50 protein-coding genes and 1 tRNA gene (2 of these 51 cut by a window edge) are annotated in these 57,671 nt (G+C 44.0%); 20 read left to right on the top strand and 31 right to left on the bottom strand.

All coding sequences use genetic code 11. From position 1 onward, the window contains the following. From cbiB to HMPREF3027_RS05205, 7 genes are all read right to left on the bottom strand, one after another. A protein-coding gene (gene cbiB / locus HMPREF3027_RS05235) for an adenosylcobinamide-phosphate synthase CbiB (protein WP_083317521.1) crosses the window boundary here: on the bottom strand, nucleotides 1–692 show its 5' portion. It extends 262 nt beyond the left edge of the window; only the first 692 of its 954 coding nucleotides appear in the window; the start codon lies at nucleotides 690–692; its stop codon lies off the left edge, out of view. Continuing rightward, nucleotides 686–1,720: an aminotransferase class I/II-fold pyridoxal phosphate-dependent enzyme gene (locus HMPREF3027_RS05230; RefSeq protein ID WP_070707491.1), complete on the bottom strand. Its 1,035-nt coding sequence runs from the start codon at nucleotides 1,718–1,720 to the stop codon at nucleotides 686–688. Before HMPREF3027_RS05230 ends, cbiB begins: the two co-directional genes overlap by 7 nt. Next, nucleotides 1,710–2,579 carry a cobyric acid synthase gene (locus tag HMPREF3027_RS05225; protein WP_246830536.1) on the bottom strand — a complete coding sequence of 290 codons (870 nt, stop codon included), beginning with the start codon at nucleotides 2,577–2,579 and terminating at the stop codon, nucleotides 1,710–1,712. Before HMPREF3027_RS05225 ends, HMPREF3027_RS05230 begins: the two co-directional genes overlap by 11 nt. Nucleotides 2,580–2,604: 25 nt before the next feature. Continuing rightward, nucleotides 2,605–3,411: a 5'-nucleotidase, lipoprotein e(P4) family gene (locus HMPREF3027_RS05220; protein ID WP_070707487.1), complete on the bottom strand. Its 807-nt coding sequence runs from the start codon at nucleotides 3,409–3,411 to the stop codon at nucleotides 2,605–2,607. A gap of 9 nt (nucleotides 3,412–3,420) precedes the next feature. After that, the gene (locus tag HMPREF3027_RS05215) at nucleotides 3,421–5,268 is read right to left on the bottom strand and encodes a TonB-dependent receptor (RefSeq protein WP_070707485.1); all 1,848 of its coding nucleotides are present in this window, start codon (nucleotides 5,266–5,268) and stop codon (nucleotides 3,421–3,423) included. Nucleotides 5,269–5,277: 9 nt separating this feature from the next. After that, nucleotides 5,278–8,292, bottom strand: a complete 3,015-nt coding sequence (locus tag HMPREF3027_RS05210) for a tetratricopeptide repeat protein (RefSeq protein WP_246830535.1) — start codon at nucleotides 8,290–8,292, stop codon at nucleotides 5,278–5,280. 1,209 nt (nucleotides 8,293–9,501) lie between these two features. Beyond that, complete coding sequence (locus HMPREF3027_RS05205) at nucleotides 9,502–10,890, bottom strand: ATP-binding protein (protein WP_070707481.1); 1,389 nt, start codon at nucleotides 10,888–10,890, stop codon at nucleotides 9,502–9,504. A gap of 292 nt (nucleotides 10,891–11,182) precedes the next feature. On the opposite strand from HMPREF3027_RS05205, the gene HMPREF3027_RS05200 reads away from it, so the two are divergent. The 11 genes from HMPREF3027_RS05200 to HMPREF3027_RS05145 all read left to right on the top strand — a co-directional run bounded on the left by HMPREF3027_RS05200 (nucleotide 11,183) and on the right by HMPREF3027_RS05145 (nucleotide 23,981). After that, the gene (locus HMPREF3027_RS05200) at nucleotides 11,183–11,728 is read left to right on the top strand and encodes a pyruvoyl-dependent arginine decarboxylase (protein WP_018028088.1); all 546 of its coding nucleotides are present in this window, start codon (nucleotides 11,183–11,185) and stop codon (nucleotides 11,726–11,728) included. Nucleotides 11,729–11,855: 127 nt separating this feature from the next. Beyond that, on the top strand, nucleotides 11,856–13,289 hold the full coding sequence (gene rlmD, locus HMPREF3027_RS05195; protein WP_070707479.1) for a 23S rRNA (uracil(1939)-C(5))-methyltransferase RlmD: 1,434 nt from the start codon (nucleotides 11,856–11,858) through the stop codon (nucleotides 13,287–13,289). 97 nt (nucleotides 13,290–13,386) lie between these two features. Next, complete coding sequence (locus tag HMPREF3027_RS05190) at nucleotides 13,387–13,866, top strand: Csac_0668 family 2Fe-2S cluster-binding (seleno)protein (RefSeq protein ID WP_070707524.1); 480 nt, start codon at nucleotides 13,387–13,389, stop codon at nucleotides 13,864–13,866. A gap of 425 nt (nucleotides 13,867–14,291) precedes the next feature. After that, a complete protein-coding gene (gene rsfS, locus HMPREF3027_RS05180; protein ID WP_070707523.1) occupies nucleotides 14,292–14,660 on the top strand; it encodes a ribosome silencing factor in 369 nt (122 codons plus the stop codon). Nucleotides 14,661–14,683: 23 nt separating this feature from the next. Further along, entirely contained in the window at nucleotides 14,684–16,717 is a 2,034-nt protein-coding gene (gene ftsH / locus HMPREF3027_RS05175; protein ID WP_070707475.1) for an ATP-dependent zinc metalloprotease FtsH, read from the top strand. A 98-nt stretch (nucleotides 16,718–16,815) separates the two neighbouring features. After that, nucleotides 16,816–18,198, top strand: a complete 1,383-nt coding sequence (locus tag HMPREF3027_RS05170) for a tyrosine phenol-lyase (RefSeq protein ID WP_070707473.1) — start codon at nucleotides 16,816–16,818, stop codon at nucleotides 18,196–18,198. Between the two features lie 279 nt (nucleotides 18,199–18,477). After that, nucleotides 18,478–19,479, top strand: a complete 1,002-nt coding sequence (locus HMPREF3027_RS05165) for a glycosyltransferase family 2 protein (RefSeq protein ID WP_070707471.1) — start codon at nucleotides 18,478–18,480, stop codon at nucleotides 19,477–19,479. 14 nt (nucleotides 19,480–19,493) lie between these two features. After that, nucleotides 19,494–20,768, top strand: a complete 1,275-nt coding sequence (locus HMPREF3027_RS05160) for a hypothetical protein (RefSeq protein WP_083317520.1) — start codon at nucleotides 19,494–19,496, stop codon at nucleotides 20,766–20,768. A gap of 6 nt (nucleotides 20,769–20,774) precedes the next feature. Beyond that, nucleotides 20,775–21,923: a glycosyltransferase family 4 protein gene (locus HMPREF3027_RS05155; RefSeq protein ID WP_246830534.1), complete on the top strand. Its 1,149-nt coding sequence runs from the start codon at nucleotides 20,775–20,777 to the stop codon at nucleotides 21,921–21,923. Next, on the top strand, nucleotides 21,916–23,022 hold the full coding sequence (locus HMPREF3027_RS05150; protein ID WP_070707469.1) for a glycosyltransferase family 4 protein: 1,107 nt from the start codon (nucleotides 21,916–21,918) through the stop codon (nucleotides 23,020–23,022). The genes HMPREF3027_RS05155 and HMPREF3027_RS05150 overlap by 8 nt, the downstream gene beginning before the upstream one ends. After that, nucleotides 23,019–23,981: a glycosyltransferase family 8 protein gene (locus HMPREF3027_RS05145; RefSeq protein WP_070707467.1), complete on the top strand. Its 963-nt coding sequence runs from the start codon at nucleotides 23,019–23,021 to the stop codon at nucleotides 23,979–23,981. The genes HMPREF3027_RS05150 and HMPREF3027_RS05145 overlap by 4 nt, the downstream gene beginning before the upstream one ends. Nucleotides 23,982–24,011: 30 nt before the next feature. On the opposite strand, the gene HMPREF3027_RS05140 is transcribed toward HMPREF3027_RS05145, so the two are convergent. The 13 genes from HMPREF3027_RS05140 to HMPREF3027_RS05080 form a co-directional block, all read right to left on the bottom strand. Then, nucleotides 24,012–25,031 (bottom strand): glycosyltransferase family 2 protein, encoded by a 1,020-nt coding sequence (locus HMPREF3027_RS05140; RefSeq protein WP_168165877.1) that lies wholly within the window; start codon nucleotides 25,029–25,031, stop codon nucleotides 24,012–24,014. Then, nucleotides 25,018–26,685 carry an ABC transporter ATP-binding protein gene (locus HMPREF3027_RS05135; RefSeq protein ID WP_070707463.1) on the bottom strand — a complete coding sequence of 556 codons (1,668 nt, stop codon included), beginning with the start codon at nucleotides 26,683–26,685 and terminating at the stop codon, nucleotides 25,018–25,020. The genes HMPREF3027_RS05140 and HMPREF3027_RS05135 overlap by 14 nt, the downstream gene beginning before the upstream one ends. After that, nucleotides 26,682–27,806, bottom strand: coding sequence for a nucleotidyltransferase family protein (locus tag HMPREF3027_RS05130; protein ID WP_070707461.1), 1,125 nt, complete (start codon nucleotides 27,804–27,806; stop codon nucleotides 26,682–26,684). Before HMPREF3027_RS05130 ends, HMPREF3027_RS05135 begins: the two co-directional genes overlap by 4 nt. Nucleotides 27,807–27,809: 3 nt before the next feature. Further along, the gene (locus HMPREF3027_RS05125; protein ID WP_070707459.1) at nucleotides 27,810–28,238 is read right to left on the bottom strand and encodes a S24/S26 family peptidase; all 429 of its coding nucleotides are present in this window, start codon (nucleotides 28,236–28,238) and stop codon (nucleotides 27,810–27,812) included. 22 nt (nucleotides 28,239–28,260) lie between these two features. Then, complete coding sequence (locus HMPREF3027_RS05120) at nucleotides 28,261–28,539, bottom strand: PqqD family protein (protein WP_021903357.1); 279 nt, start codon at nucleotides 28,537–28,539, stop codon at nucleotides 28,261–28,263. Nucleotides 28,540–28,546: 7 nt separating this feature from the next. Further along, the gene (locus HMPREF3027_RS05115) at nucleotides 28,547–29,434 is read right to left on the bottom strand and encodes a hypothetical protein (protein ID WP_070707457.1); all 888 of its coding nucleotides are present in this window, start codon (nucleotides 29,432–29,434) and stop codon (nucleotides 28,547–28,549) included. 43 nt (nucleotides 29,435–29,477) lie between these two features. Beyond that, on the bottom strand, nucleotides 29,478–30,428 hold the full coding sequence (locus tag HMPREF3027_RS05110; protein WP_070707455.1) for a glycosyltransferase family 2 protein: 951 nt from the start codon (nucleotides 30,426–30,428) through the stop codon (nucleotides 29,478–29,480). Nucleotides 30,429–30,432: 4 nt separating this feature from the next. After that, complete coding sequence (locus tag HMPREF3027_RS05105; RefSeq protein WP_070707453.1) at nucleotides 30,433–32,094, bottom strand: glycosyltransferase family protein; 1,662 nt, start codon at nucleotides 32,092–32,094, stop codon at nucleotides 30,433–30,435. An 82-nt stretch (nucleotides 32,095–32,176) separates the two neighbouring features. Continuing rightward, nucleotides 32,177–32,247: transfer RNA gene (locus tag HMPREF3027_RS05100), tRNA-Gln, on the bottom strand. Nucleotides 32,248–32,439: 192 nt separating this feature from the next. After that, on the bottom strand, nucleotides 32,440–33,996 hold the full coding sequence (locus HMPREF3027_RS05095; protein ID WP_070707451.1) for an L-lactate permease: 1,557 nt from the start codon (nucleotides 33,994–33,996) through the stop codon (nucleotides 32,440–32,442). A gap of 34 nt (nucleotides 33,997–34,030) precedes the next feature. Next, nucleotides 34,031–34,615, bottom strand: coding sequence for a LutC/YkgG family protein (locus tag HMPREF3027_RS05090; protein WP_070707449.1), 585 nt, complete (start codon nucleotides 34,613–34,615; stop codon nucleotides 34,031–34,033). A gap of 9 nt (nucleotides 34,616–34,624) precedes the next feature. Continuing rightward, nucleotides 34,625–35,992 (bottom strand): lactate utilization protein B, encoded by a 1,368-nt coding sequence (locus HMPREF3027_RS05085; protein WP_018028571.1) that lies wholly within the window; start codon nucleotides 35,990–35,992, stop codon nucleotides 34,625–34,627. Between the two features lie 14 nt (nucleotides 35,993–36,006). Further along, nucleotides 36,007–36,768, bottom strand: a complete 762-nt coding sequence (locus tag HMPREF3027_RS05080; RefSeq protein WP_018028570.1) for a (Fe-S)-binding protein — start codon at nucleotides 36,766–36,768, stop codon at nucleotides 36,007–36,009. 739 nt (nucleotides 36,769–37,507) lie between these two features. On the opposite strand from HMPREF3027_RS05080, the gene HMPREF3027_RS05075 reads away from it, so the two are divergent. From HMPREF3027_RS05075 to HMPREF3027_RS05060, 4 genes are all read left to right on the top strand, one after another. Further along, complete coding sequence (locus HMPREF3027_RS05075) at nucleotides 37,508–37,864, top strand: hypothetical protein (RefSeq protein ID WP_070707447.1); 357 nt, start codon at nucleotides 37,508–37,510, stop codon at nucleotides 37,862–37,864. A gap of 109 nt (nucleotides 37,865–37,973) precedes the next feature. Then, nucleotides 37,974–40,310, top strand: coding sequence for a TonB-dependent receptor (locus HMPREF3027_RS05070; RefSeq protein WP_083317518.1), 2,337 nt, complete (start codon nucleotides 37,974–37,976; stop codon nucleotides 40,308–40,310). Nucleotides 40,311–40,323: 13 nt separating this feature from the next. Continuing rightward, nucleotides 40,324–40,998 (top strand): hypothetical protein, encoded by a 675-nt coding sequence (locus HMPREF3027_RS05065; RefSeq protein ID WP_070707445.1) that lies wholly within the window; start codon nucleotides 40,324–40,326, stop codon nucleotides 40,996–40,998. A 9-nt stretch (nucleotides 40,999–41,007) separates the two neighbouring features. Further along, a complete protein-coding gene (locus HMPREF3027_RS05060) occupies nucleotides 41,008–41,964 on the top strand; it encodes a hypothetical protein (protein ID WP_070707443.1) in 957 nt (318 codons plus the stop codon). 128 nt (nucleotides 41,965–42,092) lie between these two features. Here HMPREF3027_RS05060 and HMPREF3027_RS09820 read toward each other — a convergent pair whose 3' ends face one another. The 10 genes from HMPREF3027_RS09820 to serB all read right to left on the bottom strand — a co-directional run bounded on the left by HMPREF3027_RS09820 (nucleotide 42,093) and on the right by serB (nucleotide 52,425). Continuing rightward, on the bottom strand, nucleotides 42,093–42,941 hold the full coding sequence (locus tag HMPREF3027_RS09820; protein WP_070707441.1) for an FKBP-type peptidyl-prolyl cis-trans isomerase: 849 nt from the start codon (nucleotides 42,939–42,941) through the stop codon (nucleotides 42,093–42,095). A 29-nt stretch (nucleotides 42,942–42,970) separates the two neighbouring features. Further along, entirely contained in the window at nucleotides 42,971–43,561 is a 591-nt protein-coding gene (locus HMPREF3027_RS05050) for a BamJ family beta-barrel-assembly machinery protein (RefSeq protein WP_021903368.1), read from the bottom strand. A 128-nt stretch (nucleotides 43,562–43,689) separates the two neighbouring features. Next, nucleotides 43,690–45,168, bottom strand: a complete 1,479-nt coding sequence (gltA, locus tag HMPREF3027_RS05045; RefSeq protein ID WP_070707439.1) for an NADPH-dependent glutamate synthase — start codon at nucleotides 45,166–45,168, stop codon at nucleotides 43,690–43,692. A 6-nt stretch (nucleotides 45,169–45,174) separates the two neighbouring features. After that, nucleotides 45,175–45,978 carry a sulfide/dihydroorotate dehydrogenase-like FAD/NAD-binding protein gene (locus HMPREF3027_RS05040; protein ID WP_070707437.1) on the bottom strand — a complete coding sequence of 268 codons (804 nt, stop codon included), beginning with the start codon at nucleotides 45,976–45,978 and terminating at the stop codon, nucleotides 45,175–45,177. 54 nt (nucleotides 45,979–46,032) lie between these two features. Beyond that, nucleotides 46,033–47,763 (bottom strand): membrane dipeptidase, encoded by a 1,731-nt coding sequence (locus HMPREF3027_RS05035; protein WP_070707435.1) that lies wholly within the window; start codon nucleotides 47,761–47,763, stop codon nucleotides 46,033–46,035. Between the two features lie 92 nt (nucleotides 47,764–47,855). Continuing rightward, complete coding sequence (gene gyrB, locus HMPREF3027_RS05030) at nucleotides 47,856–49,832, bottom strand: DNA topoisomerase (ATP-hydrolyzing) subunit B (protein WP_070707433.1); 1,977 nt, start codon at nucleotides 49,830–49,832, stop codon at nucleotides 47,856–47,858. A 181-nt stretch (nucleotides 49,833–50,013) separates the two neighbouring features. Further along, nucleotides 50,014–50,403: a YraN family protein gene (locus HMPREF3027_RS05025; RefSeq protein ID WP_018028558.1), complete on the bottom strand. Its 390-nt coding sequence runs from the start codon at nucleotides 50,401–50,403 to the stop codon at nucleotides 50,014–50,016. Continuing rightward, nucleotides 50,378–50,815: a methylated-DNA--[protein]-cysteine S-methyltransferase gene (locus HMPREF3027_RS09870; RefSeq protein WP_353933988.1), complete on the bottom strand. Its 438-nt coding sequence runs from the start codon at nucleotides 50,813–50,815 to the stop codon at nucleotides 50,378–50,380. Before HMPREF3027_RS09870 ends, HMPREF3027_RS05025 begins: the two co-directional genes overlap by 26 nt. A gap of 35 nt (nucleotides 50,816–50,850) precedes the next feature. Then, complete coding sequence (locus tag HMPREF3027_RS05020) at nucleotides 50,851–51,153, bottom strand: Dabb family protein (protein WP_018028557.1); 303 nt, start codon at nucleotides 51,151–51,153, stop codon at nucleotides 50,851–50,853. Between the two features lie 21 nt (nucleotides 51,154–51,174). After that, a complete protein-coding gene (gene serB, locus HMPREF3027_RS05015) occupies nucleotides 51,175–52,425 on the bottom strand; it encodes a phosphoserine phosphatase SerB (protein WP_018028556.1) in 1,251 nt (416 codons plus the stop codon). Between the two features lie 627 nt (nucleotides 52,426–53,052). Here serB and HMPREF3027_RS05010 point away from each other — a divergent pair. The 5 genes from HMPREF3027_RS05010 (at nucleotide 53,053) to HMPREF3027_RS04990 (ending at nucleotide 56,136) form a co-directional block, all read left to right on the top strand. Next, a complete protein-coding gene (locus HMPREF3027_RS05010; protein WP_070707431.1) occupies nucleotides 53,053–53,691 on the top strand; it encodes a 50S ribosomal protein L25/general stress protein Ctc in 639 nt (212 codons plus the stop codon). Nucleotides 53,692–53,777: 86 nt separating this feature from the next. Next, entirely contained in the window at nucleotides 53,778–54,386 is a 609-nt protein-coding gene (locus HMPREF3027_RS05005; RefSeq protein WP_070707428.1) for a DUF3109 family protein, read from the top strand. Further along, nucleotides 54,373–54,984 carry an aminoacyl-tRNA hydrolase gene (pth, locus tag HMPREF3027_RS05000; protein ID WP_021903375.1) on the top strand — a complete coding sequence of 204 codons (612 nt, stop codon included), beginning with the start codon at nucleotides 54,373–54,375 and terminating at the stop codon, nucleotides 54,982–54,984. The genes HMPREF3027_RS05005 and pth overlap by 14 nt, the downstream gene beginning before the upstream one ends. After that, nucleotides 54,962–55,417, top strand: a complete 456-nt coding sequence (locus tag HMPREF3027_RS04995; protein WP_070707426.1) for an RNA-binding S4 domain-containing protein — start codon at nucleotides 54,962–54,964, stop codon at nucleotides 55,415–55,417. The genes pth and HMPREF3027_RS04995 overlap by 23 nt, the downstream gene beginning before the upstream one ends. A gap of 29 nt (nucleotides 55,418–55,446) precedes the next feature. Then, the gene (locus HMPREF3027_RS04990) at nucleotides 55,447–56,136 is read left to right on the top strand and encodes a hypothetical protein (RefSeq protein WP_070707424.1); all 690 of its coding nucleotides are present in this window, start codon (nucleotides 55,447–55,449) and stop codon (nucleotides 56,134–56,136) included. 68 nt (nucleotides 56,137–56,204) lie between these two features. On the opposite strand, the gene HMPREF3027_RS04985 is transcribed toward HMPREF3027_RS04990, so the two are convergent. After that, a protein-coding gene (locus HMPREF3027_RS04985; protein ID WP_070707422.1) for a GH3 auxin-responsive promoter family protein crosses the window boundary here: on the bottom strand, nucleotides 56,205–57,671 show its 3' portion. It continues 45 nt past the right edge of the window; only the last 1,467 of its 1,512 coding nucleotides appear in the window; the start codon falls outside the window, past its right edge; it ends in the stop codon at nucleotides 56,205–56,207.

The following is a 57,671-nucleotide window of genomic DNA, read 5'->3' as shown; positions in this document are numbered from 1 at the left end:
CGCAGATCCCACCGCCTATTCGCCACAAGCATAAGCAAAGCAGTAATCCTTGCAGGAATCCAATTGGCCACATCATCAATCTTAGCGGCCACGTATCCAAACTCCCCATATCGCTCATTCTTGTACCCAATCATCGAGTCCAAAGTATTGATCATCTTATAGGCCACAATTCCGGGCACTCCAAAGATCAAAAACCAAAAGAGTGGAGCGACCACTCCATCCGAAAGGTTTTCGGATAAAGTCTCTAATGCTGCCACTTTGCACTCTTCCTCAGTGAGCGAATCAGTATCCCTTCCTACGATGCGAGAGAGTTGCTCTCTACCAGCAGGAAGTGAGATGGCAAGCTGTCGAAACACCTCCTCTACCTCCTCTATTAACGTGGTCCCAGCTAGGCAATAGTAGACCAAAATAGCCCCCACCACCACAGAAAGCCACGATGGCAAGAAATAAATCAAGAGAAAAGAGAGCAGTGCCACCGCAAGAATCAGCGATAGTGCCACCATCGCCCCATTCCTACGCCGATGCTCGCCGTGATTATACTTTCCTTCCGCCCACGAAATCACCTTACCAAAACCCACAATCAGGTGAGGCAACCGCTCTGGGTCACCTAATAGGCGATCCAGTAGCCACCCTAGCCATAGCATGATCATCCGTGCCAAAAACAGAGCTTGTAGTGAGTAATAGGTCAGCATAGCATATTATTCAAATCATTGAGAGCCGTTATCAGCTTCTCATTTTGTTCTCTACTCTGTGTTGCCAAACGAATATGATAGGAAGAGAGCGTGGGAAAATTAGAGGCATCACGAATCAATATTCCATGGTGAAATACCAACCAATCCTTCACTTCCGCAGCGGTCAAACGCTTCAGTTTAGCAAGGAAATAGTGCGTATCTGTAGGATAAACCTCCACGCCACTTAACCGAAGAAGTTGCTCCACCAACCACCTCCGCTCCTCAAGAAGAGTTTCCAAGTGAATGGAACGCCCATGTTCCAGCAGATAGTGCCCCGTCTCAACCGCCATAGCATTGACACTCCATGGTAGTTTCAATGCCACTAGCTGCTCCAATAAGGCTGGAGTAGCGATAATATAACCTAGCCTTAGCCCCGGTATTGCATAGGCTTTAGTAAGAGAATGCACCAAGAAACAATTAGGTAAGTCCACCACCTCCATCGGCAAGAGCACCCTTTTTGGAGTAAACGCCAGATAAGACTGATCAATCACAAAAGTCACCGAGGGGTTACTTCTCATCAAATTCAGTAACTGCTCGTGATCATAGGTAAGACCGGTAGGATTATTGGGATTACAAAGCCACACCACACTATTGGGAGCAAACTCCACCTTTCCCGACAACACCTCGTCAATTTCAATCTCTATAATTGTATGACCATAGAGCTGTGCACTGTGGCGATATTCCGAAAAGGTCGGCTGTGGAATATAAGAACGACGCCCTGCAAAAAGGTGGGCAATCATATAAATCGCCTCAGTAGCTCCACTTGTCACCAATACAGACTCCTCAGGCACCCTAAACGAGCTAGCAATTTTATACTCCAAAGAGAAGGCACGTGGCTCCGGATAGCGATGGAGAACCTCCTTTCTTGAAGTAAGATAGCGCCACAAGCCCTCATTCTCAGGGATATGTGGCACATTAGAACTAAAGTCAGCAACAATCTCTACCCCTGGATATCTATATCGGTCATCTCCGTGGTCATTAAGCTTCATATCTCATTATCTTGTATAGAAGCTCCACATCAATATGACTTCTCAGATGGCTAGCAAGCAGGTCAAAAGTATCTTCTAACTTCTCAATATCCTCATCAGTGTAGTCGCTCTTATGAGCACTCTTATCGCTCAAGGTATCCTCGCTAGGGAGCTCCACTCCCTCCATATAAGGAATCACCCCAAGCACCGGCACGCCACAAAGCTCCTCGATCATCTTCGTTGCTGGCGCAAATATAGAGAGGTCACCTCGAAACTTATTGATCAGGATCCCCTTAATCAGCTTACGATGCTCGGGACGCTGAAGCATCACAGAGCCATACACTGAAGCAAAGACCCCACCACGCTCAATGTCGGCCACTAAAATCACTGCCGCATCGGCATGCTCCGCCATCGGCATATTCACAAAGTCGGTATCTAGCAAATTAAGCTCACTCACACTTCCTGCTCCTTCGAGCACAATAGGATTGTAGCGAGTTTTCAGCTGATCAAAAGCTGCCCAGGCATGACTTTGAAGCTCCCTTCTTCCTTCACTTTGGCGAAAATAATCCCTCGCATGCTGCTCTCCTACCTCCTTACCTAAGCAGTAGATATGGGCATTCGTTACACTCGAAGGCATCATCAATACCGGATTAAGTAGTGCTTCAGGCTCCACCCCGGCCGCCACAGCTTGCAGAGCCTGTGCCACACTGATACGATCTCCATTGGGTGCAGTGTAATAGTAGGGTGCCATATTCTGAGCTTTAAATGGGGCGGGACGAAATCCATCCTCCCGTAGCAGACGGCAGAGAGCTGCCACAATCATACTCTTCCCCACATCACTCCCCGTACCAGCTATCATTATGGGACGCAATTTTTCCATACCAATATGTTATGTGGTCTTTAATTTAATACCCCTTGGCACGGCGCTTGATCACTTCTGCCTGTGCTTTTGGATCTAGCCTACGACCTTCAAATAATGCTCCTTCCCATTCGCCATAATTAGGGTTAGGGAGCACAATATAGATGGTCCCGAAATTGCTCATATCGTCACGAGCCACCTGACTTCTCTGCGTCTCATTCAAAGCATTGTAGCTAGGGAAGTCGGTCAATTGGTCGCCCATATAGATCACCACATCAAAGTCCTTAAGCACCTGCTCCCTACGCAGATCCTTATTACTAGTATCCCCTTTGAGTAGCAAGTGATCATTATCTGCAAAGGGGAAATCATACTTCTGTAAGTTGAGCAGAGTCCCCTCTCGCTCATTAAAGTTGCGGTTAGTGATATAAAATATCTCTACCCCTTCATTGGCAGCATACTTAAGGAAAGCAGGAGCACCTGGCACAGTATCGGCTACAGCCATAGCACACCACTTGGTCCACTCTGCAGAGTCAAAAAGCTCCCCTTTTAGCCCCTGATGAACCGCATTTGGAGAGTTGTCCAAGATGGTCTCATCAATATCCGTAATGATCGCAAGTGGCTTATCCCCCTCTTGCGACAATGCAAGTGCCTGATCCAAGTAGAGCCTAGCCCCATTAAAAGCTTGATAGCAAAGTGCTTCATACTCTGCCGAGCGTTGCATCCACGCAGCGGTGTATATCTTGGCAAAAGGGAGTTCACTCTCCACTACACGTTTCTGAGAGCCACACCCACATAAGAGTAGCAACAAAGGGCTCAGAGCAACGATTCCAAATGAAGTCAATCTATTTTTCATACTCTACAATTAAAATTTAAGCGTCAAAGCAAGCATGCCAGTAATTCCCTGACGCTCATAGCCCAACCATCTGCCTTGTTTTTGATGCAAAAGATTCTGACCAATGATAGAAACCCCTACATTACGGTGTGCGTCATAAGTAACTCTAGCTCCGAGATTCAGACAATTATAATGATCCTCCACCTTACCTTTCGTAACCACACCCTGTACATCATCGATCTGAGGCACAAGGTACTTGATCCCAGTCAAGGCTTGGAAGTCTACATGAAGGGTCAGTTTATCCATCAGCAGGTAGTTGGCATCGATTCCTAACTCCATCGTAGGCAGCCCAAAGCCCACCGTTGGCTTTTCCTCTAGCGTGCTCTGATATCTATTCACCTTCACCTTAGCTCCAAGATCCAGACCAATCGGCGAGAGATAGCGCGCCTCTACCTTAAAGAATACTTGCCCTACACCTCCACGATTGACCTTGGTAAATAATGGGGTAAATAGCCCCTCTTGCTGGCTACTATTTGGCGCTATAAACGTGGTATTATAGAGTGAGTAATCCCAATCAGAGAAGTCACTAAAGTGCGTATATCCTCCGTTAACGTCAATTGAGAAGCCATTGATATTTCCCAACTGAATCCCCACCAATGCTCTGTACTGAGCTATGTCAAAACCATTGTACACAGCCTCTGCAGAAAGCCATCTATTCTCCTGGTAAAGCTCTCTCAGGCCATGGAATCTAGCCCCACCATCGGCGAGCAAATAGAGAGAAAATAGATCGTGGGCTCTGTAACGTAGCTCCACATCAGGCACCACCAATAGCTTGCGGCTACCACGATTGAGAAATTGCACCTTAGCACCCGCCGAAAGGTGTAGGTTAGGAGCACTGTACCCCACATGAGGTGCCAATGAGATCTGCTGCATCGGTGAATGAACGTCCAACATCGTATGTAGCGCTGAGATAGCAATCAATTGATATCTGCCATCCACACCAAAGCCCCAGTCGCTTCCGGCAAATTTATAGTCTAGGTTTGCCACTAAATCCAGTCCTAGCTCCGACACCTTCTCAGGCTTTGTCCTCTCTTCACCTAATGGGAGCACTAGCCTGTTTTGCTCATAGAGCATTGAGGCATTATCCTTGCCCGTATAGCTCACCTTTCCACGAATACCATACTGCCACCGACTTGCCAAGGCAATAGGTGCAGGACTAAGGGAGAGATTGATCTCCGCCCCACCCATTTGATACATTGGATAGGTAGCATCCAATAGCGATGCAAAGGGCTCCTTGCGTGGAGAAAATAGCCCATAAAACGTATTGGCATGATGAAATAGCTCCACGCCACCCCCTACTGTACGCTCTTCAAGTGCATGATTGTAGTTGATCCCTATGCGAGTGTCGTGGGTCTCATCAATCTTTTTTATACCGATAGATGAATACTCCCCTCTGACATACCTAGATAGATGCTCTGCCGATAGCATCAGCGTACCAGCCTCACTTGTCCTGGGGAGGAAGGCCAGTTCGGCACCTCCGATGCCAGGATAACCTCCAAATAGTCGTGCATGTAACTTTTGCTTCACCGCTTCAGGAGCCAGAGGATTATCCAAGGGCTCAAAAAGCTTGGGCGTCACATTCATGGCTATCGCATAGGTATTGCGGGCAAAGCGAATAGGCTTCAGCTTCTTAGGGGCACTCCCCTCCAGAGGGTTAAAAAAGACCTTCTCAGCCTCCTGCCCCACAGGTTGGTACTCTCTCTGTAGCACCATCTCCCTCTTCAGCGTATCAGTAGCAAAAGGGTTGGCAAGTGCCTCACCTCCGGCGAGTAGTAGAGCTCCCGTTAGGAGCCACGGACGGATATATCTCATCATCATCTATTGATTCTATTTTAGTCTTCCCAAGCGGGTATCAATCATCTTAAGTATCCCATCATTGCGATTGGAATAGCTCCCCTTCACACTCTCAAGATAGAGTTGTGCACTCTCCTTATCCCCCAACTTATCGTAGCAGTCCGAGAGGAGGATAAAGGCCCTCGCTAGCCAGTATGCATCCGTAGTACCTCTACTGGTCACTTGCTCCATCTCCTTCTTGGCAGCTTGGTAATTACCTTGATCGTATAGGTCTAGTGCCAAAATGGTACGAGCGATGGCATGGCCACCAAAATCCTTATGCTTCATCACCAACTTTGCGAAGCGGAGGGCTTGCGACTTTTGATTGTTGAGAGCCGTCAGTTTCGCTGCAGTGAGGTAAACCTTGGCTGCCGCTTCATCACTTACCGACAGGGCACCATTAGCCACCTGATTGGCCAGGCTCACCGCGAAGTCAGTACTGCTACTCGTTTCGGCACGCTCGGCAGATGAAATAACCCACGTACTGCGACCAGCTTTGTCTCCCACGCTAAGTGCCAACGACAGATAAGCTTCTGCTGCCCTACCCGGCTCATTGAGTTTATCGTAGCTTGAGGCGAGAAGGCGATAGCTATCCTCTGCTAGTTTACCTTGGAATGTTTTCGCACGATCGCTCAGCATCGTTACCACCTCGCCATACTGACGGGCCTGATACTTCAGTAGTGCCTGGCTGTAAGTAGCCTTATCCACAAAAGCACCCCTTGGGTAGCTATTTATGTAAGACTCTAGTGCCTCAATGCCCTCTGCATTGTTACCACGAGCCACCACCCCTTCGGCAGCAAGATAAGCGAGTGAATCGAGCTCCGTCGAAGAGAGCTGCTCCGACACCCCAGTCTCTTGCACTAGGCGACTATAGCTATCCACCCTATTGAGCTGGATGCTGATGCTCTTTAAGTCCTGAAGGGCACTCTTTGCCTCGCCACTCTGTGGGTAGTTTCGTATCACACGCTCATAAGCCTTCACCGCATCGTCCAAACGACTTTCCCCATAGTAGGTAAGTGCCAATTGCAGAGCCACCTTAGGTGCAAATGCACTATTGGCACGCTCTCTCAAAAAGCGGGTGAAGAGCTGCTCAGCCCCCGACACATCACCAACCGATTGGCGAGCCCTTCCCTGCTCGTACAGAGCCTCATCGACCAAGGAAGAGGCTGGATATCTCTGTGGAAGGAGTGCTAAAAGGGTTGCTTTCTCTTGATATTTTTTCTGCAATCCAAGGATCATTGCCCGATTGAAAAGTGCATGATCTGCTTCACGACCTCCTGCCTGCTCTGCCTTTTGATAGTACCTCACCGCCTCCTCATAAGCTCGGCGCTGCATAGCAATATCGCCCAGCCTACAATTCACCGCACTCTTCTGATCGGGAGTGGGCTCTGCCAATTCACGCTCAAAGCGTTTTAGCCAGCCTTCAGCATCACCATAACGGCCCAAGTTGTAGCAGGCATAGCCAAGTGTGTAGTAGGCATTGGGGTTCAGAGGCAAACTGCTAGGGCGAGCCTTGAGGTACTGCTCGGTACTGCGAATGGCCTCGCCATAATCCTTGGCACGGTAGGCCGCTTCGCCTTTCCAGAGATAGGCCTCTGCCACACTCTCCGCATCACGCCCGCTCTTGATCAGTTCGTCGTATTGCTGAGACGCTACACTTACATCGCCACTAGCGAGGGAAGTGCCAGCTTGGCGAAGCTTCACACGGTCTCGCACTCGCACCAACTCGGTGGGTAGTGGTGAAAACTCCTCGAGCACCTTCAGTACCTCACCACTATTGGGCTCATGTAGATAAGCTTCCTCGAGGTAACTAATCACTTCTCCTCGGTAACTACTTTGTGGATATCGCTTTAGGAAACGTGCCAAGCGACGGCTTCCATCACCCAATCGCCCTGGCGTACCGGCATAGCTGGCAAGTGCTGCATTGTAGACCGAAACTTCGGTGATAGGTGCATATACCCCCATCCCTGAAGCTCTATCGAATAGATCAATCGCTCCCCCCAACTTGCGCTCAGAAAGCCTGCAGAGGCCGGCGTAGTAGAGTGCCAGTTGGCTCATAAAGTTCGTGCCACCTTCACCGACTTGTAGCAAGTAGGGCTCTGCCTCGCTATAACGCCCAAGCGCCAATAGCTCCTTACCGAGTGTCAGGAGCTCCACGCCACTGGCATCACCACCAGCGGCCAAATATTGCTTCAAATGGCGTACCGATGCCTCACTCTGTCCTAGTAGGCTAGTAGCAAGTCCAGCAGTGCGAGAAAGTGACGCTTGCACAGTTTGGTCGGCACCGTGACCACCAGATAGACCACGCTCTGCCAACTGAAGCGCTTCGCCATAACGCCCCTCGGAAAGGCGAGCCTCACCAAGATACGCCAAGGCATAGCTACCGTATTGTGGGTGATTTACCAACTCGCCAAGATAGCGACTTCCTTTGCTCAAGGCACCCCCCTTCATCGAGAGATAACCGGCGTAAAAAAGGGCATCCGATCTTCGTTTCTCGTAGTAGGTAAGAGGCTCAAAAAGCGCCAACGCCTCACGATCTTGCCCCTCTCGCATCAAGGCGTAGCCAAGACGATACTCCACCTCCGCACAGAGATCCTCGGGAAGAAGTGCCCTATTGACCTTCCGAAGCCAGTAAACGGCACTGCCATACGCCTCTGAGGCATAGTAGAGTCCACCGAGAGCTGCCATCGCCCTATCGATGTAACTGGAGTGCGGATGCTGCTCCACAAAGTGCAGTAGCTCTAGCTCGCTATCACCACACTGAAGTGCTCCACGAGACAACGCAAGTAGGTAGCGACTCTCCACATCCTCTGCACCCAGCGACCAAGGACTATCCCAAGCGCCACCAAGAGCGCCCAAGACACCCACATCACTTCCCGTAGCTCTCGCCTCACGAGCCAACTCAACGGGGGACTTATAGCCACTTATGCCACCTAGCTCCTGACCTTGGACCACCGAAGAAAGTCCAAACATCGCCAGGAAAAATATGCAGAAACGATTATGCATCATATCAAACCAAAATCATCAAAATTTACAATTTCCCTCGCCCCATATCCTTCCGCAAATGTACCCAAAATTTGCGACCTGAGCCCAAACAATTTGCCACGTACTGGTGCGCAAAACCAACCCCGAACAAAAGCCGAATAAATTGCAGAGGAAAAAATCAGTTGGCGAAAAATAAAAAGACAAGGCAAAGCAAATTTCGCAGGTGGTTTAATGGATCAATATTCCCTATAGAGTATAATAAATACCTATATTTAGTACCTAATATATACCTATTTTAGGGGTCTATTATAGAGTATTAATCCAATTAATCCAATAATAGCTAAGCAGTATGAATATCAATGGGTTACAAGTGGATCAATAAAACCCATGTGGATCAATGACTTTTGTATATTAAGGTCTGTTAAGGGTTGAAAAATACAAATCGCAAAATTAATAATCAGACGAATTGGATTAATCAATCCACCTAAAAGCAACCGATTTCAATATAAATGAATATCATATTTAATCCATAGATTACATATTTAACGCACAGCTTTGAAGCAAGAAAACAGCGGTTTTCATACGTAAGTAATTCACCTTTTAAAGGTATTCACCTTAGGTTTGCACCGTGCAAACTTCTTGAATGCTAGTATGATACACTTCAATTTGCCCTTAAAAATCGCCCTTTACATCATCATTTTCCTCGAAAATATAACATAGTTTAACCTTAGTGGGCTTGCAAATACTCATATTTAACATATAATTAAGAGCGTTTTATTTTGCCACCAAAACCACTTTTTAAGCCAAAAGAAGTAAATCGAGGAGCAATTGTGCGAAGTCAACCCGCCTTAGTCACCACGTAAAATGGTTGATTACAACTCACCAATCTTTTAGCTAGGAACAAAGCAATCGCTTAGTTGCATCTCGTCAATTGCTTAGTTGCAACTCAGCGATTGCTTAGTTGCAACTAAACTTTCACTCTCCTAACCTATTGATTTACTGAGGTCTAATATTTATGTAGAGAAGAGATTATTAGGCTATTGGGCAAAAATAAAATCCACCTTTCTAGTGCGTCAACTTTGCCACGGGAGGCCTAGATTTCACAAACTCTGTAACAAAGGGTAAAAGGAGAAAATCTAGGGGCTATTGTATAGAGTTAATTCATAGGATAACCAACTTACGACTATCACTAAAACAAGCATGTACATCCAATGAGGTGCCCTATACCACCTACTATTTAATAATCACCCACACTCCGTCTTTGTCACTGCCCTCTCTTCTAAGTAGCCCAGTTTCCTTAATTGAGGAGAGATCACGTTCGATAGTGCGTGAAGTCACGGACAATATCTCCGACATTTCTCGGGCTGAAATTGACGGAGAATTCCTTATAAGATTGATGATTTCATACTGACGATCAGTCAGTTTAGTCTCCGACTCATCTCCGACATTATCTCCGACATCATCTCCGACATTCGATGAGTCTGCAGAGGCATAAATGATGGTTTGAAACTGAAAAGGTGTGGAGGTGAATATTGGCTTCAGTTCATCTCTAAACCCTTGCAATGCTTTTGTTTCATTACAAATTCGAGTAAGCCCACTACCTCTCTTTTCCATATATTCGAGCTGAGCCATGATATTAGCTAGTATTGGGTTTCGCCTTTCTGATGATACATTATATATGTCCAAATCCTGAATAAGCATTCCATTGTACATACCTCCTGGAGAGGTAACAGTAAGTCGGTCATCATAAATATCAAGATGGACTTCACCTCCTATCACCGTATAATCTCGATGGATGAAATGGTTCACCATTGCTTCAAGCACTGCACGCTCAGCATACTCAGGTTTATTCTTTCTACCATCCGGAAGCTTATCCCAACCTTTTCTAGTGTTGGATCTAACGAAGTTCATAGATTCACGCAACAACATAATGACATTACCAGTAAACTCCACATCATTTATTGCATCGCTCTTGTCATTTCCACCCCAACGTGTACAATATAAGCGCGATTGTAACAAAGGACAGTCATCAGAAAACAAAGCTCCAGCATTAGTTAAAAAGCCATTGCTTGTTACAAGACCGAATGAAAGCAGATATTTCTTATCCCAGTCCTGCTTAGTACGTCTCTTAAACTCATTAGCTAATATTATAAATGTGTTGTTATCTTGACTAAAGTCAGTAACGAGTGAGTCGTAGGTCTTATTTGAACCCTTAAGAACAAGTCGTACCATATGCTCAGCAGTTGCGGGTACACTTTCGTCACCCATTCGCACGAAAGCGATACGCTGTCCATCTCCAACGTAGTAGTATGGAGTATAGTTACCTGTATTGACTCTAACCTCCAAAACAGTCAGACCTGTATCACTCTTATGGGGAATCAAATGAACATCGGGTAAAGGATCCATATAATCTCGGATCTTACTGCTAATTATTTCGCAAATCCCTTGTATGTCATCAAGGCCTTTTACAACTCCTTTATTATCAACCCCAAAAAATAAAGAGCCACCTACTCCATTGGCAAAAGCGCTTATGCTTTTCATCCAACTTTTAGGTCTCTTGCCTTCAAGCGTTAACTTGAAATCATATATTGTACACTCACTAATAAGATCCGTTATTTTCATGTTGTTGGTATATACTTAATTGTCAAGCAAAACGATAGGTTTACAACAAAGGTAATTAATTTGTTTTACTTAGTGTTTCTCTTCTTATTAAAAGGGGCAATTAAGTTGGATCAACTCCATATGGCCTTCAAAACAGAGGGAGTGCAGATAATAGAATAGTAATTCTATTCCATTAACAACTCTTAGGGAGGTGGGACCTTATGTGATCCGAGCTATTTTCATTATCTTTGTAAGTGAAAACGAGGTTTTTAATTTATCCAATAGATTAAGTACATATATATATAGCTATTTTATGAGTAAGATGATATCCAACCTAACGCCAAGTGCGTTTTTTGTGACCAAGGGAAGTGGTGAGTCGGACCTAGAGCTACACGCTGGTTCTTATCACATGGCGCTTTATGATGCAGGAATCAATGACTATAATATTATGGTCTACTCCTCGATCTTGCCCAAGACAGCTCATCTAGTAACGATGGATGAGATTGATTTGCCCCCATTTGGTTCGGAGATGAAGACGATTATGTCGGTTTCGCACGGGACGCAGGATGAGTTTGTATCAGCTGGAATCGTTTACGCATGGATGTATGCCGATGAAAACTTCGATGAGAAGATTGGCGGACTGGTATGTGAGGTGAATGGTCGATACCGTATTGAGGAGCTAGAGGCTAGGCTCACAAGAGTGATCATTGACCTACACGAGAAGACTTATAGCCAATATTACCTAGGTGAATTGAACTTCGTGACCGAGGGAATCACTATCGAAAAGCGATATGGGACTGCACTCGTCGGGCTCTGCTTTATGGACTTTGAGCAGAATGAGAGTTCAATCGGTGTATAATAGTCTTTGTTAGATAACATTCACTTAATACTTTAAGGAAGAAGGGGGGGTGGCTCTAATAGCAGACCACCTCCCTCCTCTTGAGGTATCTGAGACGGTTACCCCAAAAGTATATATATAATATTATATGGCAAGAAAAAGCAAAGCTCCAGAAATAGTGGAGGGGATAAGGATAGAGCGAATGGCGGCAGAGGGTCGCTGTGTGGGACATCTGGAGGATGGTCGTGTGCTCTTCGTCCCTTACTCTGCGCCTGGTGACATAGCAGATATTACACTCGGCAGACGTCGGAAGTCCTATGCAGAGGGGCGGATTGCGAGGCTGTTGGAGCCCTCTCCTAATAGAGTGGAGCCACGGTGTACCCACTATGGTCTATGCGGTGGCTGCAAATGGCAGCACCTGAGCTATAGAGCCCAGCTAGAGGGGAAACAACAGCAGGTAATCGACCAACTGGAGCGTGTGGGACATCTTGAGATTGGGGAAATGCGTGAAATCATAGGGAGCGAAGAGACTTATGACTATCGCAATAAGCTGGAGTTTACCTTCTCCAACCGTCGCTGGCTTTCTCGAGAGGAGCTCTCAGAAACACCTAATGAGGAGGCTTTGGACCTTGCGGGGCTGGGCTTTCATGTACCTCGAATGTTTGACAAGGTGCTGGATATTGAGCAGTGCCATTTGCAGGGAGAGCTCAGCAATAAAATTAGGTTGTTTATCAAGGCGTTCACCACTCAGCATTCCGGCTACGACTATTACGACCTTCGAAAGCATGAAGGGTATATGCGGACGTTGATGATCCGGACTAGTAGCACGGGCGAAGTAATGGTAGTGGTAGTCTTTGCTTATGAAGATAAGCAAAAACGGGAAGCCCTCCTCGATGCTCTTGCCAAGGCTTTTCCTGAGATCACCTCACTGATCTATGTGATCAACAATAAATTGAATGACGCTTGGGGAGATCAAGAGGTTTTCTGCTACGCAGGTGAGGATCATATATGGGAGGAGATGGAGGGTCTTCGCTACAAGATTGGACCAAAAAGCTTTTATCAAACCAATAGCAAACAGGCACTTAGGCTGTACCAAGAGGTACGAAAACTAGCCAATCTCCAAGGAGATGAACTTGTCTACGACCTCTACACTGGCACCGGTACCATCGCTTCATTTATCTGCCGAAATGCTAAGCGCGTGATAGGTATTGAATATGTGGAAGAGGCGATTGAGGATGCTTGTATTAATAGAAGTGTAAATGGACTGGAAAACCTGGACTTCTATGCTGGAGATATGAAGGAGGTGCTCACAGATAGCTTTATTGCTGAGCACGGTAAGCCTGAAGTACTGATTACCGACCCGCCTCGGGCTGGTATGCACCCCGATGTGGTGCAGACAATCCTTAGGGCAGCACCGCAAAGGATTGTATATGTAAGCTGTAATCCGGCCACACAAGCAAGGGATGTGGAGATGATGAAGGAGGCATATAAGGTAGTGGTAGCACAGCCTGTAGATATGTTTCCTCATACCAGTCACGTGGAGACGGTAGCTCTGTTGTCCAAAATACAGAACATCATTTAGATATAGAGTTTGACGCTATTAATAAATGACAAGTATATGAAATTGGTTTTACCTAGTTTAAAAAAGAAATTATAATGAAAATATGGAGGCTAAGAATATGAAGATTAATAATGAATGTTGTTGTGGATGCAAAACAGAAAAGCCGGATCAAATTAAAGACAATTGTCCTGTATGTAATAATGAAGGGATTTCCGTTAGTAAAGTAACTGTTGAACATCTAGTGGTAGATGATTATCGTAATGCTGTTAACGGAGATCAATATAAGATTTGCATGAACGAGGACTGCGACGTTGTTTACTATAACTTAGATAATGAAATAAAATTCTTGAAAGACCAAGTTAGAGTTCCTATCTGGTTTAAGAAAGATGCAGATCCTAAGTATGCTTGTTATTGTAGCGAAGTCACAGAAAATCAGGTAATTGAAACAGTTGTAAAGCATGGCGCGAAATCCGTAAAAGAAGTAAATGCCATCACTGGGGCAATGAAAAATTCTAATTGTAAAGAAAACAATCCGTTGGGAGTTTGTTGTCATAAGATTATTCAGGAAGCTATCGATAAAGGCTTGAAAATGAAATAATTACAGTCGATATGTTCCTACAAACGAGAGCCAATCTTTGATATGTTTCCATCTACGAGCGTGGATATGTTCCCCATAACCATAGGGGTTGAGAATATCTTGCTACTCCAGAGGAGGGCAGAGGAGAATGTTTGCACGAAGTGCCATTCTCGCACATTTGCTTCAAATGTGCTGAGACTTTTGACGAAGGATGAGATGCAAGGCGCTGAGGGTGAGGGTGCTGGGAGCGTACTCACATACGTGACCGAGCCCGAATCCCGAAAGCAACGTAGCAGATCGCCTTCGTGCAACAGTCTCCAGAGGGGTAATCCTATCTCTACTACTAATAAAGTAAAAAGAAGTGGCAATTGGCACTGCGACGGTTATTTTTTGGTACATTTGTGGAATGTAAAATTTAAGTATCAGTGACAGAACGTAATCACCCATTGAAAACATCAAATAAGACAACAATAGCGCTTACAGAAGCTATCGTGGAGGGAATCAAGGAGAAGAAAGGTAAGCACATCACTCTCATAGATATGAGGAGTGTGGAGGAGGCTTTTTGTGACTATATGATAGTGGCAGAAGGCAATACGGCAACGCAGGTAGGTGCCCTCGAAGGGGCGGTATGGGATAAGGTGCTCCAGCTGACAGGCGAAAAACCAATACACACCCATACAGGATCAGGTGAGTGGATAGCTATGGACTACGTAGATGTAGTGGTTCATATCATGGTGCCTGAGCTTAGAAACTACTACGGGCTGGAGCAAATGTGGGCAGATGCAAAGCAGACGATCATCCCCGATGAGGAGTAAGTAAAAAAAGAAATAGTAAGGTCATGGCACTACAACAAAATAATCCAAAAAACTCTCCAAATCGAAAAAAGAAGAAAAAGGGATTTGGACTGGGATGGGTTTATACCCTGATGCTACTCTCAATTTTGGGGATTTTGCTTTTCTCAAATGGTTCTAGTGGAGAAGAGGTGGAGTGGAGCCGTTTTCAAGCGATGCTCCAGGATGACCTCTTTGAGGAGGTGACGGTATATAGCTCTAAAGGTACTGTGCATGCTGTAGTCAAAAAGGAGGCTGAGTCAAAAGCAAAGAAGTACCAAATTGCTAGTAAGGAAAAGGATCAGAAGCGTCCTTCCCTACTCTCTAAGATTGAGGTGACGTCGGAGATTCCTGGAGCCGGTGCTTTCAATGACCTCTATCAGGAGATCATGGCGGGGAAGAAGCCTATCTCGGCCAAGGTCTCTTATGTCAATAACACCGCTAATTTGCTCAATATCATTATTAGCTTCTTGCCCTTATTGATTATTATATTCTTTTGGGTCTGGATGAGCCGACGCATGATGGGCAACATGGGTGGAGGCTCAGGTGGCTCTGGAGGTGGCATATTTAATGTTGGCAAGTCTAAAGCACAGCTATTTGATGCCGAGAATAGAGTGAAGGTCACTTTCAAAGATGTGGCAGGTCTAAGTGGCGCAAAGCAGGAGGTGGAGGAGATTGTTCACTTCCTTAAGGAGCCTCAGAAGTACACTGAATTGGGAGGTAAGATACCTAAGGGAGCTCTGCTTGTAGGACCTCCAGGAACAGGTAAAACGCTTCTTGCTAAGGCAGTAGCAGGAGAAGCGGGGGTGCCATTCTTCTCGCTCTCGGGCTCAGACTTCGTGGAGATGTTTGTGGGTGTGGGTGCCTCAAGAGTTAGGGACCTATTCAAAACAGCGAAGGAGAAGTCGCCAAGCATCATCTTTATTGATGAGATTGATGCCATCGGTAGAGCAAGAAGCAAGAACGCAGGCTTTAGTGGCAATGATGAGCGTGAGAATACGCTCAACCAGTTGCTTACCGAAATGGACGGGTTTGGCACTAATAGCGGGGTGATTATCCTCGCTGCGACCAACCGTGTAGATATTCTAGATAAAGCACTCCTTAGAGCAGGTCGTTTTGACCGCCAGATTAGTGTGGAGCTACCAGATGTGCATGAGCGGAAGGAGATTTTCCAAGTGCATATGCGTCCGCTAAAGATGGATGACACGGTGGATATTGACCTACTCTCTCGTCAGACACCAGGATTCTCGGGTGCTGACATTGCCAATGTTTGTAATGAAGCAGCACTACACGCCGCAAGGGCCAATAAGTCGGTGATCCAAGGGTCGGACTTTATGAGTGCTATTGATCGAATCGTGGGCGGTCTGGAGAAGAAAACCAAAATCACCACAGAGGAGGAGAAGCGAGCTATCGCAATCCACGAGGCGGGTCACGCTACAGTTAGTTGGCTTCTAGAGCATGCCAATCCATTGATCAAAGTCACGATTGTGCCACGTGGGCGCTCACTCGGTGCCGCGTGGTATCTTCCTGAAGAGCGACAGATTACAACTACGGAGCAACTACTGGATGAGATGTGTGCTACGCTAGGAGGTAGAGCAGCTGAATTTGTCACTTACGGGAAGATCTCTACTGGGGCTGCCAATGACCTGATGAAGGTAACAAGGATGGCACAAGCTATGGTCACCTACTTCGGTATGAGTGAGAAGCTCCCAAATATCAACTATGAGGATAACCAAAATGAATATGGATTTACAAAGCCTTATAGTGAAGCAACGGCTAAGATGATCGATGAGGAGGTACTACAAATCATCAATACTCAGTATGAGCGTGCTAAGCAGATACTTATGGAGCATAGAGACGGGCACCAAAAGATTGCTGACTTGCTCTTTAGTAGGGAGGTGATTTTCACCGAAGATGTGGAGAAAATACTTGGTAAAAGACCGTGGAAGTCTAGGGCAGATCAATTGCTTGATGCGGAAAATAAGTCAAAAGAGCAGGAGTCTACAATAGAAACCCCTACTGAGGCAACGGAAAAGGAGTAGTTTTTACAGTCTAAATAGTTTGGCGGTTGGAAGAATAATAGTATATTTGAGGCAGACTGGAGATAGTTATTTTATTAACTCTTAAACCTAAAACAAATATGCTAGACCTAAACAAGTATCCAGCCGAGCCTTTTAGAATTAAGGCTGTAGAAACTGTGAAGATGAATTCGCTCGAGGAGCGAAAAAGACTTATCAAGGAAGCAGGTTACAACACCTTCCTACTCAATTCGGAAGATGTCTATATTGACCTGCTGACCGACTCTGGAACCAATGCGATGAGCGACAAGCAGTGGAGTGGACTGATGATTGGTGACGAAGCCTATGCAGGAAGTCGCAATTTCCATCACCTTGAGGAGACCGTTCAAGACATTTTTGGTTTTAAGCACTTAGTGCCTACGCACCAAGGTCGTGGTGCAGAGAACATCTTAAGTCGTATTGCCATTAAGCCAGGACAATATGTGTTGGGTAATATGTACTTTACCACTACTCGCTACCATCAAGAAGCCAATGGGGCTATCTTCTTGGATATTATCCGTGATGAGGCACACGACGCCTCTTGCTCTATTCCTTTCAAGGGGGATATCAATCTGGAGAAGTTAGAGCAGATCATCAAGGAAAAGGGAGCGGAAAACATCGCCTATGTTTGCCTTGCAGTAACGGTAAACCTCGCTGGTGGACAGCCAGTCTCAATGAAGAATATGCGAGAGGTGCGGAATATCTGCAATAAGTATGGGGTAAAGGTCTTTTTCGATGCAACACGTTGCGTAGAGAATGCCTACTTTATCAAAGAGCAAGAGGAGGGCTATGCCGATAAGACCATCAAGGAGATTGTGCGTGAGATGTTTAGCTACGCCGATGGCTGTACCATGAGTGGTAAGAAGGATTGTATTGTGAATATTGGTGGATTCCTCTGTATGAATGATGAGGAGCTATTCCAAAAAGCCAAGGAACTCGTGGTAGTATTCGAGGGAATGCCAAGCTACGGAGGTATGGCCGGTAGGGATATGGAAGCTATGGCAATAGGGCTCAAGGAATCACTTCAATTTGAGTACATTGAGCACCGCATTCGCCAAGTACGTTATCTTGGTGACCTACTCCGTGAGGGAGGGGTGCCTATCGTAGAGCCTACTGGAGGACATGCTGTCTTTATTGATGCACGTCGTTTCTGTCCACACCTCACGCAAGACCAATTCCCCGCACAAGCACTCGCTGCTAACCTATATGTAGAGGGTGGCGTACGCTCTATGGAGAGAGGGATAGTGAGTGCAGGTAGAGATCCAAAAACTGGGGAAAATCACAGGCCAAAGCTCGAGACAGTACGTCTCACCATTCCAAGACGAGTTTACACCTATGCACACATGCAGGTGGTAGCAGAGTCGGTTATCAAGCTTTATCGCCATGCCGAGACGATCAAGGGGCTCCGATTCACCTACGAGCCACATCAGCTTCGGTTCTTCACCGCACGCTTTGAAGAAATCTAATATAATCACTTCATTAAAAGGGGAGTAGAGCTTATTCCACAGCTCTACTCCCCTACTCTATCTTCACCCATCAAACATTACCACACCACGCTACCCCCTAGTTCTGGTGGCACATCTATACCGCTAGCTCGCATACTCTTATTGAAGGTCTTCAAGATCTGGCATAATGAACCATAAAGTTGTGCTAAAATGTGCAACTCCCGAGCATTAATTTAAGCTTCTCCTCCCACCTCAAAATTATTCCTTATCTTTGCAAGTAGATGATAAAAGCTGCGTCTTATGCAAAATTGTGACAATATACAAAAAGTGACTGCTCCCCCATTGATTTCTGTGCTGATGCCAGTTTATAATGGTGAAAATACGATTCAAAGAAGTTTGGACTCGCTCCTAGATCAGGGGGCAATTCCTTTTGAACTCGTTGTGGTTAACGACTGCTCTACTGATAAGACGTCAGAAGTGCTTGAGCAATTTTCCATTAATGCCCCTGAACATATTAGCGTAAAGATTATCCAGCATGAAGAGAATGGAGGTGTTGCTAAGGCTAGAAACACAGCCCTATCTCATGCAATTGGAGAGTATATTTTATGGCTAGATGCAGATGATTATTATGCTCCGAATTCCTTTGAACAGCTACTTTCTATCCCGCAAACCGATGTCGTCGGATATAACTATTATCTGCAGAATGAGACAAAATCAAGGCTTATTGACTGTCCCAAACCTAATACACCCGAAGTAGCTCTAGAATTGATCTGTGAAGGGAAAATGAAATGGAACTTATGGGCCTTTATGATAAAGCGGGAGTTGATCGTGAGAGAGAATATACACTTCCTTTCAGGGCATAATATGGGTGAAGACCTCTACTTTATGGGGCAGGTGTTACTCTATGCTAAAGACTTCCAAATGCTACACGCCCCTCTTTATCACTATATGACATCCAACGAATCCTCTCTCACCAAAAACTATAATAATAAGCACTACGATGATATCGCCACAAATATTAAAGCTCTAGAGGAAATAATGACAAAAGTCAGTAGTCACGATTACACTGATGATATCAACTTTTTGAAGCTCACTCTTAAGCTTCCTTTTCTATATTCTAGAGATGCTAACCAATATAAAAAATGGCAGGAATTGTTTCCAGAGGCTAATCTCTTTATAGATGAATACCCGTCAGATCATAAATATAATCAATGGCTTCAGAAGTGGGCTATGAAGGGCCAATTTTGGTTGGTAGATCTATTTAATTATGTTTATAAGATAGCTTATAGATTGAGATATTAAGAGAGATAGAGATCATGAATAACATCCTTTCGCTTAATAACATTGCCAAAGCTATAGGCACTATTATATGTGCTCTAGCAGTTGATTTTTACCTTTTCCCAATTAACTCTCTAGGTGTATACGGTGGACCTAATACTAAAGTGGTGCTAGCAATAGTTGGTACAGTCTTATTCCTGATTGGCATTTTTAATGAAAAGAAAAATACCATTCCACTGCAACTCATATTCGCAACCCTTATAGCTTTTTTATTTTCGACTATTAATTATCTCTCTACTGAGATTAATGCCACTTCAGACTATGGCTATAGCAATTATTTTGTCTCATTTTTTACTTGGACTTTTTCGGCCTATACTGTAGCTGAATTAATTCGTGTAGTGCATAGAGAGGTAAATCTTAGGCTAATTACTAGCTATTTTCTTGCAGTCTGTCTCTTTCAGTGTGTGATTGCCTTGTTAATTGATAATATTCCAATGGTGGCATATATCGTTGATAACTATCTTACCACTGGCAACCAATTTGTGAAGGAAGGGGGGAGGCTATATGGGATAGGTGCATCACTAGACCCGGCTGGAGTTCGTTTTGCAGTAACACTTACGATGGCCGCATTTGTAATGACACAGGATGAGCTAGTATATGGCTCTTCTAGTAGTATGAGGTGGTTTATCTGCTCCTTCTTAATCATATCAATCATTGGTAATATGATTTCACGTACTACACTTATAGGAGTAGTGATTGGTCTGATTGTTATAATCGGTTCTTATTTCGCGAATTATAGAAATGGCAAGATATCTCTCCAGCCTATGATTAATAGCTTCCTTGCTATTTTAGCCATTTCAATTTTGGCAAGTATACTGATCTATAATGTGAGTGCAGAGGCTAGAAGCCTATTCCGCTTTGGGTTTGAGGGATTTTTCAGTTTCTTTGAAACTGGAGTGTGGCAAACAGGAAGTACAGATGTGCTCCAAACGATGTGGATATGGCCTACAGATTTACAGGGGTGGATCATTGGTTATGGGATATTTGAAGATTGGTATTTTGGTACAGATATCGGATATTGCCGATTTGTATTGTATTCTGGATTATGTGGTCTGACTATCTTTGCGATATTCTTTATCTATCAGCTTCTCTCTTTTTGCAAAGCCATTCCAAACTATAGGTTGCTTTTTATTTTACTATTAATTATTGTCTTTGTAGTTTGGATAAAAGTATCGACCGACATTTATTATGTTGTTGCCCTATGCTACTGGCTAGATGAGTTTCAGTCTAAATATAAAATTGCAGCTGTTTAACAAAGTATGGAAAAACGTAATATCAAGCTTGTCTACTGTATAGGTGGTACATATAACTCTGGAGGTATGGAACGCGTGCTTTCGAACAAGGCAAACTGGCTGTCGTCTCACGAATATGAAATTACGATTATCACCACAGAGCAGAGAGGACGCAATGCTTTTTTTCCTCTCAATCCAGATATTCAGCAAATTGACTTGGGCATTAATTACGAAGAAAGCAAGGGGATAGCAGCTAAGCTTTTTTCATACCCATTTAAACTCTTTAAGCATAAAAGCATACTCTCCAAGCATCTGCGATCAATTAGGCCCGACATAGTTGTCTCACTCTTTGACAATGGGTCATCTATCATTCCAAAAATTAATGATGGAAGCAAGAAAATCCTTGAAGTCCATTTTTCAAGATTCAAAAGGAAGCAATATGAAAGGAAAGGATTATTGGGCATCATTGATCGCATATTAAGCAAACAAGATCTTAAAACAGCTAAGTCATACGACCATTTTGTAGTTCTTACAAACGAGGACAAAGGCTACTGGGGTATGGATAAAAATATAAGCGTTATACCTAATGCTCTAAACAATACATTCAGGAATGTTGATTTAAAGGAAACAGAAAGAACCAATAAGATTATAGCTGTTGGACGACTGGCACACCAAAAACACTTTTCTGAATTAATACATATTTTCAGTGCTATACACGATAAGGCACCTGATTGGGGCCTTGAAATCATAGGTAATGGTCCAGATAAAGATAGGCTCCAGAAATTAATTGATGGTCTTGGTCTCAAGAGTAAAGTGACGCTATCACCTGCTACTTCCACTATTCAGGAGAAGTACCTCACAGCGGGTATATACGCAATGACTTCTCGTTACGAAGGACTTCCGATGGTGCTTTTAGAAGCCCAAGCTTGTGGGTTGCCAATAATCTCTTACGATTGTAAGTGTGGGCCAAAAGACATTATCAATGACGGAATTGATGGCTATATCATTCCAATGGGCGATCGGCAGTTATTTGCTGACAAACTACTTGAGCTTATTAAAGATCAAGAGTTAAGACTACGCATGGGAAATGCAGCAGTAGTTTCTTCAAAGAGATTTGATGAAGAAAGAATAATGAGGCTGTGGACATCACTTTTTAATAAGGTTCTATATGAATAAGCAGTTAATCGTAATTTCAGCTGTAAATATTAATACAGGGGGTACGCTTGAGATATTAAATAATTGTCTCGAGTACCTATCCACTCAGGTTGATCACCTCAGAGTCATCGCTATTGTACACGATAAAAAACTAGCTCTATATGAAGGGATTGAATACATAGAAATTCCATGGGCTAAAAAGACTTGGATGCACCGTATTTGGTGTGAACATATTACCCTAAAAAAACTCTCTAAAAGGCTCCCTTCAATTGATCTTTGGCTTTCTCTACATGATACAACACCAAATGTTGTTGCTAATAAAAGGGCCGTATATTGCCATAATCCATTCCCCTTTTACAAAGGAAGCATAAGAGACCTTTGCCTTAATTACAAGATATTCTTCTTTGCATGGCTATCAAAGAATTTTATCTATCGACCCAATATAAAGAAGAACGACTTTGTGGTTGTACAAACTCAGTGGTTTAAGGATGCATTTGAGAAGTTATTCGGTTTGTCATCTGAGAGAATTATCGTATTCCCTCCAATGATGCCAATAAGAAATGACGAAATTAGGCCAGCAAACAATTCCAGGACTACTACATTCTTCTACCCTGCGGCTCCAAATGTACACAAGAATTTTGAACTACTCTGTCAAGCTTCAAAACTGCTAGAAGAGCAGATAGGCAAAGGAAGGTTTCAAACCATTTTGACCCTCAGAGGAGATGAAAACAGTTATGCAAAGTATCTATACAGCCGATGGGGCGAAGTCAGCTCTATCTCTTTTGCTGGCTATCAAAATCAGACTCAGATGAGGGAGTTATATGACAAGGCTGATGCACTTGTCTTTCCCTCTAAAGTGGAGACTTGGGGACTTCCTATTACAGAATTTGGAAGATATGGTCGCCCAATTTTACTAGCAGATTTACCCTATGCTCACGAAACTGCTGGTGGACTTTTACAGACAGCCTATTTTTCTCCTCATGATACTAATGAGCTAGCTAACTTAATGAAGAAGGTTATTGAAGAAGCATATGGTAGTTTTATGCCCACACCTATAACCAGCCCTACCCCACCCATTGCAAATACTTGGGCAAAACTATTTGATGAATTGCTTCAATGATGAATACGACTATGCCACTCCCTATTGTTGTTTGCTACACGACCAATTTTGTAGTCCCTGCAGCTACTACTCTACTATCAATCATTGAGAGTGCAGACCCTAATACAACGTACCATATCATTTCACTTGTTGAGGCTCCGCTATCCCCTTCTATTGAGCAGAGGATAAAAGGATTGGATAAGAGAGGTATCGTGTCTAAATGGAGCTTTATTGATATGTCAGGTCGCGTGCCAAGTGCCTATTTTGGATCGTTCTCCATCGGGTCACTATATAGGATTCTGATTCCTAAGCTTCTTCCAGAGTATGATACTGCTCTTTACCTAGACTGTGATATTATTGTGCAAAACGACCTCTCCAAGCTCTTCTCTATAGACCTGGGTGAAAACTTATTAGGAGGAGTACGGGAGACACTAATAGGGGCTAATATAGATCACTTTAAGTCTCTTGAACTTAATGACCCCACATGGTACATCAATAGCGGGTTCCTTTTGATGAACCTCAAGGAGATGAGGAGAGTGAATTTCAGCAAGAAGATGATGGATCTGCTACAGACGGAGAGGGCAAAGAGCTTTGTTTTTCCAGATCAAGATGCCTACAACATCTTAGCACACGGCAAAATCATATCCCTACCTCCCTACTACAATAGTATACGGACATTCTATCCAAGTATATACAAAGATGCTTTTTTGAAGCTATATACAAATGATGACTGGAAAGCGGTACACCGTCATGGCAATGTGCATTACACCTCTGCTAAACCTTGGAAAGGATATGCCATCCAATTCGATAAGTGGTGGGACTACTACATCCACCTTCCAGAGTCGCTAAAACAACAAATGGAGGTGTCAAAGAAAGCACATAAGTTGTACAACATTTGGAAAACTCCAATAATTGGGCAAATATTCCAAGGACTACTCAAAGCTAAAGACACTCTGACCACACTACTGAAAAAGAAGTAATAGCTGTTTAGATTATGACTTAATCATGTCCTAAAATCTAGTGTGGTTTATTAAGGCTCTAAAGGATTGGAATGTGCGTTGGAGTCTTGTTGTGAGAGCTAGAGAGTAGCGAAAAGGAGACATAATATCCACCTTTGAAAGCCTTTTTTTCGGTTTCAGATATTCAAATTGATACTCCTTGGCATACTCGAGATATAACTGATCCTTATTTGGCAAATCGCAGGTCTCAAAAATAGGAATCAGAGCGGTGAGAAACAGACTATTATGTGTAGTGGCTAATAACGATTTGTAGGCACCTTCTTGTGCTTGAGTATAAGTATTACGCATTGATTTTAAGACAATAAATAGACTTAAAATGTGTTTTCGCAAGGATGGCTCAGATCGATTATTCATTGTAGAACCTTCACGAGTATATCTGTAGTAATACAGTCCTTCACTACTTTTATAATGCCCGATACGAGTTGCTTCCATGATAAGCCGGGTATTAAACTCTATATCCTCATGATATATTCCCGATAAAAAACAGATGTTATTTGAGCTACTAAGCACGCGTAAAAACAAATAGTTGCAAGGAGAATAGGTCATCTTTCCCATTTCAGCAAACTCATCTAAAGAGTATGCAATTTCATTAAAATGAGCGAAATCATCCTTTATGTTTTTCCTTTCTCCATCTACCTTGGCCACAGGGAACAAGCAGATATCTAGCTGGAGTTTTCTTACATAATCAAGCAATGAATTGATACAATTTTCTCTTATCCAGTCGTCTGAGTCAACAAACCATATATATTCACCTGTCGCATAGCTAAGGCCAACATTTCTAGCAACGCCTTGCCCCGCATTCTCTTGATAGTGATACGAGATATTAGGGTATTCATTACAATATTGCTTTACAACTAGTGCTGTGTCATCTTTCGACCCATCATCCACCACTATAATTTCATAATGATCGTGTGGAATGTCTTGGTTTAAGCAACTATCTAAGCACTTGCCTATATATGGAGCCACATTGTAGGCTGGAATAATGATTGATAGGAGTTTAGTTGTATTCATACGATTCGTTGATTTTACCATGTGCTAAGTTGAGGGTGCGGTTACAATGATCTGTCACCTTCGGATTGTGAGTAATAAATAGTGTCGTTAGACCTCTTTCAATAGTCAATCGTTGGAGATTAGCTAGCAATTGAGACTCCGTCTCAGGATCCAAGGCAGAAGTTGCTTCATCAAGTAGCAATATGGGTCTATTAGATAATAAGGCTCGTGCAATAGAAATACGCTGTGCCTGCCCTTCCGATAGCCCTACACCACCCTCTGTAAGAACTGTATCCAAGCCCTCACTAAGTTCTAATACATAATCTGCAACAGCCAAGTGCAGTGCATCTATCATTTGCTCCTCAGAAGACTCAGGAGCACCGAGTAATAAATTATCTCTGATCGTCCCAGAGAAAAGTGCTGTCTCTTGTGGCACATAAGCAAATGCATCACGAGTTTGTTCGTCTATCTCCACCTTTTTTCCTTCCAAGAGAGCTAAATGCAGTGAGCCATTCATAGGAGTCTCTAGTCCCATCAAGAGCTTGAAAATCGTAGTTTTTCCCGTACCAGTAACTCCAGTTAATGCCACCAATTCACCACGATTGATTTCAAAGTCAACCTGATTCAATACCTCTTCTCTTCCTTTATAGCTAAAGCTTAGCTTCTTTGCCTGGATACTATCAATGGAATTGAAGGCTACATTTTTAGATGCTCTTGATTCCGAAGGGAGCAAAAGCAATTCCTCTAATCTGTCAATGGCTGTTAGTGAAGATGCAATACCTGGCAATAGCTTTACGGTATTGTAGGTAGGTGATTGAATGTAAGAGACCAATTGCAAAAAAGCTACTACCGATCCAAAAGTAATCAACCCTAAGTGCAGGCGGTAGATGGCCCATACCATAGCTATTCCATACCCCCCAGTGAATACTATTTTCAAAGCTAAACCACTATATACACTGAAGCGTAGTTGCTCTTTAATCATGTCCACCAAATGTTTCTCCCCCTTACCCAGCTGAGAGAGTGTCTTAGATTGTTGACCAAAAATCCGTATGATTAGTTGATGCTGAACTACCTCATTAAAGTAGGAAAAAAGATCGCTTTCCCGTCCTTTCACTCTGTGAGTGATCACTCGCATCTTCCTAAAGTATATTCGACTAAAGAAAAAGACGAAGGGGATAAAAAAGACGACACACCACGTCACTCGAGGATCAATGAAGGACATGAATACTAATGCTCCAATCAACTGAATCACCCCAATTGCCAAGGAAGGTAACTGCCAAACCAGTAATTCAGTTACCTCCTTTGCATCCTGAAGTAACCTTGAAGTAAGATCCCCACTTCTAAGGTGTGATAGCTCATTCCACTTAGTATACAGTAGCTCGTCATAGAGCCTAGCACGAAGCGTTTTAGTGATTTTTGCCGACGTGGTAGTTGAAAACCATCTATTCCAAGTGGTCAGTAGTATTCGTCCAAAGATAAGTGATAAATACCATATCACTACAAACCAAAAGTCATACTTCAATGAATCCCCTGTAGCCACATCAATTAATAGCTTACTAAGCCATACAAAGAGGAAGCTAAGACCCACTGATACCAGCCCTAGAAGAAAGATTAAGAGCAATCTAACCCAATAATCTTTTAATAAAAAGGAAATAATCCTTGTCTTCTTTTTCATCTTCTTTTCACAGTTTCTTGGGCTCTAAAAAGAAGCATATCCATCGGAGCTTTATAGGCATAATGACCTATTATATGCCTATAGTGGAAATTATGATCCACTACACTCCACCACTTCCAAAAGCGTTGTTGCCAGACACTTCCTTGAGAGGATCTACTCTTTAACTGCTCCATCCTATTTTCAAAATAGCAATGCTCTAGTGATTTTAAATCGCGATGGAAATTAGGTGTTTTCTCTGGCCTTTTCCATGGAATTGACTCTTCTGGAAGCTCAAACCACCTATGCAAGAGCTCTCCAAAGAGACCTACTTGATACTCTAGCTTCATTTCTTTAAGCAAGCGTGACAATCTGTCTTGATCAATAGTATGACCATACTTACTCACCACAAAGTACCAATCCAATAATCGCTTAAAGTTAGCACCACCGTATAAAAAGTCTCCAAAAAAGTGGAGAAAGGTGTGAATTAACTGTAGCTCAGCGGGTAATACTTGTACAGGAACATTATCAATTAAGATAGCCTTTTTCTCAGTGTGATTGAGTAATTGACTGTAGTACTCTTCAAATACCTTATTCTTAGAAGTCATAGGTAAGTAGAGCAATTGACCGTGGCACTCTAGTAAGAAGGTATCCATTTGCACCGCCTTATGGAGTAACTTATTATTTTTAGTCTCACTATGAATTTTGTATCCCCTCCTACTCATCATCTCTATAACCTTTTCAAAATCAGACTTATCTTGAAAGTATAGGTCAATATCTCCAATGGTTCTCAGTAATGGATTGGGATATAGAGCAGCATTAGCATGGCCTTTTACGAGGATGGAATGAAAATTAAGTGCCTCCAACTCATTATAGAGCTTTGCTAAGACAGCCGACATATCATTAGATAGCCTCTCCAAGCCCTGCAGATAGCTCATCAGTTGAACTGAAATATTCATAGGCAAGTCGGGGAGTGTCAGCAATTGATCGGCAATCATTCCCTCCACCTGATGCTGCTTAGCAAGTCGCCATAAATGTGGTGCCTGCTGAATTGTGGACTCCGAATCGGAGCCATTATTTTCAAATGGAATGCCCCTAATAGAAGCTCTCAATAGTTCAATAAAAAGTAGCGATGCTCTATCCATAATCTAAATCAAATCTAGTCGTCGTAAGACCCCCAAAGACTTTTTCCTAAGCCAGCTACCTTTTGGCCAAAGATACTGAAAGCCTCGCCATAGTAACGACCCTTTATGAATCACTCTACCATTACTCCGTACTATCACTATTGCTTCTCCTAATATTGAGTCAATCTTAATATGCTCTATGCCAGCAGGATTGCCATCACCGCGTAATAATACGCTGTCAGAGTATATTTTCACAATTCGATGTAAAATGAAGTCGCCATCATTAATAGCCAACACTATCTCTCCCACCTTAAGACGGGCACAAATAGGTGCTAGAACTATTTTATCAGTCTTATCATGAATCAAAGGATACATACTATTACCACTGGCTCTTACTATCACTCGGTATCCTTGTGATAAATCTTTCGCTGCCAAACCGAGCAGATCTTCCATTTCCCTCCCTACTAGAAAAAAATTAATGATTTTCTAAGCTTATCAAGCCTGAACTTTCTATAAGTTTCACAAGAGCCACTGCATCTTCGTGGGCTTTCTCAGTATCAACATCATAATTATTCAGCAAAAAAGTGGCTACTAAATCTGCACTAAATTCAAGTCCAGTAAAAGTCTTGACAACCTCAGCAGCACTCTCATTAAGCGTTACTACAGAACTATATCCTACGCCCTGAGGGCTTGGTACAACTGTAATGTACTCGCTGCCTACTTTACGAATTACGATGTCGTCTCTAAGTTTCATAAGATTACTAATTATCATTAGACAATAATGGGTACGTTAGCTCCACAGCCCCTCTATCAGGTCTACACTCCAACGTATAAAATGGGATCTGCTGGGCAATATCTGTCAATAGCTCAAACGACTGATTGCGATGGTCATTGTCTGTCCTAAGCACACTTGTAGACATCACCAATGCACTTAAAGCTTCACTAAACTTACCTCTATAGATCTTGTTTTCAGGAGCTTGCTTCAAAAGTACCATTCCTACCACCTTTGCCGATTCATTAATATAGCAAGGGGTCTTTCCACTCCACGGAGCGCCATACACTCTTACTTCTCCATCTGGAAAAAGGCGAATGATAGGTTCATCATCATTCAGTAAGCGTGCACCAGGTACATACCTCCTCCATAACATTGAATGAGTACTCTTTCCTGTGCCACTAGTTCCCATAAAGAGCAAAGCTTTTCCATCAACCATCGTTACAGAAGCATGCATCTTTAAGCCCTTCAACTTGATGAGTTGCATCCCATAAGCTGGTATCAAAAAAGAGTTCAATACATAAATAGCATCCTTCTGCAATAGATCCACATCGCTTTCGACTTTAGACCAATCCTTTGTAGCACGCATATAGTAGAGATGGTCAAAGAGCTCCATCTCTGTATAGTAGTATTGGTCATCACAATATATTTTGGACCATCCTCCCTCAAACTCACCAGTATCGATTGGAGTTAAATCACTAGGAATGGAGATCCCTACCCCTGCCGTAAAGCAGACCTTTGCCTCAACACCTTTACTACATTTCAAAAGGAAAGGAGCATAGGGGATCAATAGCTGCGATACACGATCGGCATTCGGTGTCTCCAGAACTACTGGCATTCCAGCAATCTCATAATATAGATGTCCAATATCACTCATACTCTGCAAAGATACTATTTTGTCTCCATCTAAAAATAGGAGGCTAATTTGTCTTGGGGAATAGCCACTCTTCAAGGAACCCTAACCCATAGGCAAAGTGCTGCACATAGGCAGCGGCTACAGCATAGCCTGCGAGCTCTAAACTCCCCCCCTTGGTGTATACATCTACCACTATAGCAAGTGGGTAAAGGAGCAAAATGGAATAAAGCACAGGCGAGAGGGTCAGTAGTACAGCCACATTGAATATCACAAAGAGACTAGGCAATGTGTGTGCCAACTTGAGCGTGCCAGGGTGGTACCGATTTAGGACAATTCTTGCCTTACCACTTTGACGAATCTGTCGAAAAAAAGCTTTGAAATCAACTCTACGCTTATGATATACCCATGCCTCTTCAAATAGAGCAGAAACTCCACCATTCTCCAAAGCTCGCATACTTAGGTCTAAGTCCTCTCCGTACCGCATACCATCCCTAAAGCCACCCAACTGATTAAATAACTCCCGACGTATCCCCATATTAAAGGTACGTGGATAGAAATGGTCAACACTCTTTTTCTTGCCACGAATTCCACCTGTAGTGAGCAACGAGGTCATAGAGTAGTCAATCGCCTTCTGTATTATTGTAAAGTCTTCTCTAGACCTATCTGGACCTCCCCACAAGTCGCAAACTGTATTATCTACGTATTCATTTACCCTCTGAATGTAGTTATTGGGGAGTACCGCATCACTATCCAAAAAGACTACCCACTCACCATTCGCCTCTTTTACACCTCTATTTCTAGCACCACTAGGGCCGGTATTTTCCTGCACAATATACTTCACAGGCAATCCCGAGACACTTACCACATCTTCAGAGTCGTTGGTAGAGCCATCTTCTACCACGATCACCTCATAGTCAATACCTTCTACCTGCTCTTGTGAAACAAAAGAAGCTAATAACTCCCGTAGCTCATCTGGCCTATTGTATATCGGGATAATGAATGAAAACTTACACATCTGCTCAATTCTCTTTAGATGGTTTCCGATTGATTGCCTCACTATAGGCCTCTAAATATTGGGCATAGAAGCAGTGCCAACTCGCTTTCTGAGCTAATTTCTTAGCACGTTGCTTGCTTTGTGCGACCATCTCTTTAGGAAAAGAAGAGAATCGTGCAATCTTTTGAGCAATGCTCTCCGCCAAGCTCTCAAATCCATCGTCCTCTCTTTCTAGAGCCTTAGCTCCATACCTCAGACAGTTCTTGGTATTGGTCTCCATAGCCCACATACCAAAACCAGCTTTGTCCGTTGTAAGTGTCGGCACCCCAAAAGCAACGCTTTCTAATGGTGTATACCCCCATGGCTCATAGTAGCTAGCAAATACCGTTAAGTCTACAGCCGGTAAAAGGTCATAATAGGTAATATTAAGCACCTCATCAGCACCATCCAAGTAATCTGGAATAAATATTGGATAGATATTTTGCCCCCAATTCTCAGCTAAAGAATGGAGGTGTGCCAAAATTTGATTGCCCAATCCATCATTAAGCTCATGAGTAACGTACGGCATCTGCATCGCAAGCGTAGTAGCTTTGTCACTAGCTAAAGCTGCTTGGAGCTCAGGCCTAGGAGCTTTAACCCAACTAGGCACCAATATTAATGCCACAATATCGCGAGTTAAGTCCATATTATGAAGTCGCCTCAAAGCATCAATAAACACATCCAGCCCTTTATTACGATATTCACAACGACCAGAAGTAGCTACTATAAATGGATCGTCGCTTAGCTTAGTTCCATAAAGCGTCTCTGCGAGATGATAAATAGCCTTTCTTCCTCCTTGGCGTAATTTGCGCAATTGGTATCCAGAAGGTATCACCCCCTCCTCCCAACCATTAGGAAGCACCATTGGCTCACGACCTATTAACTTTGCAGCTTCAAGTGCTGTTACCTCACTGACTGTAGCAAAGACATCTGCCACATGAGCAGCTGCATACTCCACCTGATGCTTGCACATCACGCCAAGTTCTTCGGCCATTTGATTGCCGTCATAATTAGGTAATTGGCTATATAATGGCTTCCCATTACTAGCTATAGAACGTCCTACAGAGGTAGCATGAGTAATAAATAGTGTGTAAATCTGAGGAGCCCACTTCCGAAGTGCTAGGAGCCCCATGCCAGTTGTCCACTCATTGAATATGGCCAAAGGATACTCAGATGGGAAAAGCATAATGTATGCTTTCATCACTTTTGCAACGGCAAGGCTAAAGAGGCAAGAATCATCATAATCGCCATATCCTATCTCTCCACGAATACCATACTCCTGCCACATCTCATAGTATAGCCCATCTTTCTGACTAGCTAGCGATTGATAAGCTACAAGTGCCACACGAGGCTTGCCGACAACATCCCAACTCCCCAAAAGTACCTTAATCCCGGTTTCAGAGAAGAGCTTATCAGCCAACTCAAGATCACTCTTTTTTCTAGAAGGGATAAAGTCTCGCTGTGGAGTCTCAAGCTTTGGTCCTATAAATAACAGGGAATCTCTTCCATGCTTCTCTATCATTGTTGCCACACGGGTGCTAAGTACAGTATAGATGCCCCCCACCTTATTGCATACCTCCCACGAAGTCTCCATGATAAGAGTGGGGAGGGTTGGGGTAGCAGAAAGTTTATGCTCGTTGGTACTCATATAATCTTAACCTTTGAAATAAAACAAACGCCTTCTCGGTAATTCCCTAGAAGGCGTTTTAATATATAGGCTATCTAAAAAGTTGACCTACGAGGATTCGAACCTCGACAAACAGAACCAAAACCTGTTGTGCTACCATTACACCATAGGTCACTCACGCCCTAAGCAACTTCCCTAAGGCTCCGCAAAGATAACTACAAAAATCTATATGACAAAATACTAAAGCTATGATTTCTGCTTTAAGAGAGCTATTTTAGCATAAACTCCTTGATAATATCGCATTAAACCATTTGCTTTCAAGTAATTAATCTATTGCAAAGTACCTTTCAAAAGTCAGAGAAAGATCTAGATAACTCCGACTGAGAAGTACACCATAAGGCCAGCCAATACAATATAGCCCACGGCATAGGGAAGTGCAGAGGCAAGAATCTTACCATCCTCACCCTCCATACCACACGATGCAGTTGCTATAGCAATACTCTGTGGGGAGATGATCTTACCTCCAGTAGCTCCTGCAGTATTCGCTGCTGCCAACCAATTAGGGTCAGGATAACCAATCTGAGTGGCCACATTTGCCTGAAGCTTACCAAATAGGATATTAGAGGAGGTATCACTACCTGTCACAAAGGTACCGATAGCACCTATCAGTGGTGCAAAGAGAGGGTAGTAGGCACCTGTAGCTGACGCAAGCGCTGACGCAATCACCAATATCATACCCGAGTATCCCATCACAGAAGCAATAGCCACTAGGCTTAGAATGGTCACCACTGTTTTTCGGAGATTGACCACCGTTTCAGCTAATACAGTGAGCAAGGTCTTTACACTCAGCCCTTGAATAAGTCCACCAATTACACTACCCAAAAAGAGCATAAGCCCAGCATTGGAGATCCATCCAAAGGTAAAGAACTTCCCTTCAGGATATATGGGCAAGTGAACTTTACTTACAAGGGTACTCTTAAGGAATCCATTGATACTAGGAACTAGTGGACCGCTGAGCACAATAAATAGGAGGATGAAAAAGTACACACTCCAAGCCCTAAGGTTTGCCTTGGTGGATACCTTTTCTTCCTCTACCTTCTTGCCACTCTTAGTAAATAGCTTAGCATATAGTATGATTACAAAGATAGAAGCAATACTTCCAAAGATAGCTGGAGTCTCGGCTCCTAAATATCTAGCTGATGTAAATTGCACAACGAGTGATACAATACCTACAAGTAGTGCCAGTACAATATTCTTGCCCAGCGCCTTCTTACTACTATCAGTTAAAAACAGAATAATAAAGGGCAAAATAATCATCAGTGGGGAGAGTTGCACAACCACCTTAGAAGAGATATCCAAGATCTCTTCTTGTGTTGCAACACCACTCGCAGAGACTTCATTCGCAAGAGTTGTCACAGGCACGCCAACAGCACCAAATCCTGTAGGTACGCTATTAGCTATCAGCGAAACTAAAGCACTAAAGCCAGGCTTGAATCCCAAAGAGATTAGGATAGCAGCTGGAATCGCAACGGCAGTTCCAAATCCTGCCATCCCCTCTAGCAAACCACCAAATCCCCATACTAGGAGAAGCACGGTGACCCCTTTGTCATCAGAAAGTGATGTGAACTGACGCTTAATAATCTCTATGTCACCACTCTTAAGCAGTACATTATAGCTATAAATAGCCATCAGTATGATAATCAAGATCGGGAAGGTCGCTTTAAGAAATCCCTCTAGCACAGCCCACCATACCCCACTCTGCTCATACCCTTCTGGTGCAAAATCAAATTGATTCGGAAGGAAAAGGGCTATAAGAATGGTAACGATCAAGGTGATAAGGGCACTTTTGTGTCCTGCCATCTTAAAGCCGAGCATCAAGACGAAAAGGAGGACAATCGGAAGAATAGAAAATAATACGCTCATATTTATCTATTGTTGGATAATGATAGTTGCTCAATCACACGAGTAACACCACGGTCTCTCTAGCACCGTGTGCTCCTTTCACTAGGGCTTGCTCAATATCAGCAGTTTTTGAAGGACCAGAGATAAACCCACGGAACTCATTGGTGAGTTCTTTTGGCACCTTTTGATAGGCCTCATGCATCGTATCCACGAGTGCATTACGATCTAGTATGATCACCATTGCCTCTGCAATGAAGTAGATCGCACGATGCTTATATGATTGCTCTATATAAACAGCTCCGTTCTCACACACTCCGAACTCACCGCGAATAACCACAAGGTCCGTCCCATTAAGCTCTCGCGGAGTGTCAATCTCATCAGGATTATAAGTAGCTACATGGACTTCAGGAAGGTTGGAAGCCACTCTCTTGGCATCGGGATAAAGTCGTTGAATAGCTTGGTCTACAGTCTCACCTTCACCCAGCAATTCTGCACGCCCACCTACTCCAGCCGAAATATTCAGGAAGGTTTGAAGCTTATCTTCGTAGGTGATATGTTGAAAGCTAAGGTCTGGCATCTCATACTTCTCATGGGTGTGACGCCTTATATTGTCTAATATCTTTTGTTTGCTTTGATCCATAATAGTACTTTATTTTTTATGATGCTCCTTCCACCAGCTATTGAATGACTGCTTAGTAAACTTTGGCAACTCACGACCCTCACCCCAAGCATTCAAGCCATTATAGATAAGAGGTCGAGGGAGATGATTGACAACTGGTGCCATCTTGATGGCAGTATTAAACATAAACGGGCTATTGAATACAGGGGTCATTGCGTTAACCATCAGCTTCTTCTCCTTATTGGCTTGGCCCAACTTATCCAACTTTTGTCGCCACACATATATCTGCTCTCCTAGATCAATCATCACTGGGCATACATTGGAGCAAGAAAGGCAGAGCGAACATGCCGACACATTGCCTGAGTGCTTATCAGGATCCTTTAGCATACCAAGATTGATACCAATAGGCCCTGGAATAAAGTAACTATAAGAGTAGCCACCACTTCTACGATACACGGGGCAAGTATTCATACAGGCACCACAACGTATACAATTGAGTACTTTACGGTGCTCCTTTTGCTCTAGAATGTCCGTACGTCCATTATCTACTAGTATAAAGTGTTGCTCCCCACCCTGATGTGGCTTTCCGAAGTGCGAGGTATAGGTAGTGCTTGGCTGGCCAGTAGCAGATCGAGCTAAGAGTCTTGTAAATACTGCAAGGCTATCAAGGTTGGGGATCAATTTATCAATGCCAAACGCGGTAATATTAAGGTTTTGACAAGACATACCCATATCGGCATTCCCTTCATTGGTGCATACCACCACCTCACCAGTTTCAGCCACAGCAAAGTTGCCTCCCGTCATAGCTGCATCGGCACTGAGGAAGTCCTCACGAAGTGATTTCCTAGCTTGGTGGGTCAGATAGGTAGGGTCAAAGTTACCCTTCTCACTCCCTAGCTTCTCCTCAAATAGTTTGCCTACAGCTTCACGCTTAATGTGTATTGCAGGGAGTACAATATGGCTAGGATGGGCATGCATCAATTGTAGGATACGCTCCCCTAGATCACTCTCTACCACATCTATGCCTTTGGAAAATAGATAGTTATTCAGCTCACACTCCTCGGAGAGCATCGACTTACTCTTTACCATCTTCTTCACCCCATGACTTGAGAGAATATCATAGATCACCTTACGATACTCCTCGGCATCCTTTGCGTAGTGGACGATACACCCATTGGCGGTGGCATTTTTCTCAAACTCCTCAATTAGCTCCTCCATGTGAGAGGTGCTATACATCTTTATATCACGGGCTGTCTCTCTTAGCTTCTCCCACTCAGGAATATGCTTGCTCAGATTATCACGCTTCTGACGAACGAGCCAAAGGGTCTCATCGTGCCACTTGGCATTTTTCTTATCGGCTAAAAAGGTTTTAGCAGCTTTGGCATGCTGTGTACTCATAACTCAGTAGATCTTTATAGATTAGCGGTTAGGATTTCTAGAAAATGTATCGTGCGAATTGGAAGCTTTTCTCGATCGATCACGCCCTGCATATGCATCAGACATGAGCTATCAGCCCCAGTAATGTATTCAGCACCAGTAGCAATATGGTCATTAACTTTGTCACGTCCCATACAAGCTGAGACTTCGGGTTCTTCTACAGAAAATAGCCCTCCAAAACCACAGCACTCATCAAGCCGACTTGGCTCCTTTACAGTTATCCCCTCCACCTTTTCAAGTAGTGCCCTGATTTTATTGAAGTAGGGCACAGTACGTTCCGATGGAGCTGATAGTCCCAATTCTCTTACACCGTGACAGCTATTGTGTATGCTGACAACGTGTGGAAACTTTGAAGCAAATTTTTCTGGCTTCACCACATCGTGTAAAAACTCAGTAATGTCGTAGATATGCTCTGAGGAATGGCACTCGTGAACTGGTCGACCTAGAATCTGAGGGTGAAACTCTTTCACAAACGCAACGCAACTAGCAGAAGGCCCTACAATATAATCGTACTCCTTAAATAGTTTGTCAAATCTCTCAGCTAAGTGCTTGGACTTGGATTGGTAGCCACCATTGGCCATAGGTTGTCCACAACAAGTTTGGTCAATTGGATAGTCTACATCAAGCCCTAAAGAGCATAGTAGCTTATAACAAGCTATCCCCACATCGGGGTAGACCGCATTAATATAACAAGGGATAAAAAGCCCTATTTTCTTTTCTTTTAATACTTCATCCATACAACTTCCGTCACATCAAGTAGGTTATGTCGTTAATATAATCAATGAAGAGGAGGTTACATCCTTCTCCTTCGTAATGACTGCGAACGAAGAAAATGGCTGTAGAGGGTGTACAGCAAAAAGTAAGTCCGCAATCACTTAAGTTCTCCAAATGTAGCTATATTTTTAGAAACTCAAAAATATATTAACTATAAATCCAGGGGTTACGCATTAGAAAGGTTTTCCCCATAGTTTTTAGTGGAATGCCTAAGGAAAAGGACCTCCTTGGAGGTCCGACGGATCTTAGCCCCCACGTCGGAGGGGCGTTAGCCCCGAACGACTGGGGGATTAACAGTCATCCCCCCTATCCTACGACCCCTTGCGGGTCGGACAACCTAATCTAGGACTCATCATTTGCTCTCAATGTGTGTAGTCATTCAGGAATAGAGAAGACGAAGTGCCTACACGTTCAGAAATGCGATGGTATAGCAAACGTATATTCCGCATACCTGCGGAACGTATTCCGCATGCGTACGGAATCTATTCCGTAGCCCTGCGGAATTCATTCCGCACGCATACGGAATAAGAGGTTGATGCGGTATCCTTGAAAAGAGCATGTGGTATTCCTGAAAATAGTACACACCAGTCACCCGTTATTCCTGAAAGTGTTGACACTTCTTGTAATCTATTCCTGAATAGGTACACAAATAATGGCAATAAAAGACTTCAAAATTAGAATATATATTCTTATCTTTGTGGCGTGAAAAGGAGAGATAGTATATTCGGATATTTAGGTCATCAGAGAGAATGGATCGCTGCCGCTCTCTTTGTAGTGCTACTCTGGCTCGGAGGAGCTATGGGTATGCATACTCTATCCCCAGAGCACCTATTACATCATGCCACCTCTACCGACAACACAAATACAGGAGGTGAGGAGGAGTGTATCCTGCTAGTCTTTGGCAACTCCCCTTTTGATTGTTGTGATCAATCCGAAGCACAAATAGTACATTTCGGTAGCACTGAGTATCAGTACCCCGATGATATTTCACTAATCACCTCCTATCCATTTTCGCACCCCTTACTTCGTGCACCTCCTATCCTTGCTATTGATTGCTAGAGATTAGTAGTTAGTAGTTGTAGCAAGTAACGTAAGTCCTTGTGCCTCATCAATTATTGTGGTGTAAAGACTTGGTCTACTGCTACGGAATTAGGAAATCACATATCATATGAACTTAATATTTAGGAGGATTATCCCTTTCCTCCTCATTGCTCTTGCCATGGTGAATGGTGGAGCTAACATCTCTGCACAAGAGAGATCAAAAGGGCTACTCATTAGGGTAATTGATGATGAGACGCTACAGCCTCTTCCAGGAGTGTTAGTCCATTACGGTAGGGAAGGAAATGTCACAAATGAAGAGGGCAATATTGATTTGCCTCAAGGATTGGCAGCAAATACGACGGTGAGTTTTAGCTACATCGGATATCAAAAGATAAGCCTATCAATAGACAAACTGAGGAGAAGCAAAGGTGGAGTAATCCACATGACACCTATTGCTGAAGCTTTGGGAGAAGTGGTGGTAACTACTGAAGGAAATACCACAAGACGTACGGCAGTGGGTCAGAGTATTGGTGCCCTCACTCTAGGCATGCAAATGGGCAAAAACCTAGGGGAGGCAGTACAAGGGGTAAGAGGTGTGAGCCTTATCTCCAATGGGGTTTCATCATCTCAACCAGTAATCCATGGAATGTATGGGGAGCGTATTCTCATCCTCAACAATGGAGTGAGGCACAAAAGCCAGCAGTGGGGGCAGGGGCACGCACCAGAAATAGCCCTTGCCCAAGCTGGTCGTGTGACCATATTAAAAGGTGCTGAGAGTGTTCGTTATGGTGCGGATGCCCTTGGGGGTGTTATCATTGTAGAGCAAGCATCTCTCCCTTATACTCAAGAGGGTATTAAAGGGTCAACGACTCTGTATGGAACCACTAATGGGCTTGCTTATGGGCTATCTGGAAAGCTTGAAAAAGGGATGGGACCTCACCTCGCATGGAGAGTTCTCAGCGACTACAGCAATAGCGGTGACAAGAGAACAGCTCAATATCTGCTCAATAATACAGGACAACGTCAGTGGAGTATGCTGGGGCAACTAGGTTGGCGAAGCACTGCATTAGAAGCTGAGCTACTTATCAGCTCTCTACAAGAGAAAGAGGGCACCTACTTTGGTGCACAGATGGGGAATGTAGACTTATTAAAGGAACGTATTGAAATGGGAAGGCCTCCCCAAGATGTCATTACCCCATTTACCCGTAAAATAGATTATGGGTACCATACTACTTCCCATAGTCTTGCAAAGCTAAAAATGGGTTATACCCCTAATAATCGACATCGTTTTGAGGGAATGATCGCCTATCAACTCAACCTTCGAAACGAATATCATCTGAGAAGGAATAAACTGAGTCACGTACCAGAATCTGCACTTGTATTACAAAATGTGGAAGGTGAATTTCTTTGGCACTATACTGCTAATAAGCACCTTGAGGTAGAGAGTGGAATACTAGGTACTTTCACGGATAATTACAACAAACCAGGGACTGGCGTGGTCCCCATGATCCCCAACTATGTACAAGGAGGATGGGGAGTCTATACAATTACAAAGTACCACACAGATATGTGGGGTGTAGAGATCGGGATTAGAGGGGATGGACAACGCACTGAGGCAGTAGGAATAGACTATGATGGACAAAACTATGGAGGCATTGAGCACCAAAATAACCTCACCTACTCTATCGGAGGATATGCCGAAATTGCCAACGGCCTAACGCTTAGAAGTCAGATTGGAAGTGCTTGGAGAGCCCCTCATGTTTCGGAGTTGTATAGCAATGGTCTAGATATGGAGCGGGGTATTTATATGATCGGCAACAAGGACCTAAAGAGCGAAAGAGTATTTAAGTGGGTAGCCTCATTGAGTTACCTCAATAGTTGGTTGCACGCTGATATAGAGGGGTACCTACAGTGGGTCAATAATTATATTTACCAAGAACCTACGAAAGCTTATCGCACTCTAGTATCGGGCACCTATCCACTATTCGCTATCAAACAAACATCAGCGGCACTTCATGGGGTAGATGCAGAAGTTACAGTATACCCCCTTTTATGGCTAAGCTACACTATTTCGAGTGGCATGATATGGGCTAACGAGCAATCTACAGGACGCTACCTCCCTTATATGCCTCCATTCCACATACGTGAGGAGATCAAGGGAGAGTGGGAAGTTTTGGGAGGAAGGCACAAAGCTTCCATCTCACTACATCACAAATTCGTAGCTGAGCAAAAGCGATTTGACCCTGATACCGACCTTATTAAGTTTGCCCCACCAGCCTACCATTTGGTAGGTCTCAATGTGGGTTTTACTCAAGGTGGAATAGCAAAGAATAGTGATATCATCTACCGACTTAGCATCGAGAACCTATTCAATAAGGAGTACAAGGAGTACACCAACTTGGCACGCTACTACGCTCATGACTTAGGAATGAACATACAATTTTCAATATCATACAACTTTTAACTGAATAAAGATTATGCAAACAAGACAATTACTTTTCGCAGCCCTATCCGCTATTCTAATAATGGCAACAAGCTGCAAACCAAAAGAGGCGGTGGATGAAACAAAGCAAAAGAATCATCAGGACACACATAAAATAGAGATAACTTTCACTCTTGGAGCTATGAAAGGGGATAAATTCATCCCTTCGGGTGAGCCATCGGCCTCTATCATAGCCTCGCAAGCGAGCGAATGGCGACAGAGCAAAGTGATTACTCTCCAGACTGATACCCCCTATTTCGTCCAAGTCACCCACTATAGCAAGTCGGGGCAATCAATCAACCGTGAGTATGTAACTAATGGGGAAGATCGCATACATCAACACTTTTTCATGCCAAAGATTGAAGAAAGCAATCTAAGTGCAACGTCAATAATTGACTATCGGTACTTGGATACAGACCCTTGGGATGCCCCTATCTCAACTGATGCCAAGGTGATCGGCAAAGAGAATCCGATTGGTCTCAAGGGCGTAATGACTTTTAAGGTGCCTACGGAACAATTAAAAATACGGCTTAGGTTACTTCACGCAAGAGGTAGCAAGTTTAGCAGTGAAGGGAAAGTATCGCCATTTTACCAACCAAGTGTATGGACAGCTAACGGGCAGTATGACCTCGACTTTACCTTTGAAGTCAATGTGGAATCTAAGAAATAACCACAAAATATGAAGCTTAATATATTACTATTCATTGCTACAGCTCTTATGGCTGTAGCTTGCAAATATGTGGAGTGTCCCAATATTCAAACTCCAATAGAGCTACCAGAAGTAGCCAAGGTGGAGGTGGTGGTCATTGAGGGACATTTACACGGCACCTATGGTTTTCACCAAACTGCAGACGCAAAGGGACAAAAATATATGCGACGCTTTCATAGGTTTATATTTGAAAAAGGGCCGGATGGCTCAATGTTCTTATCTCCCACCTCTGAGCAACATCTTTGTGCAGTAGGCGGCATCGGAGAGCACGATCCAAAAATCAATAATGATAGCGAGCTAAGCAAAAAGATAGCGATTGCTTACGGTTTCTGGGTAGAGTACTATGATGCTCAAGGTAATCAGATAACTGATAAAGTTCTCGGTGGAGATCATTCAAAACGACTTCAGCACTTTTTTACTGTTTCAGATACCCACCCTACTTTTGATGGAGATAAAAATGAAGTGGACAAATATAAAGAGTCTGCTGAGTTCATTACCTATATATACTGCGACACCGATCCATTATCGGCACGGATCAAAGATGGAGCTAAGGTAGTAGGTTCAACCAACCCTATCGGATACAAAGGCTACCTAGGGTTCTCTGTACCCCGCTCTGAATGCTCTCTACATATCACCCTCTCCGACCTCACTTCTATAGGGAAGTTATCAAGCGGTAGCCCATACCGCTACTATCAATTACCCACACAAGGTAAAAAGCTTGTGGAACTAACAATACCAGTGACCATTTTTGCTCATGGATACGAGGCGGTAGAGCACTACGAACTAGAGAATATGACTGAAAGCGATATGAAATACCTTAATTCAATTGCATATGCGTATGGAATTACCCAGGAAGAGGCATTGGAGGAGATCCTCATTCGCCTTCATGACGATTCCGGACACACCGACTCAGGATACTGGTTCTAGTATCCAGTTTGTGTGATAGTGACTTTTTACTACGAGAGTTGATCCGGCCAATTGGATAACCTATATACATTAAAAGCGGTCTATCTAAGCTAGATAGACCGCTTTTAATGTAGTGCAATATGACTTCCTTACTTCTTGGCAGGAGTCACCTTGATCAATTCGCACTCAAACTTTAGAAGTCCTGTAGGACCATAAGTTTGTTCACCAATCTCACCGTAAGCTAGGTTACCTGGAATCCAAAGAGTAAACTTAGAACCCTCTGGCATAAGTTGGAAGCCCTCAGTCCAGCCTTTGATCACGCCATTAAGTGGGAATTCTGCTGGCTCATTACGATCGTAAGAAGAGTCAAATACCTCACCAAGTACATCAGTACCCTTGTAGTGAACAGTAACAGTATCATCAGCACTTGGCTTAATACCAGTACCCATAGTTTCAACCTTATACATCAGACCACTCTCAGTCTTTTGAACATCAGCATCAGCTGCGAGTTCTTCGAGTATTTTCTTCTCAGCATTTACCTTCTTTTCGTTAGCAAGACGTGCTTCCTCAGCTTGCTTCTGCTGCATCTTCACTTGAAACTCCTGAAGAATTCTATTGGCTGCATCTTGGTCAATAACGCTTTTATCGCGAAGCTCAGCTACAACACCTGCAATGAAATTGTCAAGATTAATAGTGGTATCTTGCTCAATTCCTTGACGGAAGTTATCACCCATTCCGTAGCCCTGCATGTAAGAAGATGACTTTCCACCTTTTTCGTAAGCTCCATCAATGATTCCCTGAATCAAATCATCAAGCTTTATAGTAGAATCTTGCTGGAAGTAAGTTTTCATTTGTGAAGCATTAAGCACTCCAATAGCATAAGATACGCTATCAGTGTCACTGGTAAACTTTGCAGGCTTCACCTTACCACCACAAGAAGAAAGAAGCATTCCTACTGAAAATAGGATAGTTGCTCCACCTAATAAAATCTTTTTCATCGCTTAAAATATTAATTTGTTTGTATTTATTATTTTACTATATCAAGTAACTCAATATCAAAGATAAGAGTACTATATGGCTCAATCATCTGGCCTGCACCATGCTCGCCGTATGCGTGCTGGTATGGGATGGTCACCCTCCACTTCGAGCCCACAGGCATCAATTGAAGAATCTCTTGCCACCCTTGTATCACTCCATTCACTGGGAATGTAGCTGGCTCGCCACGTTGAACCGAGCTATCGAATACCACGCCATTAATAAGGGTACCGTGGTAGTGGCACTTCACGCTATCTGTAAGTTTAGGCTTTTCGCCATCGCCCTTCACTAGGATCTCATATTGTACCCCAGATGGCAATGTAGTTACCCCCGCCTTGTGGCTATTTACGAGCTGATACTCAGCTCCGGCACTCTTATTTAGCTCTATACGCTCCTCATGGACTTTAGTTAGATAGGCATTTAACACCTCTCTAGCTTCATCCATCGTCATTGCCTTTTCCTTCTCCTCTAAAACGTCTAGTAGGCCCTTGGTAAAGTCCTCAGCGCTCTTAACCTCAAAGCCCTCTGCCTTGAAATTGTGGCCCATACTTAAGCCTAGGGCATAACTAACTTTATCTTTCATTATAAACTCTATTCAATTAAACTTTGTAATAACTCGGTTGCAAAGATAGCAAAAAATGAGGGGATATTAAAACGTGTGAGTTTCAATACCCCCTCTGTCATATTAGTACTTAGTGAATGGCGACGGTACTACTGAAGGCTTTGTAGGTATTTGTGCATTCCTGCAGCCGCCTTACGACCATCACCCATAGCAAGAATCACAGTTGCCCCTCCTCGTACAATGTCACCACCAGCGAAAACATCACTCAAGTCACTCTGACTACTCTCTTCGTTTACGATAATAGTGCCCCGCTTAGAGATATTAAGTCCTTCAAAGTTATTTGGGATGATAGGGTTTGGAGATACCCCCACACTAACTACTACTTGGTCCACTGGAATCTCTTCAATAGCCCCTTCGATTGGAATAGGACTGCGACGACCAGAGGCATCCGGCTCGCCAAGCTCCATCTTCTGAACCTTCATCGCACAAACCTTACCAGTACCATCATCTACGTACTCTACAGGATTGTGGAGCGTCATAAATTCCACCCCTTCCTCCTTAGCGTGATGTACCTCCTCCAGACGAGCTGGCATCTCCTCTTCGCTACGACGATAGACAATCATGGCACGCTCTGCGCCAAGACGGAGAGCGGTACGAACAGAGTCCATAGCGGTATTACCACCACCTATTACCGCCACTCTCTTGCCGTGAGATACAGGGGTATCAGCACCAGGCTGCCCTGCATGCATTAGATTGACACGCGTCAGGTACTCATTACTCGACATCACACCCACCAGGTTCTCTCCAGGAATATGCATAAACCTTGGCAGGCCAGCTCCACTACCTACGAATATTGCTTTGAATCCCTCGTCATGTAAGTCTTGATAAGAAACAGTCTTGCCAACAATCACATTGGTTTCAAACTTGATGCCAAGGGCTTTGAGCTTATCAATCTCAAAGTCTACAATATCATTAGGGAGCCTAAACTCTGGAATACCATATCTAAGTACGCCACCTAATTCATGAAGCGCCTCAAAGACCGTGACATCATATCCCCACTTAGCCAAATCACCAGCGCAAGATAGACCAGCAGGACCTGACCCCGCTACAGCCACCTTAATGCCATTGGGGACAATCTTCTCGTGCTCTTCACCAGCTTTGCCAGATAGGATCGTCTCTCTTTCGTAATCAGATACATAGCGCTCCAAGAAGCCAATGGCCACTGCTGGCTTCTTCAGTTTCTGAGTATAAATACACTTACTCTCACATTGTCTCTCTTGCGGACATACTCGACCACAGACACCAGGAAGGGAGCTAGTTTCTCGAATAATCTTAGCCGCCTCAAGAGGCTTTCCGGCTTCTACATACTTCAAAAAGCTTGGAATATGAATGCTTACAGGACATCCCTCCATACAGGTAGGACTGGCACAGTCAAGACATCGCTTAGACTCTTGAAGAGCCATCTCATCAGTAAGTCCGAGGCTCACCTCCTCATGATTAGTCGCTCTATATTTACCATCAAGTGAAGGCATCTCCACCCTCTTAAGGGCCATTCTATCCTTGGCACTCATGCTTTTTCTGAGTTGCTCACGCCACTCCTGTGCCCTTCTTTCTTTTACAAGTTCCATATACGCTTATCTATTGATCAATTCCTGGTCTTTAAATGCATTCATACGCTTTAGCATCTCATCAAAGTCCACCTTGTGTGCATCAAATTCCGGACCATCCACACATACAAACTTTGTCTGCCCGTCCACGGTAATTCGGCACGCGCCACACATGCCAGTCCCATCCACCATAATTGTATTGAGGCTAGCAAATGTTGGCACCTCATACTTCTTAGTTAGCTCCGCCACAAACTTCATCATTATGGCAGGGCCAATCGTGACGCACAGATCCACGTGCTCACGCTGAAGCACCTCCTCAATTCCGGCAGTGACGAGTCCCTTCTTTCCCGAGGAACCATCATCAGTCATAATCACCACTTCGTCCGAATTAGCCCTCATCTCCTTCTCCAGTATGATTAGGTCTTTATTCCTCGCAGCGAGAACTACAATCACCCGATTACCGGCCTTGTGCATTGCTTGTACAATAGGGAACAATGGGGCTACCCCCACTCCTCCACCTGCACAAATCACCGTGCCATACTTCTTAATCTTTGTAGCTTGTCCAAGTGGACCTACCACATCGGTAACATAGTCACCCTCGTGTAGCTCACAGAGCTTGCTGGAGCTCCGTCCTACATTCTGTACCACCAATGTGATCGTGCCGGCATCAACATCTGAATCAGCAATAGTAAGTGGGATCCTCTCCCCCTTTTCACCAACGCGAACAATTACAAAGTGCCCTGCTTTACGAGACTTTGCAATTCGAGGGGCTTCAATGACGAACTTTACCACTCTTTCGGATAGGTTTTCCCTAGATACGATTTTATTCATAATGAGTTATGTGTATTGGATAAATCAATAAACTTGTGTGCAAAGGTAATAAAATTAGAGTATAACTTTTAGTAAATTCTTTCCCCATATGCCTTCTAGTTGCTTTATAGCAAGTCCTCGAGACATCATCTCCATAGTAACCCTCAGTAATTGGGAGGTACTTCTGCATCCTATCACCTCACCACCGCCATCAAAGTCGGTACCAATTCCTACATGATCCGCTCCCACAATGTTGATGGCATGCTCAATGTGATCCACAAAGTCTGCTATAGTAGCTCCTTGCTCCTTGAGGAAGCCATGGTACATACATAGTTGGATGACGCCACCCTTTTCTGCAATAGCCTTGAGTAACTCATCTGGTAGATTCCTTGGGTGGTTATAGAGGGCCCTACAGGAACTATGGCTAGCTATAATTGGTCGATTGCTTATCTCCAGTACATGAGCCACCGTACTATCCGAGGCGTGAGAGACATCAACAGCAATACCTAGGCGATTCATTTCACGCACTACCTCCACCCCAAAGTCACTAAGACCTCCATGGGTTAGGTTACTCTTCATAGCCGAGTCACAAATCAAGTTGTCACCATTGTGGCAAAGCGTCATATACTTCACCCCTCTTCGAGCCAACTCTTCTAGTTTGTGCAAGTCATTCCCGATTGCGTACCCATTCTCCACCGCCTTACAGACCATCACTAGACCCATCCTCTTTGCATGAGGCACAGTAGTTGTGTCATAAATGAGCTTCATATCCTCCCGATGTGCTGTCACATAAGCATCCGTTGTCTCCAGCATCTCGAGGACTTGCTCAAAAGGCTTCTCCGAACCCTGAGGTACATAGGCAGCCATAAAGACGAGGTCCAGTCCACCAGTAATCATTCCACTATAATCCACTTTAGGCTGTAAGTTTTCGGCACAAGGATTTCCCACCAATATAGAAGGGGTATCCACGTGCGAATCAAGCGTCAAATGGTGCTTATGGAAAGCGCGAGCGTGTTGATAAAGCTTCGCTTCATCAACTATGTGGGTAAAAAGATGGTGATGTGCCGTCTTTCCTTCCCAAGCCAACGCTTCAGGATGCCATTGTACTCCTAGAGCATTGTATTCAGGATAATAATCTACCGCCTCAATAACTCCATCGCTAGAGGTAGCACATACTGTACCACCTGGTGCCACAACACCTACTGCTTGGTGGTGAAAAGAGTTGACCAACAAATCCTCCTCCCTCAAAATTCTCTGGAGCCGACTATTCGGCGAAATATATACCTTATGCCAAACCTCATACCTCGAGGCGGTTTGATTATGGTTAATGAGGTTATCCTTACTGGCTAGGTCTTGAATTAAGGTACCTCCTAGTGCTACATTTAGGATCTGTAAGCCCCGACATATGCCTAGGATAGGTATATTCCACTTGATCGCACACTTCACAAGAGCCAAGTCGTAATAGTCCTTGAGATGATCAATGGTATTTACACCAGGAGCAGGCTCCTCACCCCACCACAAAGAGTGGATATCACAACCCCCCGATAACACCAATCCATCACATCGACCTAGCGTAGCCAATAGAAGCTCTAAATCAGTGGTCTGCGGGATCATCAAAGGGATTCCACCGGCATGACGAATACAATCACCATATGTATGAGTGAGCCTATTTTCATCCAGATGATTATGGTTAGCAGAAATGCCAATAACAGGCTTCTTCCCTGAGTTCGGATTGACCTTATCAATATCTCGCTGTAAGGTCTCTAAAGAGAAGTCTATTTTACTCAGCAATTGATCGTCTTTCATAGCTTAGTTCATTTATGAATTAGGGGGCACAAGAGAGATGCATCCCTTGTACCCCCTATGAAAAATTAATGCTTTATAAAGATGCCGAGCAATTAGGCGTCGACATTGGCATACGTAGCATTTTGCTCTATAAACTCTCTTCTGGGCACCACATCCTCACCCATAAGGGTAGAGAATACCACATCGGCTTCAGCGGCACTTTCCATGGTTACCAGCTTCAAGTAGCGTTGCTCTGGATCCATCGTTGTATCCCAAAGTTGGTCGTGATTCATCTCTCCCAGACCTTTGTATCGCTGCACAGTTACCTTACTCTCCTCACCATCGGCAAAGTTATCGACAAAGTTTTTTCTATCTTCGTCTGTCCAGCAGTATCTTACGATATCCCCTTTCTTGCATTGATATAGTGGAGGATTAGCGATATAGACGTACCCTCTTTCAATCAACACGCGCATATGGCGGAAGAAGAAGGTCAATAGAAGCGTTGCAATATGGCTACCATCGACATCGGCATCCGTCATGATGATAATCTTGTGATACCTTAGCTTATCTATATTGAGTGCTTTTGGATCCTCCTCCGTACCGATAGATACTCCCAAAGCAGTATACATCGCTTGAATCTCTTGATTCTCAAGTACACGGTGCATCATTGCCTTTTCCACATTGAGGATCTTACCTCTCAGTGGCAAAATAGCCTGAAACATAGAGTCTCTACCCTGCTTAGCTGTACCCCCTGCCGAGTCACCCTCCACTAAGAAAAGCTCACATATCTCAGGGTCACGACTACGACAATCGGCCAATTTCCCTGGTAGACCACCCGAAAACATTGGGCCCTTACGCTGTACCATCTCTCTGGCTCTCTTAGCAGCCATACGAGCTTTTGCGGCCAAGATCACCTTGTCCACGATCATCCGGGCCTCCTTAGGGTTTTCCTCCAAGAAGTTGGTCAGTGCTTCCGAGACAGCTGTATCCACCGCACTCACCGCCTCGCTATTACCTAGCTTAGTCTTCGTCTGTCCCTCAAACTGAGGCTCCTGTACTTTGATAGAGATCACTGCTGTAAGACCCTCACGGAAGTCATCGCCCAGTACCTCCACCTTCTCCTTCTCCAGAAGACCAGAGTCATCGGCATACTTCTTCAGCGTGCGCGTCAATGCTCGTCTAAATCCTGTGAGATGGGTACCGCCCTCAATAGTATTGATATTATTGACATAAGAGTAGACATTCTCATTGAAAGTGGTATTATAGGTCATTGCCACCTCCACTGGGATCTCCCCTTTATCATTGACAATATGGATCACCTCATCCATCAGATGCTCCTTATTACCATCAAGATAGCGGACAAACTCCTTCAACCCCTCCTCCGAATAAAAGCTCTGGCTCTTTGGATTACCATCCTCGTCTCTATCTCTAAAGTCAGTAATCGAAAGCCGCACCCCTGCATTGAGGTAAGCCAACTCCCGAAGTCTATCTGCCAGTATCTTGTACTCATACTTTGTCACCACAAAGATAGAATGATCAGGATGGAATGTGACAGAGGTTCCTGTCCTATCCGTTTCCCCAATCACCTCTACTGCGGTTTGTGGAATACCCCTAGAATATTCTTGCCTATATATCTTGCCATCTCTGTAGACCTCTGCGATTAGCTTATCCGAAAGTGCATTAACACAAGAGACACCCACACCGTGGAGACCTCCAGAAACTTTATATGAGCCTTTATCAAACTTACCGCCAGCGTGAAGTACCGTCATTACCACCTCCAAAGCCGACTTCCCGAGCTTCTCGTGCCTATCCACTGGGATTCCGCGCCCATCATCATGCACTGATATAGAGTCATCCTCATTGATCTCCACTTCAATATGGCTAGCATAGCCAGCCATCGCTTCATCAATTGAGTTATCCACCACCTCATTGACTAAGTGGTGTAATCCCTTAGAACTGATATCCCCTATATACATTGCGGGACGCTTACGTACCGCCTCAAGCCCCTCCAGAACTTGGATGTTAGATGAGTCGTAATGACCTTTCTCATTCGGCACGCCACTCACCCCTGCCATTAATTCTTCACTCATAATATACTATGTACTTATTCACTCAGACTCCCCCATATAGCCCACCCCTATTACATACAAAGGTACCAAAAAAATATTAGTTATTCTAGGCTTCAAAGGTCTTTTATTCCCTCCAACCTACTATTCCCTACTGCGCTCAATGACACCACTCCCATAACGCTTGTTCACTATGACAATTACCTCATACAGTTGGGACAAAAGCATTCCTTATATGCTTGACACTCTTTGGATGAACCTTATCTGGAGCATAGACTAGAATATAATCAAAGCGGACTGTCTTATACTTCACCCTTCTGAGATTTTGGCAATACCTATTGGAAGCCCAGATGAGATGATTCTGCTGTTCAGGTGTGACTAGTCGATCCAATTCCGACATAATGATAGGATTGGATCGGCTCTTTACTTCAATAAAACAAAGGACATCTCCCTCCAGTGCTATGATATCTATCTCTAGTCGCCCCACCTTGTAGTTCCGTTCCAAAATCACAAAGCCTCTCTTGCTAAGCTCTTCACAAATGATCAGCTCCATGAAATGTCCATCTACCCTATTCGTATCTATTAGCTTGGCCATTTTGTTCGTAGTCTAAGATCTTTCTCTTTAGTTGAGTACCCCATTTATACCCTCCCAGTGTATGGTCAGATTTTATCACCCTATGGCAAGGTAGTAGCAGAAAATGCTTGTTCCTTCCCAACTGAGAACCTATAACCCGTGCAAAACCGCTACTAAGTCCTAAACGAGATGCCAACTCCGAATAGGAGAGAGTGGCACCGTATGGTATTTGGCTCAAAGTCAACCAAAAGTGAGGTGCCCAGCTTGGTGCTAAAAGGTCTAAAGTATACTGAGGTGGCGCTGGCGAGATACATCTAAATGCATCGGCTAGCTTTGGGTGGCTTTCTATGGCATACTTAATAAGTGAATTGTCAGCAGTTTTGCAAGGATTACAAGATAGTATCTTCCCGCTCTCCTCTAGTAGGCACTCCACTATGCCTACAGGCGAACGAAAATAATACCGATCCACTACTCTTCTATATCCACGCAAGCTCGTTTTGACACAAAAGGCTTAATATACTGCTTCACTCTAGCCACATGCTCCGGATGCTTTGCATAAATCTCTATTTCATCTGCACTACTCAATACCCCTTCCAGCATTAGGTCGTACGACTCATTAGGATTGATATTGAAGCTCACTTTAAGACTTTTCAAGCAATCAATATGCTGTGGCAACTCCTCAAAAGCTGCCTTCGCCTCCTTCAAAAACTGTTCCTTACTCTGTCCACTAGGATAGGACTCGAAGCCAAAAAGCACTATATGGCGTATCATACAATATTATTCAATTCCTTATCAATACATTGAAAACTCTATCTCATCCAAGTGAGAGTCTTTATATCCCAAGAAGTAAAGGATTCCATCCAACCCCATTGTGGTAATCGATTGCTGTGCACTCTCCTTCACCTTTGGCTTTGCATGGAAAGCAATACCTAGCCCTGCGATACTGATCATAGGCAAGTCATTAGCTCCATCACCCACCGCTACCGTCTGGCGGATATCTACCTTCTCCACCTGAGCGATCAGCTTCAGCAACTCCGCCTTGCGCTTACCATCGATAATATCTCCTAGGTGACGGCCAGTCAGCTTACCATCCACCACTTCCAGCTCATTAGCATAGACATAATCGATGCCGAATTTACTTTGGAGATACTTACCAAAGTAGGTAAATCCACCACTCAGTATGGCAATCTTAAAGCCCACCCTCTTAAGGATCTTCATGGTTCGCTCCATGCCCTCCATAAGCGGCAAGTTCTCTGCGATATCTCGCATCACCGATACATCTAGTCCTTTGAGTAAAGCTACACGCTCCACAAAGCTCTCGTTGAAGTCTATCTCACCTCTCATTGCTCGCTCAGTAATATGAGCAACTTCGTCATAAACTCCAGCACGCTTGGCAAGTTCATCAATCACCTCCGTCTTGATCAGCGTAGAGTCCATATCAAAGCAGATCAATCGACGCATACGCCTAAACATACTATCCTGCTGGAAAGAGATATCCACCTGATATTTATTCGCCACCTCCATAAACTTCCGCTGCAGCTCTTCCCTATCCCGAGGGGTACCTCTCAACGAAATCTCGATACTTGCTTTGGGAACACGCTCCGTCTCAATCAGTGGAATACGCCCTGTAAGACGGTCCAGAGCATCAATGTTCATTCCCTGCAGAGCCACTTCACGAGTAATTGCAGAGACCATCTTGGCTGTAAATTGCTTCGCCAGGAGGGTCACGATATACTTATTTTTACCTTGAGCCTGCACCCACTGCGTATACTCCTCAGGAGTAATTGGTTGAAATGAAACATGGACGTTTAGTTCATTAGCTTTGAATAGTAGCTCCTTAAGGATATTCCCATTCTCACTACTGAGAGCAGAAAAAAGGATTCCAAGCGTTAGATTATTATGAGTATCACTCTGACCAATATCAAGGATAGTCACTTTATGCTTAGCAAGCGTCTCTGTGATCGCAGCAGAAATGCCAGGCCTATCCTGACCGCTAAATATAGCTAATATCAATTCATTGTCTTTATTAAACATACTATTCATCCTTTTTCATTTCTTATGATGTCCAAACTAAAGCAAAAGTACCCATTTATTGCCACATATCGTAATTTGTGACCGACACATTAGGAGGTGACGCATGGTTAGAAGCATAATGAAATAATATGCTTAGCTCGTATTGGACACACGAGCAAGGTTCTCCGAAGAAGTTCTGACGTACCCCATTGCATAAACCCTATGCTAGCAGGGTGAAAAATGAGTTGCAACTAAGCAATCGGCGAGTTGCATCTAAGCATTTGCCGAGTTGCAACTCGCCGATTGCTTAGTTGCAACTCGGTCAACGCTAATAAATAGGACTGAATTCCAGTCGGTTGAAAAATCACTCTCGGTGGTTCTACTTTAGCCAGATTCTTCACCTCATTTCACAGCCTAAATCTTTGGGTGGTGGAGTATCTCATGGGGGTAAATGGGATCAATTGGGATAGACCCCGATAAATAGGAGACCCCGCAGTTGACTCTCCTAATGCGTAACCACTGATGTGTCACAGCAGATCTATGGCAGATATGCGAGATTATTAGTACCTTTGCAGTGCTTTTTCAGGAAAGCTCCCAGTGTGATGGGAAATTAGTGAAGAGGCTAATTTTGAGTAACACATTAATTTATCATTAGAAATGAAAACATTTCAACTAGCCGCCGAAGTTCGCGAGAGCAAAGGCAAGAAAGAGGCGAAGGCACTTCGCAAGCAGGGTTTAGTTCCTGCAGTGATTTACGGAGATGGCAAAGAGGCTACAATGCTTACCGTCAAGGAGAAGGATTTGAGAAATCTTGTATACACTCCTGATATTTTTGTCATTGAGCTCAATACAAGTGCAGGGGTACGCACATGTATCCTTCAGGATATTCAGTTCCACCCTGTTACTGATCATATTCTTCATATTGACCTTCTAGAGGTTTCAAAGGAGAAGCCAATCACTATGGAAGTACCTGTGGTGCTTGATGGCCACGCTGTCGGTGTACGTGCCGGTGGTAACCTCACTCTTGATATGCGTAAACTACGTGTGAAAGCGCTTTATGAGAATATCCCTGAGCGTCTACACATCGACGTGTCTAAACTTCAGATTGGCAAGACCATTCAGGTTGGGGATCTATCTTTCGACAATCTTGAATTGCTCAACTCTAAGAATGCTGTAGTTTGTGCCGTACGTGTCACTCGTACTTCTCGCTCTGCTGCTAGCAGCACCGAGGAGGAAGATGAGGAGACAACTGAGGAGTCTGCAGAGTCTGGTGACGCAGCACAGTCAGCGGAGTAATCGCATCTCAAGAAAACATTTACAGATAAGCGAAAAGACGGGTGCGAGTATATGCTACTTGCCCCGTCTTTTTTTATGATAAATAGATGATCATTGTTGGAGATATCATAGTTAGCTCTGAAGTGTTAGAGACCTACTTCTGCTGCGACCTTGAGGCTTGCCACGGAGCATGTTGCATCGAGGGAGAGTCTGGTGCACCCATTGAGCGAGAGGAGGTAGAGATGATCTGCAATGCTTTCCCCAACGTCCAGAGGCTTTTACCTGAAAAGCACTTAAAGTATATTGAAGAGCATGGGCTAATGTACGAAGATGCCGATGGCGACTTGGTCACACAAATCATCGACGGAGAGCAGTGTGTATTTACATGCCTTGAGAGGGACCACTCCGTGCGGTGTGCTTTTGAGAAGTGCTATACAGAGGGGATTGATCGGTCTTTCTACAAGCCAATATCGTGTCATCTCTATCCAATCAGGGTATCGCAATTAAGGGATGGCAAGAAAGCACTCAACTACTCAAGGTGGGTGCCCATATGCGAACCAGCACGCGAGTTGGGTCGCAAGCTAAACCTCAGGGTGTATCAATTTTTGAAAGAACCTCTTATTAGAGCTTATGGAAAAGAATGGTATGAGCAACTTGTGGAGCAAGCTGAGCTCTATTTTCAGAACAAAGAAAAAAGGAGAGATGAATCCCAATAAGTTTTTAATCGTTGGGCTAGGAAATATTGGCTCGGAGTACGAAGGGACAAGGCACAATGCCGGCTTTATGATTGCTGATGCACTCGTTGGTGATCCCTTAAAATTTCAATCGCTGCGATATGGAAGTGTTGCTCGAGTGAAGATAAAGAATAAAGAGCTAGTCATCGTCAAGCCTTCTACCTTTATGAATCTAAGTGGCAACGCGGTTCGCTATTGGATGAAAGAGGAGGAGGTGCCACTTGAGCGTCTGCTGGTAATTGTCGATGAAATAGCACTGCCCTTTGGCACGCTTCGTCTCAAAGGGAAAGGAAGTGCAGGTGGGCACAACGGTCTTAAACATATTGAAGCCACACTAGGCACCTCGGCCTATGCCCGACTAAGATTTGGAATAGGAAGCGATTATCCCAAGGGATCTCAAATTGACTATGTGCTCGGGACGTTTGATGATGATGAGCAGCAGCTCTTACCCGAGATCTGCAAGAATGGAGCAGAGATAGTTCGTTCATTTTGCCTGGCAGGGCTAGAGCGGACAATGAATCAATTCAATACCCACTCAAAGAAGAAGAGGAGAGAGGATGAGCGAACTACAGAGAATTGATAAGTGGCTATGGGCTACTAGAGTATTCAAGACACGCTCTATCGCGGCTGATGCTTGCAAAAAAGGGCGGGTATCTATCTCTGGACGTACTCTCAAACCCTCATCTATGATCAAGGTGGGTGATAGAATAGAGGTGAGGAAACCGCCCATGACCCTTTCGCTTGAGGTGCTTCAGCTTTTGAATAATAGAGTCGGACCAAAGCTAGTGCATATCTACCAAAGGAACCTGACCCCACAGAGCGAATATGACCTATGGGAGCTGCATAGAATGACTAGCCAAGCTGGCAGACGAAAAAGCACCGGCAGACCAACTAAAAAAGAGCGCCGAGACCTTGAGGAGTTTATACAGAGCGAAACAAATCCCAATTGGTTTATTGATTCGTTTGATGATGTGGATAAAGACGACGATTGGACTGACTTTTGGGACGAATAAGCAAGGATTGATAGGAAAGATATAAGTATATGAAGAAAGAGAATAGACCATTCAAGAGAGTGTCACTCACCATTCAGGAGATGATCGATGAAGCAAATCATCATCTAAAGATCAATGAGTGGGATGGCAAAAGGTTCAAAGGCCCATTGAAGAATCACCCCCTAGTCACCAAAGAATTGACCTCTAGCCCCAACTACTTTAAGTTTGTCGCCCCTCAGAAATCCAAGTCCAGCATCAACACACTACAAGTAGAGGTGAAAGAGAAGCTATTTCACGAAATAAAAGAGGGAAAGGTGGCTATCATTTACAAGGTAGTGGATGAAAAAGCGATGCCCACTTATGTTGATGTGCGAGAATCAAAAGAAGGACTCATTTTGAACAACCCTAACCTGATGGCTGAAGATGAGATCCGATTAGATGCTTACGCCCACGGCATCTTCGGCTTTGTACCAAGATACTACGATCAAATAGAGATAACTTGTAGCAAGGAGGAGCAAAGCCTCACCTCACCAATACTTGGCGTTTGTTTTCTTCCAGAAGCCTACTACAAGGGTGGCGACTTCAGGTGCGACTACTCCGAGCCTATCCCCGAACTGGCATGGGAAAAAGCCAAGGAGAAAGGCAAGCAAGCGATACAAGACCTACTCTACGACCCCAATGGTCCAGACACCAAGTGGTATATCGCCATCCAATTGGGTGAAATAAAAGAAGAGCAGTAGAGTTGGACATAGCAATTAAAAAAGAGACTTCATAGGGAAATACCCTAGAAGTCTCTTTATATATTTGTCTATTTATTCAGTTCTATTAGCTGGTCAAGAAGCGTTACATCGTTTTTGAGTCGGGGGATCTTATGCTGTCCGCCTAGCTTACCCTCTTTGATTAACCACTCTCTAAAGAGGTCCTTCTTGGCAATAACTAGCTTTGGCATTAGCAGTGCCATATCGGCGTACCTTTTGGCATCATAATCACTATTGACCTTGCGGAGCTCTTTATCTAGTTGGTCCATAAAGAAAGTGGGATCGGATGGGGCTTTTTCAAACTCAATGACCCACTCGTGATAACCATTGGCTTTGTCCAGGTTAAATCGCGGACCTGCAGTATACTCTAGCACCGTAAGCCCCATATCACTGGCGACTGTGGAGATAGCATCATTGGCATTGTGCACCATAAGCTCTTCTCCAAAAGCATTGATGTAGCTGGCGGTGCGACCTGTGATGACGAACTTGTATGGGCTGAGCTCGGTAAACTGAATAGTATCCCCTATCACATACCTATAAAGCCCGCCCAATGTGGAGATCACCATCGCATAATTGACGCCTTTCTGTACATCGCAAAGTGGTATGGCCGATCTCTCTGGGTCATCAAAGTGCGACATCGGGATGAATTCATAAAATATACCGTAGTCTTGCATCAGTAGCATAGACTTATCCGAAGGGTCGTTTTGGATGCCAAAGAAGCCTTCACTTGCATTGTAAGTCTCTCGATATTGCATCCTACTACTTGGGATAATGGATTGGTACTTATCTCTGTAGGGCTCAAAGCCGATGCCTCCATGAAAGAACACTTCGAGATTAGGCCAAACTTCAGAAAGGTTTTGCTTATTGGTCTTCTCTAAAATAGCCATAATGGTCTCAAGCATCCAACTCGGTACACCTGATAAGCTACCAACGTCCTCGCTGTGTACCTCCTCCACTATTTTCTGCATCTTGGATACCCACTCGCCCATTAGCAGTGTGCTTTTGGAGGGAACTCTATAAAGCTGGCCTAGCAATGGCATATTTTGGACTAGGATAGCTGATAGGTCGCCCGTATGAGTTCCTCGACCATACTGACTGGGACTATGACTTCCGCCAATAACTAAACTTTTATGTTTGAAAAACTGGCTATCGGGCCGTGTATCCAAATAGAGCCAAAGAGTATCGGAAGCACCTCTATAGTGACATTTTCGAAGATGAGAATTGGGAACTGGTAGATACTTGCTCCGTCCACCTGATGTGCCACTTGATGTGGCAAACCACTGGCACTTTTCAGAAAAAAGCTGCCCTCTCTCTCCCTTCAGCATCTCCTCTACAAAGGTGCGAAGATTTTCGTACTCCACAATTGGGATGCTCTTGCTAAATTCTTCGTATGATTGAATGGGCTTCTTGCTATACTTTGTGCTATAAGCTGTATTATTCAACCGCTTCAGCACCTGTGCTAGCTGAGCCATTTGTATGGAGTCGCTTTCTGTAGTGTATCGCTCTATCTTACGAAG

It is taken from the genome of Porphyromonas sp. HMSC077F02 (genome assembly GCF_001815465.1).
Taxonomy (GTDB): Bacteria; Bacteroidota; Bacteroidia; order Bacteroidales; family Porphyromonadaceae; genus Porphyromonas_A; species Porphyromonas_A somerae.
Note: the sequence above shows the minus strand (reverse complement) of the source record. Positions and strands in the feature narration are given on the sequence as shown.

Bases quoted from the DNA above. Each gene is read 5' to 3' on its own strand.
- HMPREF3027_RS05230 (WP_070707491.1), bottom strand. From the start codon at position 1,720: ATGAAGCTTAATGACCACGGAGATGACCGATATAGATATCCAGGGGTA.
- HMPREF3027_RS05225 (WP_246830536.1), bottom strand. From the start codon at position 2,579: ATGGAAAAATTGCGTCCCATAATGATAGCTGGTACGGGGAGTGATGTG.
- HMPREF3027_RS05220 (WP_070707487.1), bottom strand. From the start codon at position 3,411: ATGAAAAATAGATTGACTTCATTTGGAATCGTTGCTCTGAGCCCTTTG.
- HMPREF3027_RS05215 (WP_070707485.1), bottom strand. From the start codon at position 5,268: ATGATGATGAGATATATCCGTCCGTGGCTCCTAACGGGAGCTCTACTA.
- HMPREF3027_RS05210 (WP_246830535.1), bottom strand. From the start codon at position 8,292: ATGATGCATAATCGTTTCTGCATATTTTTCCTGGCGATGTTTGGACTT.
- HMPREF3027_RS05205 (WP_070707481.1), bottom strand. From the start codon at position 10,890: ATGAAAATAACGGATCTTATTAGTGAGTGTACAATATATGATTTCAAG.
- HMPREF3027_RS05200 (WP_018028088.1), top strand. From the start codon at position 11,183: ATGAGTAAGATGATATCCAACCTAACGCCAAGTGCGTTTTTTGTGACC.
- rlmD (WP_070707479.1), top strand. From the start codon at position 11,856: ATGGCAAGAAAAAGCAAAGCTCCAGAAATAGTGGAGGGGATAAGGATA.
- HMPREF3027_RS05190 (WP_070707524.1), top strand. From the start codon at position 13,387: ATGAAGATTAATAATGAATGTTGTTGTGGATGCAAAACAGAAAAGCCG.
- ftsH (WP_070707475.1), top strand. From the start codon at position 14,684: ATGGCACTACAACAAAATAATCCAAAAAACTCTCCAAATCGAAAAAAG.
- HMPREF3027_RS05170 (WP_070707473.1), top strand. From the start codon at position 16,816: ATGCTAGACCTAAACAAGTATCCAGCCGAGCCTTTTAGAATTAAGGCT.
- HMPREF3027_RS05165 (WP_070707471.1), top strand. From the start codon at position 18,478: ATGCAAAATTGTGACAATATACAAAAAGTGACTGCTCCCCCATTGATT.
- HMPREF3027_RS05160 (WP_083317520.1), top strand. From the start codon at position 19,494: ATGAATAACATCCTTTCGCTTAATAACATTGCCAAAGCTATAGGCACT.
- HMPREF3027_RS05155 (WP_246830534.1), top strand. From the start codon at position 20,775: ATGGAAAAACGTAATATCAAGCTTGTCTACTGTATAGGTGGTACATAT.
- HMPREF3027_RS05150 (WP_070707469.1), top strand. From the start codon at position 21,916: ATGAATAAGCAGTTAATCGTAATTTCAGCTGTAAATATTAATACAGGG.
- HMPREF3027_RS05145 (WP_070707467.1), top strand. From the start codon at position 23,019: ATGATGAATACGACTATGCCACTCCCTATTGTTGTTTGCTACACGACC.
- HMPREF3027_RS05140 (WP_168165877.1), bottom strand. From the start codon at position 25,031: ATGAATACAACTAAACTCCTATCAATCATTATTCCAGCCTACAATGTG.
- HMPREF3027_RS05135 (WP_070707463.1), bottom strand. From the start codon at position 26,685: ATGAAAAAGAAGACAAGGATTATTTCCTTTTTATTAAAAGATTATTGG.
- HMPREF3027_RS05130 (WP_070707461.1), bottom strand. From the start codon at position 27,806: ATGGATAGAGCATCGCTACTTTTTATTGAACTATTGAGAGCTTCTATT.
- HMPREF3027_RS05125 (WP_070707459.1), bottom strand. From the start codon at position 28,238: ATGGAAGATCTGCTCGGTTTGGCAGCGAAAGATTTATCACAAGGATAC.
- HMPREF3027_RS05120 (WP_021903357.1), bottom strand. From the start codon at position 28,539: ATGAAACTTAGAGACGACATCGTAATTCGTAAAGTAGGCAGCGAGTAC.
- HMPREF3027_RS05115 (WP_070707457.1), bottom strand. From the start codon at position 29,434: ATGAGTGATATTGGACATCTATATTATGAGATTGCTGGAATGCCAGTA.
- HMPREF3027_RS05110 (WP_070707455.1), bottom strand. From the start codon at position 30,428: ATGTGTAAGTTTTCATTCATTATCCCGATATACAATAGGCCAGATGAG.
- HMPREF3027_RS05105 (WP_070707453.1), bottom strand. From the start codon at position 32,094: ATGAGTACCAACGAGCATAAACTTTCTGCTACCCCAACCCTCCCCACT.
- HMPREF3027_RS05095 (WP_070707451.1), bottom strand. From the start codon at position 33,996: ATGAGCGTATTATTTTCTATTCTTCCGATTGTCCTCCTTTTCGTCTTG.
- HMPREF3027_RS05090 (WP_070707449.1), bottom strand. From the start codon at position 34,615: ATGGATCAAAGCAAACAAAAGATATTAGACAATATAAGGCGTCACACC.
- HMPREF3027_RS05085 (WP_018028571.1), bottom strand. From the start codon at position 35,992: ATGAGTACACAGCATGCCAAAGCTGCTAAAACCTTTTTAGCCGATAAG.
- HMPREF3027_RS05080 (WP_018028570.1), bottom strand. From the start codon at position 36,768: ATGGATGAAGTATTAAAAGAAAAGAAAATAGGGCTTTTTATCCCTTGT.
- HMPREF3027_RS05070 (WP_083317518.1), top strand. From the start codon at position 37,974: ATGAACTTAATATTTAGGAGGATTATCCCTTTCCTCCTCATTGCTCTT.
- HMPREF3027_RS05065 (WP_070707445.1), top strand. From the start codon at position 40,324: ATGCAAACAAGACAATTACTTTTCGCAGCCCTATCCGCTATTCTAATA.
- HMPREF3027_RS05060 (WP_070707443.1), top strand. From the start codon at position 41,008: ATGAAGCTTAATATATTACTATTCATTGCTACAGCTCTTATGGCTGTA.
- HMPREF3027_RS09820 (WP_070707441.1), bottom strand. From the start codon at position 42,941: ATGAAAAAGATTTTATTAGGTGGAGCAACTATCCTATTTTCAGTAGGA.
- HMPREF3027_RS05050 (WP_021903368.1), bottom strand. From the start codon at position 43,561: ATGAAAGATAAAGTTAGTTATGCCCTAGGCTTAAGTATGGGCCACAAT.
- gltA (WP_070707439.1), bottom strand. From the start codon at position 45,168: ATGGAACTTGTAAAAGAAAGAAGGGCACAGGAGTGGCGTGAGCAACTC.
- HMPREF3027_RS05040 (WP_070707437.1), bottom strand. From the start codon at position 45,978: ATGAATAAAATCGTATCTAGGGAAAACCTATCCGAAAGAGTGGTAAAG.
- HMPREF3027_RS05035 (WP_070707435.1), bottom strand. From the start codon at position 47,763: ATGAAAGACGATCAATTGCTGAGTAAAATAGACTTCTCTTTAGAGACC.
- gyrB (WP_070707433.1), bottom strand. From the start codon at position 49,832: ATGAGTGAAGAATTAATGGCAGGGGTGAGTGGCGTGCCGAATGAGAAA.
- HMPREF3027_RS05025 (WP_018028558.1), bottom strand. From the start codon at position 50,403: ATGGCCAAGCTAATAGATACGAATAGGGTAGATGGACATTTCATGGAG.
- HMPREF3027_RS05020 (WP_018028557.1), bottom strand. From the start codon at position 51,153: ATGATACGCCATATAGTGCTTTTTGGCTTCGAGTCCTATCCTAGTGGA.
- serB (WP_018028556.1), bottom strand. From the start codon at position 52,425: ATGAATAGTATGTTTAATAAAGACAATGAATTGATATTAGCTATATTT.
- HMPREF3027_RS05010 (WP_070707431.1), top strand. From the start codon at position 53,053: ATGAAAACATTTCAACTAGCCGCCGAAGTTCGCGAGAGCAAAGGCAAG.
- HMPREF3027_RS05005 (WP_070707428.1), top strand. From the start codon at position 53,778: ATGATCATTGTTGGAGATATCATAGTTAGCTCTGAAGTGTTAGAGACC.
- pth (WP_021903375.1), top strand. From the start codon at position 54,373: ATGAATCCCAATAAGTTTTTAATCGTTGGGCTAGGAAATATTGGCTCG.
- HMPREF3027_RS04995 (WP_070707426.1), top strand. From the start codon at position 54,962: ATGAGCGAACTACAGAGAATTGATAAGTGGCTATGGGCTACTAGAGTA.
- HMPREF3027_RS04990 (WP_070707424.1), top strand. From the start codon at position 55,447: ATGAAGAAAGAGAATAGACCATTCAAGAGAGTGTCACTCACCATTCAG.